The sequence below is a fragment of the Kosakonia sp. YIM B13571 genome, from assembly GCF_042788095.1.
Lineage (GTDB): Bacteria > Pseudomonadota > Gammaproteobacteria > Enterobacterales > Enterobacteriaceae > Kosakonia > Kosakonia quasisacchari.
In genome coordinates, this window is the sequence record NZ_JBHZPL010000003.1 from 459280 (window position 1) to 515920 (window position 56641).

Here is a 56641-nt window from a genome sequence, read left to right on the forward strand (position 1 = left end):
CCAGGGGTAACTGTGAAGGCAAATGCCACAGCGCTAGTCTCGTGGAGCCCGGACCGGTAACGCTAATGGTAAAAGGAAAATGGGCAGAAGCACGCTGGTAGCGTTTTTCGTTTTCCAGCGGCGGTAAGTCATCCAACACACCTTTGCCTTCAACCAGATGTTTACCACCAACGCTGAGGTTGACGCTGGTAATCAATGGCTCTTGCGGCTCAAGCATTAAATTACTGAGTAACTCAATATTTACCGCTTCCATCACGCCGCTTTGCCCGTCTTCACTGGTGGGATACCACATGATCAAGATCGGGCGATCTTTTAACAGTGACTGGTCAGTGGTGAGCACCAGTTTTTGCGAACGAGAAGGCAGCGAGGGCTGAAGCTGGTGAATTGCAACATCACGTTGGCCAAAGATACTTGAGCAATAGAGCGTTCCGTTTTGAATCAGACCGATAGATCGCACGGTTTGCAGACTTGCTGCGAGCTTGCGAAGTTGCAAGTGAATATCGTTACAGGGGATGCCAACCAGAGGCACCAGCACACTGCGACCCGCTTCCAGCGGCAGCATCAAACGCTCAAGCGTTTCAACCGCGTGGTTGGTAAAGGCGTAAATACGCTGATGATTTAAATTACGCTCCGAAATAAAGCGAAACGTCAGGGTTAAAAATAGGGCGACAGCACCAACCAGCACGCAAACAATGGCGCGCCGTCGTCGGTAACTTTTGATGATCCGTTGAGCCGTCTGCATGCCGCTGCCGCCTGTAAAATCCCTGGCCTGATTTCCATGCCAGAACACTCAAAGTGTAGTGGGGAATTACCGAAGCGACGATAAATAGGCGAAAGATCACTCAACTGCAGCAAAGGTTAAAAAAAACGCCGTTCGGCTGAACGGCGTTGATAAGCAAGAATTAATCACACTGTACTTTAATGGCAAGCCCGCCACGCGATGTTTCGCGGTATTTGGCGTTCATATCTTTGCCGGTCTCATACATGGTTTCGATAACTTTATCGAGCGAGACGCGCGGCGCGCTGGTACGGCGCATAGCCATTCGCGTAGCGTTAATCGCTTTCACCGAAGCGATAGCGTTACGCTCAATGCACGGCACTTGTACTTGCCCTGCGACCGGGTCGCAGGTCAGACCGAGGTTATGTTCCATGCCAATTTCCGCCGCCACGCAGACCTGCTCCGGACTGGCACCCAGCAGCTCCGCAAGACCCGCTGCTGCCATAGAACAGGCAACGCCCACTTCGCCCTGGCAACCCACTTCGGCACCGGAAATGGAAGCGTTCATTTTATACAATGCGCCGATGGCGCCAGCGGCGAGGAAATAGCGGATATAAATATCCGGGCTGACGGATTCGATAAAGTGGTCGTAATAGGCCAGTACAGCCGGAACGATGCCGCAGGCACCGTTAGTTGGCGCGGTTACCACGCGGCCACCGGCGGCGTTTTCTTCGTTAACCGCCAGCGCAAACATATTCACCCAGTCGATAACGTTCATCGGATCGCTGGAGAGCTTATCACTGGAAACCAACATACGACGCAGTGCGGAAGCCCGGCGCGGAACGCGCAGGGGCCCCGGCAGCACGCCTTCTGTATTCATACCGCGATCGATACAGGCGCGCATGGTTGACCAGACATTACCGAAGTACTCTTCAATCTCTTTTTTCGAGTGCAATGCCAGTTCGTTCTGCATCACCATGCCAGAAAGCGATAAACCGCTTTCTTTGCAATACTCCAGCATCTGGGTAGCAGAATTGAACGGATAAGGGACATTGACCACGCTGGTGGTCTCTTTACCAAAATGTTCTTCATCGACGATAAAACCCCCGCCGATGGAATAATAGGTTTTGCTGTAAATGACGCTTTCGTCATTCAGCGCAGTGATGCGCATTCCGTTCTCATGCAGCGACAAGTTATCGCTGTGAAAACGCATCCCGTCATCCTGCGGGAAATCGACTTCATGACGCCCCTGCGCCAGCAGCAGACGACCGCGATTTTCTACATCACGGATAAAACCCGGGATTGCATCGATATCGACCGTGGCCGGTTCATTGCCCGCCAGCCCCATAATGATGGCAATATCGGTATGGTGACCTTTCCCGGTAAGGGAGAGCGAGCCGTATACATCAACCACCACGCGGGTGACGTTCTCCAGCAATCCTTTTTCGACCAGGTCATCGACGAACTGCTTACCGGCCTTCATCGGGCCTACAGTGTGGGAAGATGAGGGACCAATCCCCACCTTAAACATGTCGAATAGACTAATCACATTAACGCTCCTGACAGGGTTACCGGCGTTTCCAGTAACGATGTAATAACTGCGCATAGTGTAAGAGGGAAGGCCATAAACAGCTTAACTATTCACATGAATTAAACTAATGGCTAACCTTGATTTTACTAATAGCGCGTACGCTGTCACAAAAGTGCGATGTGTAAAGTATAGTCAAGGTCTCCGCCCAATTTGCAGCGCCAGCGAGCGAATTATTCCTGCCGTCATGCCCCAGACAAAATAATGCTGATACCAGGATAACCACACCCGATGCGCATTGCCGTGGCGGTGGATATCCAGCGGATGATAGCGACCAAGACGCAGTGCTTCGGCCAGCGGCATTTCAAACACCGCAGCCACTTCATCCTCACTGGCGTGATAGTGCAAATCCGGCGGGATAATGCCCACCACCGGTGTAACCTGAAAACCCGTCACACTGTCAACCGGCGGCAAAACACCAATGACTTCAACAACCTCAGGCGGAATGGCGACTTCTTCCTGCGCCTCGCGCAGCGCCGCAGCGATGAGCGACGCATCCGTGCTGTCAACTGCGCCCCCAGGGAACGCCACCTGACCGGCGTGCTTGCGAAGCAGAGGCGAGCGTTGCGTCAGTAATAGGCCGGGCTGTTCACGGCGTACCACCGGCACCAGTACCGCCGCCTGACGTGTGTTCGCCACCGCCGGGTTGAGTTGCGGGCGTAAAAGCTGAAAGCGCGATAAAAAATCATCCAGAGTTAAAGCCGGTTGCTCCACGAATCATCTCTCCAGTTGCCGCAGGATACGGTTAACTTTATCAAAAGTTTCCTGATACTCCGCCTCTTCCTGGCTGTCGGCTACAATGCCGCCGCCTGCGGAACAATAAATTTTCCCCGCACAGGCGCTGAGCGTGCGAATGGTGATGCTGGTATCCATGTTCCCGCAGAAACTGAGATAACCAATAGAGCCGCACCAGGCGTTGCGCCGCTGCGGTTCAAGCTCATCGATAATCTCCATCGCGCGCACTTTCGGTGCGCCGGTGATCGAGCCGCCTGGAAACGCAGCGCGCAGCAGATCGCTGGCGTGACGCCCGGCGGGCAATTTTGCCGTTACGGTGCTGACCAAATGGTGAACGGCAGGAAAAGGTTCGACCACGAACAGTTCCGGCACGCGCACCGAACCGGGTATCGCCACTCGACCAATATCGTTACGCATCAAATCAACAATCATCAGGTTTTCGGCCTGGTCTTTCGGTGAGGCAGCGAGTTTCTGCGCTTGCTGCGCATCTGCCTGCGGGTCGGCAAGTCTTGGCAACGTGCCTTTAATCGGGCGAGTTTCGATATTGTCACGTTCAAGGCGAATAAAACGCTCCGGCGACAGGCTTAGGATCGCGCCGTGTTCAAGGCGTAAAAAAGCGCTGAATGGCGCACGGTTTTCGCGATTGAGTTGGGTAAACGCCAACCACTCATCCCCACAATAGTCGGCAGCAAAACGTTGAGCCAGGTTGACCTGGTAGCAGTCGCCGCTGTGTAACCACGCCTGAATCTGACGGAATTTTTCGCCATATTCCCCACGCGTCATATTGGCCTGCCAGGCGGATGTCAGCCGAAACGGTTGGCGCTGCGGTTCGCTTTGCGCCTGTAGCCACGCCAGCCTGGCGTTAACGTCGCGATGGCTGAGCAATGTCACGCGTTGCAACCGGTGGTCGACAATCAGCGCCCAGTCATAAATTCCGACCGCCATATCCGCGAGGGCAATGTCCTGTTCGGCAATCGTGGGGAGTTTTTCGAAACGGCGGCCTAAATCGTAGCCAAATAGCCCCAGCGCACCGCCCTGAAATGGCAGATCTGCATGAGGTTCGCAACGAAACGGGTAAGCATCCAGACATTGTTGCAACAGTTGTAGCGGATCTTCTTGAGATATTTCGCTATCATTAAGGGTCGTTGCCTCACCGTGCGTCGTCAGTGTCTCCAGGGGATCGGCCACCAGAATATCGAAACGATTATGTGGATGTTCTGCATGGCCAGAATGCAACAGCATGGCCCAGGGCTGGTGGCTGAGTGGGGCAAAGTAATGTTCAGCGGCGTCCAGGCGCCACGGCAGTGAAATAACGGCGGGGGATAACGTCTTCATGGATCCTGACTCGTGTGCGTCTGCGCTGGTGAAGCGCGCCGACGCATGGAATAATTAGCGCCAACAATTTAGCAGGAGTTGACAATGTTTGCAGGTTTACCTTCCCTTAGTCACGAGCAGCAACAAAAAGCGGTAGAGCGTATTCAGGAGTTGATGTCCGGCGGCATGAGCAGCGGGCAGGCGATCACGCAGGTTGCTAATGAGTTACGCGCCAACCATACCGGCGAACGGATCGTGGCGCGCTTCGAAGACGAGGATGACGAGTAATTACACCGCGGCGATGATTTTGATTTCCACTTTATAACGCGGGTTCATCAGTTTTGCCTGCACGGTGCAGCGCACCGGCGCATGCCCCGCAACAACCCAGGCATCCCACGCTTTATTCATGGCGGCAAAATCGTCGCCATCGGCCAGAAAAATTGTGGCATCAAGAATGCGCGTTTTATCGCTACCTTGCTTGAGCAGAACCGCATCAATTTGCGCCAGCGTATTGGCAGTCTGTTCAAATGCATCGGCATCGAGGTTTTCCGGCACGCCAGTGTAGTAGAGCGTCTGGTTGTGGATAACCGCATCAGACCAGCGAGCCGCCGCATCAATACGCACAATTGTCATTATCTGTTCCTTCTTATCTGCCATGAATTTGCGGGCAAGAGTGCCATAAAAAGCTGGCTGGCGTAAATCCGCTCGTCCTGACATAATCACTGGCGATTTAACCAGGGGGTAGTGTGACGGACGATTTTGCAACAGACGGCCAATTAGCCAAAGCCATTGCGGGATTCAAACCGCGTGAACCGCAGCGCCAGATGGCGCAAGCCGTCACACATGCGATTGAGAATACGCAGCCGCTGGTGGTGGAAGCGGGCACCGGTACCGGTAAAACTTACGCCTACCTCGCTCCTGCACTGCGCGCCGGGAAAAAAGTGATTATCTCCACCGGTTCGAAAGCCTTGCAGGATCAGCTTTACAGCCGCGATTTACCTACTGTCGCCAAAGCGCTTGAGTTCACCGGACGCACGGCGCTGCTGAAAGGGCGGTCCAACTACCTCTGTATTGAACGTCTGGAACAGCAAGCGCTGGCAGGCGGCGACCTGCCTGTTCAAACCCTCAGCGACGTTATATTGCTGCGCTCCTGGTCGAATCAAACTACCGATGGTGACATCAGTACCTGCGTCAGTGTGGCGGAGGATTCGCAGGCGTGGCCGCTAGTCACCAGCACCAACGATAACTGTCTGGGCAGCGACTGCCCGATGTACAAAGACTGTTTTGTGGTGAAGGCGCGCAAAAAAGCGATGGATGCCGACGTAGTGGTGGTAAACCATCACCTGTTTCTTGCCGATATGGTGGTGAAAGAGAGCGGCTTCGGTGAGCTGATCCCGGAAGCCGAAGTGATGATCTTTGACGAAGCGCACCAGCTTCCCGACATCGCCAGCCAGTATTTTGGTCAGTCACTTTCCAGCCGCCAGCTTCTTGATCTCGCAAAAGATTTCACCATTGCCTATCGCACTGAACTAAAAGATACCGCGCAGTTACAGAAGTGCGCCGACCGACTGGCGCAAAGCACGCAAGATTTTCGTTTGCAGTTAGGTGAACCGGGTTATCGCGGCAACCTGCGCGAGTTACTGGCGGATGCGCATATTCAACGTGCGCTATTGCTGCTCGATGATGCACTGGAACTCTGTTACGACGTGGCGAAGTTGTCGCTGGGCCGCTCCGCACTGCTGGATGCCGCGTTTGAACGCGCAACGACATACCGTGCGAGGCTGAAACGACTCAAAGAGATCAACCAGCCAGGCTTTAGCTACTGGTATGAATGCACGTCGCGCAACTTCACGCTGGCGTTAACGCCACTGACCGTAGCGGATAAGTTTACCGAGGTGATGGCGCAGAAAAAGGGCAGTTGGATTTTCACCTCTGCAACGCTTTCGGTGAATGACGATCTGCACCATTTTACCGCGCGGCTTGGCATTGAAGGGGCGCAATCTCTGTTGCTGCCAAGCCCCTTTGATTATGAACGCCAGGCCTTGCTGTGCGTGCCACGCAATCTTCCGCAGACCAATCAGCCAGGCGCTGCGCGCCAGCTGGTGGCGATGCTTAGACCAATGATCGAAGCCAACAATGGTCGCTGTTTTATGCTGTGTACTTCGCACGCCATGATGCGTGATCTTGCCGAGCAATTTCGCGCCACCATGAGCTTGCCTGTATTACTGCAAGGCGAAACCAGCAAAGGTCAGCTGTTGCAGCAATTTGTGAATGCCGGTAACGCCTTACTGGTGGCAACCAGCAGCTTCTGGGAAGGGGTGGACGTGCGTGGCGATACGTTATCGCTGGTGATTATTGATAAGCTGCCGTTTACATCCCCGGAAGATCCTTTGTTAAAAGCGCGGATGGAAGATTGCCGTCTGCGCGGAGGCGATCCGTTTGATGAAGTTCAATTGCCGGATGCGGTTATTACCCTGAAACAAGGCGTCGGGCGCTTGATTCGTGATATTGACGATCGTGGCGTGCTGGTCATTTGCGATAACCGTCTGGTGATGCGCCCGTATGGCGCGGTGTTTCTCGCCAGCCTGCCGCCTGCACCACGAACCCGGGATATTCGCCGAGCGGTTGAATTCCTTGCCTCTCCCCCGGCGCAGTAATTTACTGCGGACTGTGGTAAGATGCGCGCCATTTTGTTTTTCATGGACTGCTATACCCATGCGCATTCTGGCTATTGATACTGCCACAGAAGCTTGTTCTGTCGCCTTATGGAACGATGGAATAACCTTCACTCACTTCGAACTTTGCCCACGTGAACACACACAACGCATCCTGCCGCTGGTCAGGGATGTGCTTGGTGATGCTGAACTTAAACTGACGCAGCTGGACGCACTGGCCTTTGGTCGTGGCCCGGGGAGCTTTACCGGCGTGCGCATCGGCATTGGCATTGCGCAGGGGCTGGCGCTCGGCGCTGAACTGCCGATGATTGGCGTTTCAACGCTGGCGACAATGGCGCAGGGCGCGTGGCGTAAAACGGGCGCGACCCGTGTGTTGGCGGCAATTGATGCGCGGATGGGCGAAGTCTACTGGGCAGAATATCAGCGCGATGAAAATGGCGTCTGGCACGGCGAAGAGACGGAAACGGTGTTAAAACCGGAAGCCGTAACTGAACGTTTGCAGCAGTTAAATGGCGAATGGGCGATGGTCGGTACTGGCTGGCCCGCATGGCCCGATATGAGCAACAACAGTACGGCTACACTGCGCGATGGTGAGATCTTATTGCCCGCCGCAGAAGATATGCTGCCCATTGCTCGTCAACTGTTGGCTGCACAGAAAACCGTCGCCGTTGAACACGCCGAACCGGTTTATTTACGTAACGAAGTGGCGTGGAAGAAACTTCCTGGCCGGGAATGAATCTCAGTAGTATCCACTGGGGTAAGGAGTCGCATCATGGCGGGTCAAAAGAATGTTGTGCGCGGATTGCTGGCTGGGCTGGCAATCGCGGTATTAAGTGGTTGTGTTTCTGTGCCTGACGCGATTAAAGGAACCAGTCCCACGCCGCAGGATGATTTAGTGCGGGTGATGAGTGCGCCGTCGCTGTATGTCGGCCAGGAAGCCCGCTTCGGCGGTAAAGTGGTTGATATCCAAAATCAGCAGGGGAAAACCCGGCTTGAAATCGCCGCCGTCCCGCTCGACAGCGGCGCGCGTCCGGTGCTGGGCGAGCCATCCGTAGGGCGCATCTTTGCAGACGTGAATGGTTTTCTCGATCCAGTCGACTTCCGCAATCAACTAGTGACCGTGGTTGGCCCGATAACCGGTACGGCCGACGGCAAAATTGGCAACGCACCGTATAAATTTATGGTCATGCAGGCAAATGGCTACAAACGCTGGCGATTAACCCAGCAGGTGATGTTGCCGCCGCAGCCCATCGACCCGTGGTATTGGGGACCGGGACCGCACCCACGCGCGTGGCATGGCGGGTACGGTGGATGGGGCTGGTTCCCCCCCGAGCCTGCGCGAGTCGAGACGGTCGTAACAGAGTAATTTCTTGTTTTATCAAGAAAACGAAACAGCGGCTAAGCCGCTGTTTTTTATATTGGGCTATGTATAAGAAAAATAATTAGTGACGCGCTTCGCAACCTTCAATCCGCTTAATTAATAAACTGGTACGCTGAGTTAATATTATGTTAACGGCTTGTTTATTAACTGGGGTTGTGATGACCAAGAATACTCATTTTAGAGGTGATGCATTGAAGAAGGTTTGGCTAAACCGGTATCCCGCCGATGTTCCGGCGGAGATCAATCCTGACCGTTATCAATCCCTGGTTGAATTATTTGAACACTCCACGGCGCGTTACGCCGACCAGCCTGCGTTTATCAACATGGGCGAGGTAATGACGTTTCGTAAACTTGAAGAGCGCAGTCGGGCGTTTGCGGCTTACTTACAGCAGGGGCTGGGGCTGCAAAAAGGCGATCGCGTTGCGTTGATGATGCCGAACCTGCTGCAATACCCGGTGGCGCTGTTTGGTATCTTGCGCGCCGGGATGATCGTGGTGAACGTCAACCCGCTTTATACCCCGCGTGAACTGGAGCACCAGCTTAATGACAGCGGTGCTGCCGCGATTGTTATTGTGTCGAATTTCGCCCATACGCTGGAAAAGATCGTTGATAAAACCCAAGTGCGGCATGTCATTTTGACGCGCATGGGCGACCAGCTTTCCCCGGCAAAAGGGACGCTGGTGAACTTCGTTGTGAAATATGTGAAACGGCTGGTACCGAAGTATCATCTGCCGGACGCGATTTCCTTTCGCCGGGCGCTGCAGACCGGTTACCGCTTGCAGTACATCAAACCCGAAGTGGTTGCCGAAGATCTCGCCTTCCTGCAATACACCGGCGGCACAACCGGCGTGGCGAAAGGGGCCATGCTGACGCACCGCAATATGCTGGCAAACCTTGAACAGGTGAACGCGACCTACGGGCCGCTACTGCATCGCGGAAAAGAGCTGGTGGTGACAGCGCTGCCGCTGTACCACATTTTCGCGCTGACCATGAACTGTCTGCTGTTTATTGAGCTCGGCGGCCAAAATCTGTTGATTACCAACCCGCGCGATATTCCTGGGCTGGTGAAGGAGCTTGGTAAATATCCGTTTACGGCCATGACCGGCGTGAACACGCTGTTCAACGCCTTGCTGAATAATGAAGATTTCCGCAAGCTGGACTTCTCCTCGCTGCACCTTTCTGCCGGTGGCGGGATGCCTGTTCAGCAAGCCGTTGCCGATCGGTGGGTGAAATTAACCGGTCAGTATCTGCTGGAAGGTTACGGTCTGACCGAATGTGCGCCGTTGGTGAGCGTGAATCCGCATGATATTGATTACCACAGCGGTAGCATCGGTCTGCCGGTTCCCTCGACGGAAGCCAAGCTGGTTGATGACGACAACAATGAAGTATCGCCGGGCGAACCGGGAGAGTTGTGCGTGAAAGGCCCACAGGTAATGCTGGGATACTGGCAGCGCCCGGACGCCACGGATGAGATCCTGCGCGATGGCTGGCTGCATACTGGCGATATTGCGGTGATGGATGGGGAAGGCTTTCTGCGCATCGTCGATCGCAAAAAAGACATGATTCTGGTTTCCGGCTTTAATGTCTATCCGAATGAAATTGAGGATGTGGTGATGCAACATGCCGGCGTGCACGAAGTGGCGGCAGTGGGTGTACCGTCAGAAAACAGCGGCGAAGCGGTGAAGATTTTCGTGGTGAAAAAAGATGCCTCGCTGAGTGAGGAGGCGCTGATCGCTTTCTGTCGTCGTCAACTGACCGGATATAAAGTGCCGAAGCTGGTTGAATTTCGCAATGAACTGCCAAAATCGAATGTCGGCAAGATTTTAAGACGAGAATTGCGTGACGAAGCGCGTGGCAAAGTGGACAATAACGCCTGAGCTATGCGTGAGTCCCCCTAACGCCGGTTAAGCCGGCGTTTTTTATGGGCGCAACTAAAGAGAAGATGACGTGAATTACCAGATGATAACGACGAACGATGCGCTGGCAGCGTTATGTGAAGCAGCCCGCGCATTTCCAGCGATTGCCCTGGATACCGAATTTGTCCGCACCCGCACCTATTATCCGCAACTGGGGTTGATCCAGCTGTATGACGGTGAACATGTGGCGCTGATTGATCCGCTGACCATCACCGACTGGACGCCGTTTCGCGATTTGCTCATCAACACCGCCGTGACCAAATATTTGCATGCGGGAAGTGAAGATCTGGAAGTGTTCCTCAATGCGTTTGGCGTACAGCCACAGCCGATGATTGACACACAGATCCTCGCCGCGTTCTGTGGTCGTCCGCTGTCGTGGGGCTTTGCTGCGATGGTGGAAGAGTTTACAGGGCTGGTGATTGATAAGAGCGAATCCCGCACTGACTGGCTGGCGCGTCCCCTGACCGAACGCCAGTGCGATTACGCCGCCGCTGATGTGTGGTATCTGCTGCCGATCGCCGGAAAATTACTGGCTGAAACCGATCAGGCTGGAAGGCTGGATGCCGCGCTGGATGAATGCCGCTTAATGATGCAACGCCGCCAGGAAGTGTTAGCGCCGGAAGAGGCGTGGCGCGAAATTACCAACGCATGGCAATTGCGTACACGCCAGCTTGCCTGCCTGCGTTTGCTTGCCGACTGGCGGCTGCGCAAAGCGCGTGAGCGCGATTTAGCCGTCAACTTTGTGGTGCGTGAAGAGAATCTGTGGGCAGTGGCGCGTTATATGCCTGGCAGTATGGGCGAGCTGGATAGTATTGGTCTTTCCGGTAGCGAAATCCGCTTCCATGGCAAAACGCTGCTGGCGCTGGTTGCGCAGGCGCAGGCATTGCCGGAAGAGGCGCTGCCAGAACCGCTGCTTAACCTGATGGATATGCCAGGTTATCGTAAAGCCTTCAAAGCTATCAAAACACTGGTGCAGACCATCAGCGAAAGTCAGAACATTAGCGCTGAGCTGTTGGCATCACGTCGGCAGATTAATCAATTACTCAACTGGCACTGGAAATTGAAACCACAAAATTCGTCACCGGAATTAATTAGCGGCTGGCGCGGGGAATTGATGGCCGATCAGCTGAAAATATTACTTGCGGAATATCCGCGTTAAATACTGTAAATAAATACAGCTTATTTGCGGAAATAAAAAAGGCAGAAAATATTCTGCCTTTTTTTATCCCTGCATGGGAGGGAATCTATTTTGTCTCTTCGGTTTCCGGTAGGGTGACGTTGAGTTCCAGAATGGAAATATCATCCCCTTTTTGCTCCAGTTGCACCGACACCATTTCCGGATCGATTTGCACATATTTGCAGATCACTTCCAGAATGTCCCGCTTCAGTTGCGGTAAATAATGCGGTTCAGCATCGCTGCGGCGGCGTTCTGCGACAATAATTTGCAGACGCTCTTTCGCAATGCTAGCGGTGTTCTTTTTTCTGGAGAGAAAAAAGTCGAGTAATGCCATAACTTATCCTCCGAACAGGCGTTTGAGGAAACCTTTCTTCTCTTCTTCAATGAAGCGGAAAGGACGATCTTCTCCCAGCAGACGTTCCACGGCATCGGCATAAGCTTTGCCGGCGTCAGCATCGGTATCCAAAATAACGGGTTCACCCTGGTTTGACGCACGTAATACCGACTGATCTTCCGGGATCACGCCAATCAGTTTGATACGCAGGATTTCCAGCACATCTTCCATACTGAGCATGTCACCACGGTTTACGCGGCCCGGGTTATAACGGGTGAGCAGCAGATGCTCTTTAATCGGCTCGTCGCCATTTTCCGCGCGGCGGGATTTCGACGCCAGAATACCGAGAATTCGATCAGAGTCACGCACGGAAGAGACTTCCGGGTTGGTGGTAATAATCGCTTCATCAGCGAAGTAGAGCGCCATCAATGCGCCAGTCTCAATGCCTGCCGGGGAGTCGCAGACGATAAAATCAAAGTCCATTTTCTTCAGGTCTTCCAGCACTTTATCGACGCCTTCACGAGTAAGCGCGTCTTTATCGCGTGTTTGCGATGCCGGGAGAATGAAGAGGTTCTCAGTGCGTTTATCTTTGATTAACGCTTGGTTGAGTGTGGCATCGCCCTGAATAACGTTAACGAAATCATAAACTACACGGCGCTCGCAGCCCATAATAAGGTCGAGGTTACGCAGGCCGATATCGAAATCGATAACAACGGTCTTTTTGCCCTTCTGGGCTAAACCAGTAGCGATGGCCGCGCTGGAGGTGGTCTTGCCAACGCCCCCTTTACCCGAAGTAACAACAATAATGCGTGCCATAGGAGTTCCTTGTTAAAAGGGCTTAATTTAAGGGTTGAATTGTCAAAGCGTCGTTGGCCAACTGCAAACGCGCCGCTTTGCCATAAAATTCGGCCGGGATTTGATCGCTCAGCCAGTATTCCCCCGCAATGGAGACCAGCTCCGGCGTGAGATGAGAACAGAATATTTGAGCGTCTTTATCGCCACTGGCGCCTGCCAGCGCACGACCGCGCATCATGCCATAGACATGAATATTGCCATCGGCGATTAGCTCCGCGCCCGCGCTAACGTGGCTGGTCACAATCAAATCACAGTTTGGTGCATAAATGCGCTGGCCGGAACGCACCGGCGCGTCAATTAAGCGTGTTTTTGTGACCGGTGCTGCAACCGGCGTCGGTTCCGGTGCGCGCTCTTTACGCGGTGCTTTCTCTTTCCCTTCCGTCAGCAGGGGAAGACCCGCGCGTTCAACTTCAGCCTTCAGTTCTGGATCTTTGCAACCGCTGATGCCAACCACATGTAAATCTGTTGTGGTGATAGCCTGCAACAGCGCGGGCCAGTTAACCGCGCCTTCCAACGCAGAAACATTGACAACGATAGGAGCGTGCAGCAAAAAAGCGGGAGCCTGAGCGATTTTGTCTTCTAACGCCTGACGAATAACCTCGGGTTTTGCATCATGCAAGTGAACCACTGATAAGGTAAAACTACTGCCTTTTAGCTCGATGGGCGTATTTGACATCCTGACCTTACTCATTTTGCTATTATCACCCGCATATTGAGTGATATTCCGAAGACTATCAGGCATGTTATAGTCACTATTATTTTCAGGCAAGTAACCTCCCGATAATTCCGAGTAAAAGTATGTTTTGTGTGATCTATCGAAGTGCCCGACGCGATCAGACTTATCTGTACGTCGAAAAAAGAGACGATTTTTCCCGTGTGCCGGAAGCATTAATGCAAAGTTTCGGTCAGCCGCAGTTGGCAATGATTCTGCCGCTTGATGGTCGTAAGAAATTAGTCGGTGCAGATTTAGAAAAAGTAAAAGAGGCGTTAATTTCGCAGGGCTATTATTTGCAACTGCCTCCGCCGCAAGAGAATTTATTGAAGCAGCATCTCGCCGACCAGGGTAAAGAATAATCCTGCGGCAATAACGGCGGATCTCTCCGCCGTTTCTTATTTATACCTGTTGTATCGCCGTAACATATTGGCATTTGACAAACCGCCGGGTGGCGCGGATAGTCATTTTTCGCTCATGTTCAATGTGTTACCGGAGGTCGAACACCATGTATCAACATCATAACTGGCAGGGCGCTCTGCTGGATTTCCCGGTGAGTAAAGTGGTTTGCGTTGGCAGCAACTATGCGAAACATATTAAGGAGATGGGGAGCGCTACCCCAGAAGAGCCGGTACTGTTTATCAAACCCGAAACTGCGCTGTGCGATATTCGTCAGCCGCTGGCTCTACCGCAGGATTTTGGTTCGGTCCACCATGAAGTTGAACTGGCGGTGCTGATTGGCGCAACGCTGCGCCAGGCGACGGAAGATCATGTGAAAAAAGCGATTGCCGGTTATGGTGTCGCACTCGATCTGACGTTGCGCGATCTGCAAAGCAAAATGAAAAAAGCCGGACAGCCATGGGAAAAAGCGAAAGGGTTCGATAATTCCTGCCCGATCTCAGGGTTTATCCCGGCGGCGGAATTCCAAAGCGATCCGCAAAACACCACGCTTGGGCTAAAAATCAACGGTGAAGTGCGCCAGCAGGGCACCACTGCAGATATGATCCATAAAATTATTCCGCTGATTGCCTATATAAGCCGCTTCTTCACCTTAAAAGCCGGCGATGTCATTCTAACCGGCACGCCAGAAGGGGTAGGGCCATTGAACAGTGGCGATGAGCTGGAAGTCAGTTTTGACGGGCTTGCGTTAACGACCCGCGTGCTTTAAAGCAGTTTGCCGCCTTTATTGGCGGCAAAACTTGCATCCGCATGCCAGACTGGTTATAAGGTGCACCCTGGATTTCAACGGCGGATTTCATCATGAGCGACACTCCTTTCTGGCAAAGCAAAACCCTCGACCAAATGACGGACGCGGAGTGGGAGTCGCTGTGTGACGGCTGCGGGCAGTGCTGCCTGCATAAACTGATGGATGAAGACACTGACGAAATCTATTTCACCAATGTCGCCTGTCGCCAGCTAAACATAAAAACCTGCCAGTGCCGCAACTATGAACGCCGCTTCGAATATGAGCCGGACTGCATCAAGCTGACCCGCGAAAATCTCCCCACTTTCGAATGGCTGCCGCCAAGCTGTGCTTATCGCTTGCTGGCGGAAGGAAAGGCATTGCCGCTGTGGCATCCGCTGCGCACAGGCTCAAAAGCCGCCATGCATGCTGAACGTATTTCGGTACGCCACATTGCGGTGAAAGAGTCAGAAGTTCGCGACTGGCAGGAGCATATCCTTAACAAACCAGAGTGGGCAGATTGAAGCGTTGATATGAAAGGAAATTTTGACTACTGATTTTGTGCCTGGGGCATCTGTGGGGCAAATCCTCCAAAGTTAGCATTGAGAATATCCATTTGATTGCTGTTATTGTCGGTCATCCATTTTCCGTAAACGTTGTAAACCATCTGCGCTGATGTATGCCCCATTTGCGCGGCAATGAAGTTTGGATTTGCACCGGCGCTTAATGCCCAGCAAGCGTATGTGTGTCGTGACTCGTACGCCCGGCGATGCCGGATGCCAGATCGCCTGAGAAGTTCGTTCCATGTCGCGCCAAATGATCCAGGCGCATACCACTCGCCACCTTTCCCGTTCCTTGCTGTCAGCCTTGGAACAAAAACAAATGTGCAGACATCGGTTCTCGTCCTGCCAAACTCCCTCAAATGCACATCTATATGATGCTGTTTTCCCATTCTCGTATATGCCATCTGGCTTTTCAGCGCCTGCATGGCTGCTTCTGTAAGAATAATCTCCCTGTTGCCGCATTCCGTTTTCGGCGGTGTGAAGTGCCCCTTGATGGCTATGTTACGACTGACAGTGATAGTCCCTTTCTTCATGTCAATATCTTCCCATGCCAGCGCGCATATCTCCCCATGACGCAACCCGGTGTTTACCGCCAGTATCCACAAATTCATTATCTGCTCTGAAGGGCATGCGTCGAGAAGGCGGTGATATTCATCGCGGGTAAGGGGATCAGGCTCTGCTTTGCTCTTTCTTAGCGGATCAATTCCGTCGAAAGGGTTTCGCTCGATGTAGCCGTTCTGCTTTGCGAACTTAAACATCCCGCCAAGGCAATTAAGATAAACATTCACCGTGCGTACCGTCCTGCCTTTCTTTGCCGATCTGTTTTTCTGATATTTTCCACATATCTGAAAACCGGTAAGCAATTCCCTTCTCACCTGCAGGATAGCTTCATTGCTTATGCCCGTTATCATCTGTTCCGGGCCGAGGATTTCCACACAAATTTTTATGTATGAAACATAACGCCTGAATGAGTTAAGGGTGATCTCCATCCTTTTTAGCTCAAGCCACCTTTCCGCCAGTTCGCCAACTGTGACGCCAGGGCGAAGATACCCGAAGCGTCCAAGGTTTGGTGACTGCGGAAACTGTTCGGCATAATTGAATGCCCCAGTCTTGATTGCGTAGCAGATCGACGTGCGTAACTCGCCGGCCATTTTTCTGTTCTTTGGTGTATCGGGAGCGCCGAGGTTTTCCCTCACTCGCTTTCCCTGGTAAATAAACCACAGTCGTAGCTTGCCCCCGTGGTTTTCTACCCCGGTTGGATATTTTGACATGCTTCTTCCTCTGTTATGAAAGAGGGGCTATTTAAGCAGATTTTTGACGTGGGATCGCTGGGCGCTGACGTTCGACCCAGTTATCGACTTCATGACGGTTGTAGAGGATAGGGGAGTTGTCCTTGGGCTGGCAGTCACCGGAGTAATGCCGGTACTCCCGCCCTTCCATCCAGGACTTCTCGCGCGCGGACTTTATGGCGTTTTTGGTAAGGCCAGTAATCGCCATCAGCACTTCTTCCGATACCCATTTATTGGGTACCAGTTGGATCACTTCACTCATGGTTTACTCCAGGCAAAAAGAAGCCGCCCGCAGGCGGCAAGACATCAAAGGATGATAAACAGGTCTTATCGGTGCTCAGCACCCAACAGGCGACTCAGTGAATCGCCTGTAAGCTGCGTCATATTTCAAAAGCTAATTGCGGTGTGAATCTGTCTCGGTCAGCGTCATAGTTAAGCGCGCTGGCGCTGTTCATTGATTCGATACGCTCAACCAGTACGGCTGCGCGGGTTTCTTTACTGGCCGGGGCATATGCTGATTTCTGCCAGGCCTTATCGATGCCGATATTTCTCGCAACGTTGGTACTGTCTGCCGACGATAACGGGATATGCCGGAAAATATCCGCGTTCAGCATGCGCAGCCCGTGCAATTTGCAAACCGGATAGCCGCGGCTGTCGACAACATGCCGGATAAGGTCACGCAGTCTGGCAACACATCGGCGCGGGCGCTTCGCGTCATATTCCCCCATGCTTCCGATGCAGACGCGGGGGAAGGCGTGGCACAACTGAATAAACCGCTCATCAGGTTCGTTCATGTGCCACACTGGCGCGCCAGCAAATTTACCGTGCGGCCATTCGCCTATCAGCGCGTCGTTTTCTTCACTGCTGCCGCCGATAACGTCCGGTATAACCGCAAACGCAAAACGCGGGTGATTCATCCACTCGGCGACAAACGCGTAATACTGCTGCCAGTCGACAACGCGTTTTTTTGTCCAGAAACTGAATGCGCCATTATCCAGGGCGAATGACTGGCACACCTCGCTTACCAGTGCCAACTGGCCGGGGTTTGCAAAACTGATAAAGGCATGGCGAGCTTTCCAGACTTTCAGCGCACAGGTATCAGGAGTGATAGGCCCACCATGAAAGTGAATCATCTACATCCCCTTTTGTTTACGGATAAGCTCCAAATCAGCCTGACAACTGGCGCACATCTGACAACCCGGAACGGCAGCACGCCGTGGCGCCGGGATATCCTCGCCGCATTCGCTACAGTACTTAGCCGACACAGCACTGTGGTCTATGCGCATCCGCTGAATTGCCTGGCTGATGTTCTGCTCTACAAGCTCGTTGGCCTGATCGATGATTTCTGCTGCCATCATGCACCGCCTTCTATGCGTCGAAATTCGATAACCCAAACCCATGGATTCACCTTGAATGATTGCTCAGGGTAAATTCCATCCCACAAATCGCGGAACCACAGCCACGGATCGCTATCGCCGCCATCTGCTGCGCGTTCTGCTGGGTAACCTTCTGCGCGTGCTGACTCATTGCTGATGCTAGCGAGCCGCTCCACGCGCACGCCGGTAATCTCCAGCGTGATGCGCGATGCCCAGCGCGGCATGTGGATTGATGGTCGCCATCGGCAATGAAGTACATCATCAGCATCGTAAAATTCCGGTGCAGGAACCCCGTCAGCCTTGTAAACACAGAACTCCGGCTTTTCAAAAGGAGTTGAGTAATTGCAATAACTATCCATCATGTCCCAATCGAATAGCGGACCTTGGAACGTCTCGCGAACCCAAATGCGATCCCTTTTGTTACCGAAAGGGCAAGGTGCCATGAGGCTTAATTCTTCGGCGCATGCTTCTTCTGTTTCGCCAAATACGCCATATCCATAACGCCTGTCCCTTTGCGCTTCAGCCATCCAGTTATAACGTGGATCATCCGAGTTATCGGGGCTATGTTTGGGAAGTTGCCACTCTGGAACCAGTCTTCGCGTCTGCGTCTTGCGTCCGTCGAGAATGGCGCGCACCATCTCAGCGTTAAACATCATCGGGCGCTCTTTCATTGGGCCTCTCCCGCATTTGCTTTTACGTTAGCAATAGGCCAAGAAGCATATTCACCAGGCGGAAGTTCGTCGGTTACGTCTCGCTCCGCCCATTCGCGGAATTTTTCTATGTCGATGCGAGGATAATGACTGCCATTTTTGACCGCTGGCCCGTCGTACTGAAGCTGATAAGGCCCGACCCAAATAACTGTTCTGTCGTTTACCAGTGGTGTAAACCCATTAGCCGCAGCACGTGGCTTTTTAGCCCGGTAAGTACGTCCGGCTTTAATTTCCAATTCGCTCATGATTCAACTCCATACCGGCCTTGCATCCGGCCTATGCTGCTAACGAAAGCCACAAGGCTGATGCCCATCGGCTCAATTTTTTTGTGGTGCTTTTTGAGGATCGGCGGCACCGCGTCATTCCATTGCGGCTTTGGCCTGGCTTTCATTACCTGGCGGATTTCGTCCACGCATTTACGTCCCTGCGCGCGGATGGCGTTATCTTTCTCTGCTGGTGTCATGCTGCCTCCCGGCGGGCGATGAGTTTCGCCCCGAAAGTCATTAACTCGTCCCGATCCACAGTTGCGAAGTGGCAGTGCGTACGCGGGTACGGATGCCAGATGATGAGCATTGAGCCCTTGGGGTTGCCAGAGACTGGCTTACCTTTTGAGTCGATGAATGCCAGCCGCCCGGCGGTGATGAAACGAAGCTCGCTAGCGGTTTGAATAGCCTCTTTAAACCAGCCGACAGACGTATCAGACGGAACTAGCATTACGCAGCCTATGCAGCCGTAACGGTTCTGGTCTGCCGCCTTGAGAACGAAAGGCGTTATGTCGCTGTATGGTGGATTAAGCCACACATAACCCTGCGCATAGCCCATTGCCTCAGCCCACGAAGTGGTGAGTGCGTTCTCTTCCTCTGAAATGAACAGGCGGCAAAGGCGGTTTTGCTCGGTGGCTGCCGCATCTAACTGAAAGATAAATTCAGCATTCAGCGCTGCGAAGATTTCCGGCGGCGTTCTCCAGCTATCGCGATGCTCTGGTGGGGTATTGCTTCCTCCGTAGTCGCTCATGAGTCACGCTCCGGGTCGAATTCATGCCAGTTGTTTCGCTCGTAGTTGGCCTGCAACCGGCGCGCCAGTTCTTCGGTGCTCCATTCGTTCATAGAACCGCCTCAAATTCGTCGATATACAAACCTGCTGCGATGAGTCGCTTACGACGCGCGGCCTTTTCAATACATTGCTGCCGCATCTGTTTGCTGGAGTAAGCAACAGATTTACGGGTGAAAAGGCGGGTTTTGCTGTTCTTTGGCAGGACTACCCTGGCGGGCTCAACGAGCGCGAAGTGGCGATCAACATGGCCTGATTCGGTAATCCATTTTTCGGAAGCGACGATTTTTGCAACAAGACCAGAGCCGCGCGTGATGGTTCTGGCGACAAGGTTAAATTCAGCCAGCGTAACGCCAAACGCCTCGGCGATTTCGGTGCCGGTGACCGGGCGGCCACGCTTGTTTATCATCCAGATGACGCGCTCTTTAAGCCCGGCAAACTTTCCCTGTTTACCGGGGCGGCGATAGAAGGGGCAGCGTTTCATGCTGCATGACCGCGTTCAGTAATCGATTGAATTTCTCCCGCTAATTCAGCCAGAAATGCAGTAACTTCTGCTTCTATTTCTTTCGCCAGCGCTTCATCGAAATGAATGCGCTTCTTGAAATAGGCGAGGTCAGGCGGCAGGCGATCATCGAAACTAACGAAATCACACCATTTCCGACCGGTGCACATCATCTGTGCATGCATTTGCAGCATGTACTGGCGCTTTGGCTCGCCAGTTTTAAGCGTTTCAAGATGGGTCCAGGTGTTGGGGCATTTGATTTCGATAAGCCCGTCGTCGTTAACAAGTCCGTCCGGGCTGGCGGCGAATCCGGGTATAGTTGGGTGATCGATGAGTCCAACTTCAGTGATTTCTGCATCGAACTCATTCAGCGCGTACATCTCGCGCGCCACGGGCTCCAGTTCGGTGCCGCGTATCATAGCGGCATTTGAAAAGCCTTCTTCCAGCTTCCCGGTAAGCCTCTGGCAGATGAGTTCTGCCATATAATTTTGACGGCTGGTAGAGTAGCCCGATTTTGTTCGGGCCATAACGTCATCCAGGCGGCTGGCTGTAACCTTGCCGCAGCGCGCGGCGAACCATTCAGGTGTTCGCTGTTCCATTATTCGGACTCCTTCTCAGCATTAACAGGCTCTGCATTGTCAACAGCAAGGCTCATGTCATACATTCGGCGTTTTTCTGCGGCACCGATGATCTGTTTTTCTTCAGGGGAAAGGGTTACCCAAAACTCTTCGTATTTAGCTGAACCAAGGCGGGCAGCAGATTCGCCTTTGGCAATCAGTTCAGGGCGGCGCGTATCAGACTCGTAACCAACCTGAACTTCTGCCGTAGTGCCTTCAATAACGCGCTCAGCTTCGTCCTGGTCGAAGATGCCAGCAAACCCAAATGCCAGCCGAGCGCACTGGATCAGCGTCTTATGGCGAAGCATGCGTGTGGGATGTGACTGCCATGGTTGAGTGTTGCGTTTACACTCAGCCATGTATTCAGTAACGATCGTTGGGTGCTTGCGGTCTTTGCGGTAAATTTTGCAGGTGCATGCGCCTTCATCCTTGTCGTAGGAAAACTCCATGCCGTCAAACTGCGGATGTTCGTTGATAATACGGGCCCATCCATCAACACCAACGACCGGAACAATCCCGCCTTTATCGGGAAACGCGTAGATCTCTTTTGTCCATGGGTTCAGGCCATACTGGTTTGCCACGATCAGCAGTGCGGTGAATTGTTCATCCGTGACGTTACCGCCTTTGAACGCTGTATTCTTCAGCGTGTTCATCAGGTCAGTCCCGGCATCCATGCCAAGACGGGCAGCCAGTTTACCGGCCATGGTTTGAAGAGCTGTGCTCATTGTTATTGTTCCTCGTCGATATCAATCTGATGGCGGGCGATGACTTCTGACATGTAGCGGGCGTGAGCCGCCATGCGCTCCTGAAACTCCACGTCATCTTCGAAAGCGCGCGTGATGGCCTTTGTGCTTGCCCCACGGCGTTGCAACTGGTCAATGCAGACAGATTCGAACTGGCCGAGGCCGAGACCTTTTTCCAGATCGTCAGCAAGCTCGTTTTCTTTCTCCTCGCGGGCGATCTGCTGGTAACGACGCGCCCAGGCTTTCGCCTCAATGCGGTCGTGAGTGAGGTGTGCGTGCTGTATTACCGTCACGTTCTTGGTATTGAACTGCACCAGACGCCGGACTACGAAGCCGGTGAGGATTTCTTCACCTGCTATCAGGGTGACGTAGTTTTTTGGCGGCAAGTCGATAAACCGGTTGAAGGTGGTATTTTCGTTGGCTTTCGTGGCTCTCAGCCTGCGCATGTTGGGCTTGTCATCAACCGGAAGGCTTTGCATTCACGCGGCGAAAACGGCAGCGTGCGCGAGGATTCATTGCTGGTAATTCAGCGTGCTTTCACCAAAGTGGAGTATTACGTTTATGGCGCTGGTTGAGCTTCAACGGTTTCCCGGAACGCCGAAAGAAAGATATCAGGTGCCAAATGGCACCTTTTTTTATGCCTGGCTGACAGATAATGACAGCAACCTTCATCACGACATGGTGATTGTGCGCAATGGCGTAAAGCTGGACGAAGAAGATGAGCTTAATTTCGTTCTGAGTGAGCTCGACACGATTCAGATTTTCGACCAGCCGAAGGGCATTATCAGCGATATTCTGAGCCCTATTTTTCAGGTTGTTGGTGCCGTTTTTTCCTTCCTCGCACCAAAGCCGGCGATCGCAAACAAAAGCGGTAACACGATTGATTCGCCGAATAACAGCCTTACCGGGCAGACCAATACGGCGCGTGTGTACAAAGCGAAGCCTGATATCTTTGGTCAGGTACGCTCATTCCCTGATCTTATTCAGGAATCAATTTTTGAATACATCCGCGCAACTGATATGGATGGTGGCCTGAAATACGTCACAGAGTGGATGTGCGTGGGGATCGGTGAATACGATTACTCATCGGTCAGGTACTCAGAATCAAGCCTTGGTGCGATGGCTGGGGCTGAATATCAGTTTTATCCGCCTGGAACGGTTATTCCCTCAATTAACGAGGGTTACAGCTTTGATGATGTTGACGGTCAGGAAGTGCCAGGCCAGAACGAAGGCGATGATTTCCCGGTAGAGACTGCAACCGCAAATACGGTGGTTAGCGGTACTTATGCTGGCGGTCAGATAGCGATGAAAATCGTTAAGCAGGCCGAGTTTGATTACTTCATGGGTCTTGTGTTGCCGCATGCTGTTACCTTCACAATCAACGTTACCTACAGTACCGCAACCGGTTCTGTAACAACGGACGCAACCTTTTCTGGTACGCTGATTTCTGCCGTCGAAACCAATGATGGCGCTGTTATCAACCCTGTGCGCTGGTACACATTCACGATGACAGATCTGATTGGCCCTCCTGATGTACCCGCTGCCGCGACGATAAATACCACGAAATTTATCCTGAATGACAACGAGGCGCTGACGGTAGGGCCATTCTTTTCACCGGTTGATTCTGCCCAACTGTGGTTGCATACGCAGGTACAGCTTGGCGGGAAAAAATCAGCCTCATGGAAGGTGGTGATCTGGAAAATTGACGGTGATTACAATCAGATTCCCGGAACGCAGCAGACTTTCACATATCATCAGGGAACGCCGCACAACTCATCCAGCGAGGTGTTTTACCGCACGGATAAACTGACGCCGGTTGGCGGGTTTGGCAAATACGCCATCAATTTTCAGAGAACCGATAACTCAAGCGATGCCTCTGTGCTGAAGGTTGAGGAAATCCACGCTGTAAACATCCGTACAAACGTAGTACATCCAACAGATACGCTTGTAAGGGTGAAGGTCAGGGCAACGGAGAACGCACTCGGCAGCCGTGATCGGAAATATAACGCACTGGTGACGAGAAAGACGATCAGCTACAACATCGATGCGCAGACCGTTGATTATACGCTTCGCGTGTCACGTTCTTTCGCTGATGCCGTGGCGCATTGCTGGCTCATCACTGGCGGCCAAAGCGTGAGCAGCATCGACCTGTATGGCCTCTATGCTATTGCTGAAAGTCTGCCTGATGAGCGCCTTGGCTATTTCGATTACACGTTTGATGATGAGAACGACTCACTTGGCGACCGCGTACAGGCTATCTGTAACGCTGCGTCGGTGGTGGCTTACTGGGATGATGGCGTGCTGACTTTTACCCGCGATCAGAAGGTTGCTCACCCTGCGGCTGTATTCAACCGCGCTAACATGAAAACGGATGAGTATAAAATCACCTATGATGCCACCATGCCCGGCGGATATGACGGTGTTCAGGTTTCTTACGTCAATCCGACTACCAACAAAAAGTCCTATATAAATTACCGTGTGCTCAATAGCGTTATTGTTGAGCAGGAGGCTCAGAACCCCAACAAACTGGAGATCGTAGGGTTTCGCAACGAATACCAGGCGCGAGAGCGGGCGCTACGGGAAACTAAACGCCTGATCTACTCCCGCGCGAAGATGAACGCCAAGGTGTTTGAAGACGGAATTATTCAGGTCGGAAGCGTCGTCCAGATTCCTGATATTTACGACAGCAACCAGCAACAGGGTTATATAACCGGGCGCACCGGTAATAACTTCGACACCAGCGAACCAATCACTTTTACCGGGTCAATGTACGTTCTGGTGACCGACAGCCTGGGCAATCCAACGTTGCGTTATCCGGCTATATCCCGCGCCGAAACTAAATACGGCTTCACTGCTGCCATCCCCTCTATCCAGCTCAATATATGGAACGGTGACACGGTGCAATTACCATCTCGCTACCTGATCGCCACTGTCGAAGAACTGGATAGCCAGCTCTGGAAGGTAAGCAGCATAAAACCAAACACCGATAATACTGTTTCACTTACAGTCGCTGAATATAACGACGCCATCTACCAATAAGACCCACTTCCAACCACCACAACCCGGCCAATGCGCCGGGTTTTTTATGGAAAAAATATGACTACCACACCTACCAATCTGCCAGTGCCGAGCGAAAGCCCTCGCGATCTGAAATTCAATGCTGGGAAAATCGATGAGTTTGCAACATCGTTAGCGAATCAATACATCGATCGTTTTGGAAGTGCGCATTACACGATTGAAGGGCTTCGTTGGCTCGCGCAGCAGGCGATCGCATCGTTTGGTTATATAACCCTCGATAGCTTTGAAGACGGGAATACCCTGACGCTTCCAAATCAGGTATTACGGCTTGAAGAAACGGGTGAGTATTACCGCTGGGATGGATCATTTTTACCTGGCGGAAAGATTGTTCCGGCCAGCTCAACACCTGAATCAACAGGCGGCATTGGAGTCGGCGCATGGCTAAGTGTTGGGTATGCGGCATTGAAGCAGCAATTAATGAGTGCAATCGACGGAATGGGTGACAGCCTAGTAGCAGTCAAACAGCCGTTTTCAGGCTCAAAGCCGACAACAGTGCATCAGAAAATGCGAGAAATTATCGCTATTAACGATGGTTCTACTGCTGGAGCTGAGCCTGACGGTGTTACTGATTGCTCATCTGCATTGTTGGGACTAGTGGCCACAGTAAACCCGGTTGTGCGCCTGCCATTCATTCCAGGCACGGAAAATGTCTACTACTTTTCAACTTTTGATCCTGATGCATTGCAGGGAGTTACATTCGACGTTGACCATGGTGTTAAATTATCCGTACCTAATGACTGGTTAGCTGGCAAGCCATCGGCATTAAATATAAAATTTGTACGCGCCACTCAGTTTATTTTCCGTAGTCTAAATACAGAGTACACCGTATCACCAGGCAACAACGAACTTTATGTGGCAAAGAATACATTTTTAGAAGAGCCAAGTTTTGATATTTCTTCTGTGACTAACATTAACGTGCTTACTGACACTACGCCGGTGAAAATATTATGGCCTTCAAGTGATGTTTGGGTTTCAGATTCTTATAATGCTAGCGGTATAGATTTTGGTCAACTTGCATATCTTTCTGGTGATGATAGTTTTCACATTGGCGTAATTAACATAGTGCCAGGCGATGAGCTAATCACTACCATGTACGTGACTAATACCCCGCAATTATGCGCTATTGTAAGGCATACTGACGGTTATTCTGGTATATATGCATCATATGCACAAACTGGAGCAACTATGTATGCCTTCGAAAAAAGGAAAGGCATAACAGGAACATCAGCACCTGTTTTATATCCCATGCTGACAGATCACGCCTCTTACAGTCCAGTTAACTGCGAATGGAAAATACGAGCAAATAGCTTTACAAGCTTCGATATTCTGCTTAATGGGTTCGTAATAACAACCATAAAAACTAGCGGATATATTATTGATGCTGGGTTTGGAGGGTATTTTAATGTAGGCACATCTAACCCAACAGTAAGGTTTATTAATCCAGTTAAAATAAAAAATAATGTCTACACTCGTAACTCATTTATGGCGGTAAAGGTTTTTGGTGACTCAATATCAGCTAACCGCGTAGATTGCTGGCCTCATTACTTAAAAAAGGAGCTAGAATTTGCAGAGGGAATGCGCGCGTGGGATATAGTCAATAAAGCCGTTCCTGGAGACACATCAGCAGGTCAGCTTGCAATAATGCAATCTGAAGGTGTTGCTGATGCCAATGTTGTCGTAATTGCAGTCGGGACTAATGACGCACAAGGAATGCTTGATTTAGACCAGTATAAGTCTAACCTAACGGCGATGGTTAATATCTGTCAGTCTGCCGGGAAGCCGGTAATCCTGGTGAAGTTTGGATTATGGTATCCTCAGGCGCTGGCGGGAACTGGCGTTGGTCAAAACACTGGTAACTATCAGTTTGCAGCAAGATATAGATCAGTGGTATCGCGAGTAGCAGCGGAGAAGGGTGTCAAGCTGGTGGAGCTTACTGATTGCGAGGGACCTTTGACGGCTTACTATATCAATACGTCTCTTGCCGTAAATATGGTCGGGAAAGGCGATGGTGTTGTGCATGACAATATTCACCCTACCAGCATGGCTACTATGCTCATAGCAAGAAAAATCGCGCGAGCTATCATGGGTTACTTTGCCATTAATCGCGGTAAATATTCTAGCGGGATGCTTTCTATAGCAAGCACTAATAACTGGTTTATTAACGCCAGCGACAGGCCTGTGCGGGTTGATATATCAAAAGGAGGGGCGGTAATACTATCAGGAGTTTTGTTTAAATCAACAGGCAGTGTCACGGACGGAACTCAAATCGCACAGATACCTAAAAATATATCTCCATCGTTTGATATGCAGTTTCCTGTTTATGCAGATACTTCCGGTGTTAGCTTGCGGGTTCTACCTACTGGTGAGGTTAAGGTATATGGTGCTACCACATCAACAAATTTTGTAGGTGTGTCTGGTCTTTCGTGGGTTCTGAAAGAATAAAATAAAGGCCGCTTTTGCGGCCTGTTTTTAAGCTACTTTTTCGTCAGTTGGAATTTTAATGGTCTTTGATTTAAGCAAATTATTGATTAATTTGACCGAAGGTTTCTCGATTAGAATGTAACTTGTATAGCCCACAGCAATTCCGCAGGCGGCCCAAATTATAAGGCTGATAGAATGAGGCAATTGCTGTAATAGTCCAGCATGCTCAAACCATGAAAGCATACTCTGGAACGTTAACTGATGCCACAAATACAATGAGAATGAAATATTTCCAAGGAAAAGCAGAGGCTTGCCAAAGAAGAATCTTTTCTCGCGCTCAGACACCACAGCTCCGTAAATCATCATTGCTGATGGAAGCGTCAGGGTGAGTGTTCTGTGCCATGGGTCCCAGTTTGCCAGATTGATGTTTACGCAACACATAACGGCAAAAAGAAAGAATCCTGCGAAAAGTATTTCACGACCAAATCTGGTTTCGAATTTGGTGCAAATAAATGCCACAATACAACCGGCGCAAAACTGAATGATCTGTGGGTTAAGTGGCACATACCCGGCAAGGTTTTTGTCGTAAGTGTTTGTGCATGCTATAGCAATAATTTCTATAAACATCCAAATAAACAAAGCATGCCAAAATTTCTTTCCTGACAAAATCAAAAGACACAGGACAAGATAGAAAAACATTTCATAAACCAAAGTCCACGCCACCATAACCTTGTAGTTATATGTATAAGTAAGCGTAAGCAATGATATATCAGATGCTTTAGGAAGCCAGTCAGGAGCGAGCCATACGAATGGGAGTAATAAAGAAGCAAAAATGAAAACAGCCCAGTATGCTGGGTATATTCTAAATATTCGTTTAGCCATAAAATTGACGGCAGAGAGCTTTGCGTTTCCAGCGCAAGCTGCCTTTGCTGCAGCGAGCGTCACTACAAATCCTGATATAACAAAAAATATATCTACACCAGCTGGACCAAAAACATAGATTCCTTTTTCTAACCATGCAGGAGCCATTCCTTGCCTGGTGCTCATGAGGTGAACAAAAAAAACAATGATAGAAGCAATGCCGCGCATCGCCTGGATATTGTTAAAAAACATTATCTTACCTTTGCGATAATTCTGTGCGTAAGTCAGTGAAAATTCGTATGTTCTTTAGGTTTATTCCCATCTTAGCACGGATGTAAAGACATACATAAGACAACCTACTACAGCTAGCGATAGTTGACCAATTTATAATTAAATATTACTGTATATATATACAGTTTTTTGATTAGAGCTGATCATGCCGCGTAAATCAGACGTTAGAACAGCCTTTGTTGCAGCAATACAGAGAAACCCGAAGGGGTATCAGTATCTTCGCACCGAAGGTTTTATCCGTGAACTTAACGCCAGAAACTGGCATTTCAGCGAGCGCGACGCTAACGACTGGATAGAGCGCTATCAGCCGTACTTTGTGGACAAGACATCGGACGTAAGCGAGAACCGTCTCTGGATGCTTCGCAACATGGGGAGTATTCAGTAGTGGGCTTTCCATCACCAGTTGCTGATTATGCGCAGCGCGCGCTAACCGTTGATGTACTTTGTCAGATGGATGCCATTTGCCGGATCGTCGAAACCGATACCGGGTATGCGGTCATAGAAAGGTCAGCCCGGCCTTCCGAAAGCGAAACGGTTCTCGCCACGTTCGACGGCCGAGCGCAGTTCGCTAAATGGATGGGGAACACGCTGATAACGGAAGATGGGGAAGCTATTGAAGGTGAGGCGCTGGATGGCGTTATCGCGCATGGATTGCTGACGTACACCATTACCCGGGTACATGACGATGGCAGTATGGTGTGATGGGGCATGTATGGGGCAAAAAATTAGCACAAAACAACTCATAACCACTGAAGGTGTCGATTCATCTTGCGCTAATGCATTGCTTTATACCTGCTTTCTTCTCACTTCAACGCACAAAAAGTGAAGAACTGCTCTCTTATCACGGTTGCGGTTGAGGGGCAGCAAGATAACGAAAGTGATGAGCAGACAGGCCAGCAATAGCCCGGTCAGAAGCGCACTTGTGGCAGCAATATGCAAGGCCACATAGAGAATAAAAGAAGAGACAATGGCGAACAGCCTAATCTTCTGCGTAAAAAAGACTGTCCCTAATACGAAATAAATGAGTGCGATAACGCCTTCCACTCGAACCATCCTTTTCGCTGAGGGTAATAGTTACTTCTTTGTGGATGTTGCCTTTATCCGAAACCCGTCAAAAAAAACGCTCCCGAGGGAGCGTTCTGTTAGCGACCAAATAGATCGCGTTTTTTCGGCTTGAATGGCTGGGCAATCAGCACCAGCAGGGCAACAACCAGATAAGCAACAAAAATACCCAATAACCATTGTGGCATTTCCAGCGTCAGGAATGACCACTGGCGCTCGGCGCAGTCACCGGAAGCCACAAACACCTGCGGCAGCCATTTGTCCAGCGGCAGCCAGGTTGGAAAACGTGCGGCAAAATCGCAGGTCAGAAATGGCGATGGATGTAACTGGATCATGGTGTGTTCCCAGGCCAGTTGGATGCCGCGCCAGGCGCTGTAGATCCAGATAGCCAGAGCGACATAACGTAACGGCGTTTTCGGTGCAATGGCACCCACAATACCTGCGCCCATTACGCCAAAGAGCGCGCTGCGTTCATAAATGCACAGGACGCACGGTTTCAGCAGCATGACATGCTGGAACCACAATGCGACCATTTCAAGCGCAAACGCTGTTAGCGCCATCAAAAGCCAGGCACCGCGCCCGTGTGAGCACCCGTTTAAATATCGCAACATAATCATTTCCCTGGGAGATGCGTAGACAAAGCAGTGTAAACGAAATCATTGCGCAGGCCACTAGCGAGCAAGAAAATAATGCGTAATCGAATGTTTATCATGCGGAAAGTCAAACCTGACAACAAAGTGCTGCTATTTAAGCAACAAAATATCATGCGCGCTGTGGCGCAAAGATTTCGGATGAAAGCCCTGCTACTTCTGTGGATAAGTGTCGTTAAATCGCCAAAATGGATCCCCGATCCCCTTTTTTCTTCATGAGGTACGCTACCTGCACTGGGTGCGGTCTGGTATGATGAGTGTCCTTTGCTTAGCTGTGTAATGGAAATCTCTCTATGGTCATTAAGGCGCAGAGCCCGGCGGGTTTCGCGGAAGAGTACATCATTGAAAGTATCTGGAATAGTCGCTTCCCCCCGGGGTCGATTCTTCCGGCTGAACGCGAACTCTCTGAACTGATTGGCGTCACTCGTACCACATTGCGTGAAGTTTTACAGCGCCTCGCCCGTGATGGCTGGCTGACAATTCAGCACGGCAAACCGACAAAAGTGAACAACTTCTGGGAAACCTCCGGGCTGAATATTCTGGAAACGCTGGCGCGTCTGGATCACGAAAGTGTTCCGCAACTGATTGATAATCTCCTTTCAGTACGCACCAACATTTCCACCATCTTTATCCGTACTGCGTTTCGTCAGCATCCTGAAGATGCGCTGAAAGTGCTGGCCAGCGCGCGCGAAGTTGAAGATCATGCCGATGCCTTCGCTACCCTGGATTACAACATTTTCCGCGGTCTGGCCTTTGCATCCGGGAACCCGATTTATGGTTTAATCCTTAATGGCATGAAAGGGTTATATACGCGAATTGGTCGCCATTATTTCTCCAGCCCTGAAGCCCGCAGCCTGGCGCTCGGTTTCTACCATCAACTGGCGCAAGTGTGCGAACAGGCGCAGCATGACAAAGTCTACGAAGTCGTGCGTCGATATGGCCATGAAAGTGGTGAGATCTGGCATCGGATGCAGAAAACGATGCCCGGTGATTTAGCCTTACAAAGCCGATAAGCAAAGAAAACCCCTCGACAGAGGGGTTTTTCATTACAGGCTGCTGGGGCGAGGCGGGCAACGTTCCAGTAACTCCACGCTGCCATCTTCATTTTGCTGTTCCAGCAACACATCAAAACCCCACAAGCGATGCACATGTTTCAGCACTTCGCGGCGGCCCTTATCGAGCGGCGCGCGGTTGTGAGGAATATAGCGTAGCGTCAGCGAACGGTCGCCGCGCAGGTCCACATTCCACACCTGAATGTTGGGCTCAAGGTTGCTGAGATTATATTGCGACGACAGTTTCGAGCGGATCTCCCGGTAACCCTCTTCATTATGAATAGCGGCGATCTCAAGATAATTGTTACGATCATCATCCAACACGGTAAAGAAGCGGAAATCACGCATGATTTTCGGCGACATAAACTGGCTGATAAAGCTCTCATCTTTGAAATCGCGCATCGCGAAATGCAGCGTCTCAAGCCAGTCCGAACCGGCAATATCCGGGAACCAGTAGCGGTCTTCATCCGTAGGCGACTGGCAAATACGCTTAATATCCTGGAACATCGCGAAGCCGAGTGCATACGGGTTAATGCCGCTGTACCACGGGCTGTTATAGGGTGGCTGGAACACCACATTGGTGTGGCTATGCAAAAATTCCAGCATAAAGCGGTCGGTCACTTTGCCTTCGTCATACAGGTGATTGAGGATGGTGTAATGCCAGAACGTCGCCCAACCTTCGTTCATCACCTGCGTCTGTTTTTGCGGGTAGAAATACTGGCTCACTTTACGCACAATGCGCAGGATCTCGCGTTGCCACGACTCCAGTAACGGTGCATTTTTCTCCATAAAGTAGAGCAAGTTTTCCTGCGGCTCCGCCGGGTAACGACGCGCTTGCGCGATGGTTATTTCTTCTTCGCGTTTGGGCAGCGTGCGCCATAACATATTTACCTGGCTTTGCAGATACTCTTCACGGCTTTTCTGCCGCGCTTTCTCCTCCTGCAACGAGATTTTCTGCGGGCGTTTGTAGCGATCCACGCCGTAGTTCATCAGCGCATGGCATGAGTCGAGTAACTTTTCCACTTCGTCCACACCGTAGCGCTCTTCACAATCGGTGATGTATTTACGCGCGAAAATCAGGTAGTCGACAATCGAACTGGCATCGGTCCAGCTGCGGAATAAGTAGTTGTTTTTAAAGAAAGAGTTATGGCCATAACAGGCGTGAGCCATCACCAGTGCCTGCATAGTGATGGTGTTCTCTTCCATCAGATAAGCGATGCAGGGGTTAGAGTTAATCACTATCTCGTAGGCCAGCCCCTGTTGCCCATGCTTATAAAGCCGCTCGGTTTCGATAAATTTCTTCCCGAACGACCAGTGAGGGTAATTGATCGGCATGCCGACGCTGGAGTAAGCGTCCATCATTTGCTCTGAGGTGATCACTTCGATTTGATGCGGATAGGTATCCAGCCGATAAAGTTTCGCCACCCGGTCAATCTCCGCCAGATAATCATCCAGCAGTTCGAAAGTCCAGTCGGGTCCATCGCTCAGACGAATAGAATCCTTATTCATTGAGTCAATCGTAGCCATTAGCGCGCCCTCGTTGTTAACGACACTCTCTGTATGGAGCGTCTCATTTCAAGCATAGAACACGCAATTAAATCTGTACCTAAGCCATAGATTTTTCTTCGCGATTTTTCATCACATCAACGGCGTAAATAGCAAGTGTATCGAAATATTATGCTGCGGCGAAAAGTCGCGCAGCAGGAGATGCTAAATAACAGAAACCCTTGTCATACGGCGAGGCTGTGAGGAAGCTCACCATAAAAAAGCCATATGTTGAATAATATTTTCATCTGGGTTATCAATTTGTAATCAGATGATCGTGCTTTACTCACAGGAGAGGGATATGCGAGTTGTTGTATTAGGAAGTGGTGTGGTGGGTGTCACCAGCGCCTGGTACTTACGCCAGGCCGGACATGATGTCACGGTGATTGATCGCCAGCCTGGTCCTGCGCAGGAAACCAGCGCTAGTAATGCCGGGCAGATTTCACCAGGCTACGCCGCGCCCTGGGCGGCTCCTGGTGTGCCGTTAAAAGCCATAAAATGGATGTTCCAGCGCCACGCGCCGCTTGCAATCAGCCTCGACGGCACCTCATCGCAACTGAAATGGATGTGGCAGATGCTGCGCAACTGCGACACGCGCCACTATATGGAAAACAAAGGCCGTATGGTGCGTCTGGCGGAATACAGCCGCGACTGCCTGAAACTGTTGCGCGAAACGACCGGCATTCAGTATGAAGGGCGGCAAGGCGGCACGTTACAGCTTTTCCGCACCGCGGAGCAGTACGAAAATGCCACACGTGATATTGCTGTGTTGCAGGATGCTGGCGTGCCTTATCAGTTGCTGGAATCTGCCCGGTTGGCGGAAGTCGAACCCGCGCTGGCCGAAGTGGCGCACAAACTGACCGGCGGTTTGCGTCTGCCAAATGATGAAACCGGCGACTGTCAGCTTTTCACCCAGCAACTGGCGCAAATGGCGGCGCAGGCGGGCGTGGAGTTTCGTTTTAACACGCCGGTGGATCGCCTGCTGTATGAAGGTGAGAACATCTACGGTGTGAAGTGCGGTGAAGAGGTGGTCAAAGCCGACGCGTATGTGATGGCGTTTGGCTCCTGGTCTACTGGCTTACTGAAAAATATCGTCGACATCCCGGTGTATCCGCTGAAAGGTTATTCATTAACGATCCCGATTGCTGAAGAAGATGGCGCCCCGGTTTCAACCATCCTCGACGAAACTTACAAAATTGCGATTACCCGCTTTGACCAGCGTATTCGCGTCGGCGGCATGGCGGAAATCGTCGGTTTTAATACGGAACTGCTGAAACCACGCCGCGAAACGCTGGAGATGGTCGTGCGCGATCTCTTCCCGCGTGGCGGATTTGTCGAGCAAGCGACATTCTGGACGGGCTTACGTCCCATGACACCGGATGGCACGCCGGTTGTCGGGCGCACTCCGTATAAAAATCTGTGGCTGAATACCGGGCATGGCACCCTTGGCTGGACGATGGCTTGCGGTTCCGGCCAGTTGTTAAGCGACTTGATGTCCGGCAGCACCCCGGCGATTGCCGCCGATGATTTAAGCGTGGCGCGCTATATGCCAGGGTTTACCCCCGTGCGTGCGCAGCACTTACACGGCGCCCATAACTGATTCAGAGAAGGAATAGTAATGTCTCGTCCAGTTCTCGCCACGCTTGATTTAGCGGCACTCGGCAATAACTTGCAGGTTGTGCGCCGCGCCGCACCTGCTGCAAAAGTCTGGTCGGTCGTAAAGGCGAACGCTTATGGTCACGGTCTGGATCGTATCTGGCGCGCACTCAACAGCACTGACGGTTTCGCGATGCTCAATCTTGAAGAGGCCATTTTGCTCCGCGAACGCGGCTGGAAAGGGCCAATTCTGATGCTGGAAGGTTTTTTCCATGCCGATGAGCTGCCGCTGTTTGACAAATATCGCCTGACGACCAGCCTGCACAGCAACTGGCAGATTAAAGCCTTGCAGGACGCACGCTTGCAAGCACCGCTCGACGTTTACCTGAAGATCAACAGCGGCATGAACCGGCTCGGTTTTATGCCTGAACGTATTCACACCGTGTACCAGCAACTCATTGCTATGCCCAACGTGGCGACAGTCACCCTGATGTCCCATTTTGCTGAAGCGGAGCGGGCAGACGGTATCGCTGCACCGCTGGCGCGCATTGAGCAGGCTGCAGAGGGCATTGACGCGCCGCGCTCACTGGCTAACTCTGCCGCTACGCTGTGGCATCCCGAAACGCATTTTGACTGGGTGCGCCCCGGCGTGGTGCTGTATGGCGCTTCGCCATCGGGCGCGTGGCAGGATGTCGCCAACAGCGGGATCCGCCCGGTAATGACACTGAGCAGTGAGATCATTGCCGTGCAGACGCTGAAAGCCGGTGAAACGGTGGGGTACGGTTGTCGTTACCGTGCGCAAACCGAGCAGCGTATTGGTGTTGTCGCCTGCGGTTATGCGGACGGCTACCCGCGCATTGCACCTTCCGGCACGCCGGTGCTGGTGGATGGCATTCGTACCGGCATTGTTGGCGCGATCTCAATGGATATGCTGACGGTGGATTTAACTCCATGCCCGCAAGCCGGTATTGGTACGCCAGTTGAACTATGGGGTAATGGGATCAAAATCGATGAAGTGGCTGCGGCGGCCGGAACGGTGGGGTATGAACTGATGTGCGCTCTGGCGCCGCGTGTACCTGTCGTGACGGTGTAACTTAATGTGAGGCGGTTATTCCGCCTCGTCTTCTACCACGCGAACCCCGACTTTCAGTACCGCATTATCGGCTTTTTCCGCCACTGTCCAGATCATTCCGGCGAACTCTACCTGATCCCCCACGACCGGCGCGGCGCCCAGTAATTGCTGCACAATGTCGCCCAGCGTTTGCTGGCTTTCGCGATATTCCAGCCCATCTTCCAGGCCGTAAATCAATGCCACATCGGCAAATTTAGCATTCGCTTCCAGGATAAAATCACCGAAGAAACGCTGATCCAGCGCCACAGGCGGAGACTGGCTAAACAGTTTCCCGAGCGCGGGCAGATCGCTTTCACGACCAATCACACACAACACATCACCTTCACGCAGTCGGGTGCTGCCGGTAGGGTGCAGAAGGTTATTGTCGCGAAACAGCGCGGCAATGCGCGTATCCGCAGGCATATGTAAATCGCGCAGCGCTGCGCCAACGCACCACTTATCCGCACTGAGTTGATAAACAAACTGTTCAAACGGGTTTTCTGGGTGAATATCCAGACCGACGCGGGAGACCGGCCAGCCAACAGGCGGCACGACAACCTTGGCTTTTTTCGCCGCCCAGGAGAGTGACGTTCCCTGAAAAAGTAGCGAGATTAACACCACGAAGAAGGCGACATTAAAGAACAGGCGCGCATGATCAAGCCCTGCCATCATCGGGAAAGTGGCGAGAATAATCGGCACCGCGCCGCGCAGACCCACCCAACTGATGAAAATGCGTTCGCGCAGGTTAAAACCGCGAAACGGCAACAGGCTGGCAAACACGGATAGAGGACGAGCGACAAAAATCATCCATGCCGAGAGGATGAGTGCGGAAGCCGCAATCGGCCACAAATCAGACGGTGTGACTAACAGCCCCAGCACCAGGAACATAGCGATTTGCGCCAGCCAGGCCAGGCCATCAAAGTTTTGCAAGATGCCGTAACGGTTGCGGATAGGGCGATTGCCCAACACAAAACCACACAGGTAAACCGCCAGAATGCCGCTCCCGTGCAGAGCCGTGGTTAAGGCAAAAACCAAAATCCCGCCGCTCAGCGCCAGCAGCGGGTAAAGACCCGGTGGCAGAGAGATACGGTTAATCATCTGCTGCAACAAATAACCACCCGCGCCGCCAAGCAAAATGCCGAGGCCAAACTCCTGCACAATATGCACCAGGAACATGATATCGAGATCGGCCGTGTGCTTCTGGATCATCTCAATCAGCGTGATGGTAAGAAACACCGCCATCGGATCATTGCTGCCGGATTCGATTTCCAGCGTCGAGCCGACGCGTTCGTTCAGCCCTTTACCGCCGAGCAGCGAGAACACCGCTGCGGCATCTGTTGAGCCCACAATCGCCCCGATCAAAAAGCCTTCCATAATGTTGAGCTTGAATAGCCAGGCGGCCATCATCCCGGTGAGACTGGACGTAACGAGTACACCAATTGTTGCCAGGGAAAGTGCAGGACCAAGTGCGACGCGAAACGAACTGGCGCGGGTACGCATCCCGCCATCGAGTAAAATGATCGCCAGCGCGAGGTTACTGACCATATAAGCAAAAGGGTAGTTATCGAACGGAATTCCACCGATACCATCAACACCGGCCAACATGCCTATTGCCAGAAAGATAACCAGAATGGGAATGCCAAGACGGGAGGAGAAAGAACTTAATAAAATACTGCAGGTTACAAGAACTGAACCCAAAATAAACAGACTGATTATCGCCTCAGCGTCCAATGTTGTGCTTCTCCTTAATCCTCACCGTGGGGGATCCCGGGCGGCATTTACCGGCCGGGTTTATTAGTGCGTCATATAATAACGGCAGAAACAACGTTTTAATAAGGGCATAAAGCGCTTTTTTTACAGCAAGATCGTGGGATGACCCGATAAAGTCAGTTGCGTCTTTTCAGCATGTTGCAACCGGGCATGTGCGCCGAGCGGCAGTGTGACGGTCTGCGGTTCATGACCAAACGCCAGCCCGCTGATAACTGGGATCGTTAATTGCGCGCGTAGATAATCAATCATCTTATTAAGATTGTAGCCCGCATCGTAATCGTTGGGTTGCGCCAGCGAGAAACTGCCGAGGATCAGCGCTCGCTGCTGTGCCAGAATGCCGGTGTGTAACAACTGCAACAGCATGCGTTCCACGCGGTAGGGATGTTCATTAATGTCTTCAACCACCAGAATGCCGCCGGGTATTTGCGGCAGCCAGGGCGTGCCAATCAGCGAGGTTAACATCGCCAGATTTCCACCCCACACGGTGCCTTCCACGTCACATTGCGGGCCTTCACCGTCCCACTCAATGGTAAAGGTTTCATTGCTGATAGCACGCCAGAAGTGATCTGCCGTAAAGGCATCCAGCGTTTCGGCACCGAAATTCCCCGCCAGCATTGGCCCGCTAAAGGTGATGACTTTCCCGTTCGCCAACAGCCCAAGTTGAATGGCGGTGAAGTCGCTATGGCCGCAAATCAACAGCGGTTGATGCTGCTGGCGCGCCGCCAGTGCCTGCCAGTCAATCCCGACGAGCAGACGGCTGGCACCGTACCCCCCGCGCACCGGCATCACGATAATATTTTCACCCGGCAATTGCGCCAGTGCGTTGATATCCGCCAGCCGCTCCTCGTCACGCCCGGCGAAACGTTCATGACGGCGAGTAATGACGTGTTGGTTGCTAACCTGATGGCCCTGCTGAGCGAGACGTTCGACGCCAAGCGCCGCTGCGTGCTGATTAATGCAATAGCCTGAAGGGGCAATCAGGTGGAAGGTGGACATGGCAATTCCTTGCTGACATCTATAGGGAAACGGTTATCATGCCGCTAACCTGTGTCGTTGTCATCCGTCGTAGATGAACACCTAAATAAGGATTAGCTTGCGTGAAATTAAGATGGTTTGCTTTTTTAGTGGTACTGCTTGCCGGATGTAGTTCAAAACAGGATTACCGTAACCCGGACTGGAATCCGGAAGTGCCGGTAAAACGCGCAATGCAGTGGATGCCCATCACCGAAAAAGCCGGTGCAGCCTGGGGCGTCAGTCCTCAATTGATTACTGCTATGATCGCCGTGGAATCCGGTGGCAACCCCAATCTGGTCAGCAAATCAAATGCCGTTGGCCTGATGCAGCTCAAAGCCTCCACCGCCGGGCGCGAAGTTTACCGCCATATGGGCTGGAGTGGGCAACCGTCCACCAGCGAACTCAAAAACCCGGAACGTAATATTTCTATGGGCGCGGCTTACTTAAGTATTCTTGAACATGGGGCGCTGGCGGGCATTCGCGATCCGAAAGTCATGCAATACGCGCTGGTGGTTTCGTACGTTAATGGTGCTGGCGCGCTACTGCGGACCTTCTCGTCCGACAGAAGCGAAGCCATAGAAGAGATAAATGATTTAAGCGCAGACGCGTTTATGAAGCATGTGGCGGAAAACCACCCTGCGCCGCAAGCACCGCGCTATATCTGGAAAGTGCAAAAAGCGATGGATGCGATGTAACTAGCGTACCCGGCTGGCGCGTTCGCGCGCCTCGCGCTCCAGGGCAAAAATAATGCGCTGGAGCTCGCGCTCTACGCCCGGGCTGACATTCAAAAAGCGAAAACTCAGGCGCGGCGTAACAACGGTTTCATTCTTGCCATCAACGACTTTACGCTCGCCAATCGCAATCAACTGTGCGTCAAAATAGAACTGCCCCCACGAAGCCATATCCAGCTCCACCTTGGAAAAACGCATACCCGGCTGCAATGTGCCGGGTGCTACGCCATCCAGCAGTGCGCCCATGCCACCTAACGACAAGTCGAACAGACGAAAGCGAATCTCGCTTTTATCCGGCATGAATGCTTTACAAAAATAGGCCGGGTGGAGCGGGGCGCTGATGCGGAAATATTCCCGGCGCTGAATAAACCACAGTGTTTCCGGAAGCGGGGTAATAAAAGCAGGTAAAGCCTGGAAATCGCCGGTAGAAAGCGTGCTCAGTGTGAATTCGACTTTGGCGCCATGCGTTTCAGCGGTCACGGTCACCTTTCCGGCACGCTGTACTGCGTTGTTCTCGTACTCCTGACTACCAAAATCCATGATCAGCTCTTCTGGATTCACTTCCAGTATCTTGCTGATGAACTGACCGCTGCCCCAGGTGATGCAAATGGGCACCTGGTTTTTTTGCAGGTCGCGCAAAACGCCCAGCACGGCCAGAGGATTTTGTTTCAGGAACTGCTCACTGTAATTGCTCACGCCGAATGGCTCCTTGATGGCTGACACACCTTCGTTGCTTTATCGGCATTTTCAGCCAGAACTTAATACAAATAACGTAAATATTTTCTCAAACCGTTTGAATTAAGTCTGTGAGATGAAAATAGTTTTATGACCGACATCTATACTGTAGCTAACGCGTCGCCGAAGTGGTATGTGCGCGTCAACAAGACTAACAGAAGGAGAGAGAAACATGGGCATTCTCGCGTGGATCGTTTTTGGCCTGATTGCTGGCGTTATCGCTAAGTTGATTATGCCGGGACGGGATGGGGGCGGTTTCATTCTGACTTGTATACTGGGGATCGTCGGGGCCGTAGTCGGCGGCTGGCTCGCGACACAATTTGGTTATGGCGGAGATATCACCGGCTTCAACTGGCACAGTTTCCTCATCGCGGTGCTGGGTGCGATTGTCGTGCTGGCTGTATTCCGGTTGTTTAGACGAAATTAACCGCCAGTTCATCCGTTTTTGAGACAAAAAAAGCCGCAACATGATTGTTGCGGCTTTTTACTGCGCGTGTGTTACTGCGCGACGGCTTGCTGCTGTTTTTGTGGCTGAGTGGCCGGTTCAACCTTCGCGGCAGGCTGCTGTGCCGGCTGCGTTTGCGGTACGCTGTCGCACTGTTTCTCTTTCGGGCAGATCAGGTCGAGCATTTTCAGCGTCACACCGTTCGTCCAGCCGAAACCATCCTGCAGCGGATATTCACCACCGCCGCCACCGGTGCCGGTGGTGCTGACATTATATTTCTCGACCAGCTTTTTCTCTCGATCGTAGGTATGCTGCACATTGGTCAGAAAACGCCAGCTCACTTCCATCGCCAGTTTCTGCTGATCGTAATTTTGCAGGCCAGCGGTTGCCACCCATTGCAGCGGCGCCCAGCCGTTTGGTGCATCCCACTGTTGGCCACTGTTTACCGTGGTGGTAGAAATTCCCCCCGGTTTCAGCAACCGTTCTTTTGCCGCGCTGGCAACTTTATCGGCGCGATCTTTCGCTGCGGCATTCACAAACAACGGGTAAAGCGCTGCCGCTGTTAGTTGATTACGCACCTTCTTCGTCTTCAGATCGTAATCCGCGTACCAGCCCTCTTTTTCATTCCACAGATTGGCCTCGATGCTTTTCTGTCGCGTGTTCGCCAGCGCATCATACTGGCTGGCTTTTGCGCTATCGCCAGCGGCCTGGTAGCCGCGAGCAAGCATTTTTTCCATCTTGAACATCAGTGCGTTCAGATCGACCGGTACAATGCTGGTGGTCCGAATGGTGCCAAGTTGATTAGGATCGTCCATCCAGCGGGAGCTAAAATCCCAGCCCGACGCGGCGGCAGAACGCAAATCGCGGTAAATCTCGGTTGCCGGGCGATTGGGGTTATTTTTAGCGGTGGTGACATCATCAAGCCACGACTCCGGGCGCGGCGTATCACGATCGTCCCAGTAGCGGTTCAGAACGCTGCCATCGCTGAGCTTAACCACGCGCTTATTGGCCTGGCCTGGCTGCAGCGTTTCTGCTCCTTCCATCCAGTACTGGTACTCTTTTTCCATTTGCGGCAGCCAGGTTTTCAGCGCCTCGTCGCCATCGTGTGTGGCCAGCAATTCCACCATCAACGAGAAGAATGGCGGCTGCGAGCGGCTCAGGTAATAACTGCGGTTGCCGTTAGGAATATGGCCCCAGGTGTCGATCTCATGGGCAAAGTTGGTAACCATGTCTTCAATTTTGTCCCAGTGACCGCTCTCGGCGAGACCGAGCATCGTGAAATAGCTATCCCAGTAATACACCTCGCGAAAACGTCCACCCGGCACAACATAAGGTTTCGGCAGCGGCAGCAGCGAATCCCACTTTCCAGCGCTGTCGGTGGTGCGTGTTAACACCGGCCACAGTCCATCGATATGTTCACGCAGGTTTTGTCCCTCAGGCGGAACATACTTTTCCCCCTCTTTGGGCAGCGTAAAGTTCACATCCACAAAGTGGCGTAAATCGAAACTGGTTTGCATGCGCTGCATGCGGTAATCCGCGAGGATCATCAGCGGGTCGCCTTTCGGCACGGCATCGGCGAAGGTTTTTTGATCGGGAAACAACTTGGCGGTTTGCACATCGCTAAACAGCGGGCCGAGCAGGATATCCGGTGGCTGCGGCGTGCTTTGCGCCTCAGCGGCGAAGCTGTGAGGGATCGTAGCGAGTAATGCGCCGCCTAACGCGATTTGCATGACCAGCAGCAGAGCGCGCGGCCGGTGTAGAACGGGTCTTGTCATCGATTATTCTCCTTAGCGGGGGCACAGCGGTGCTGCCGCAATCAACCTTGCACAAAACCATAGTCGAATCTGAAACAAATCGTGTGTCGCGTTTGGCATTTTGCGCGATTCCAGACAATTTCCCCGTCTGGCTGGAGGAGCAGAGGGATGTGTATGCTGTCCACGCACGAATAAAGACCACCGCCTGCATACCTGTTAGCCAGTGCTTTTTTTTATTTATTCGCTAAAAGGCCTGTAGCGGGTAAATATTGTGCTGTATCAATTTTGCTGAAAGGTTTCATTTATTGTGCGTTCACGAGGATTAAGTATGACTAAACAATTTAAGGCGGAGATAAATTTTCATATGAAAGCAATTGATACTTCCCTTCTGGGACTGTTACATCCATGACTATCTTGCTGCGGAAATAATCTTTCTTTGTTCAATATATTTTGCCTATCGATGGAAAAATAACACCTTTACTTAGTTTTCCCGTTAATCCGTACTTTTATTCCGGCAATTTCACTACTAAATTTTGTAGTTTTTATAAAATATAATTAGTTTTTAGGATTCATCCTATCTCGCAATTTAAAATATATGCTATTGCCTTGTTGTCAGCAATAACTATTAATAATCAGCGGTTTATGTCAGAATTGCGCAATGTTATCAATGTGCTGAGTTGGCATCTTTAAGGATTTTCATCTAAAGTGAAATTCCTTCTTGAGAATTGTCCTAATTTGTAAAAAAATTAAATAATAGTATTTCAACAGGTCGGATATCATATTGAATTGAATTATCTGATCTGTAAAATCGTGTCATGATAGTCAATGAAAAGTAATATTATTGCAGCCTGTCCCTGCGACAGACTCGTGCGGTAGCTATGCCTTTTATTCATTATCTGAGCGTTTAACTGGACATGGATTTGCGTCATTTAGAGCGATTTAAATACCCTTTCCAAAACGCTCCAGGTCAACACAGTAATATATTTGCAATGGAAAAAAACGTTATGAACATGCGAATGGTATTGGCACTTCTTTTTGTCTTTGGCGTTTCGGCTTGTAAAGCGCCACCTAAGCCCGCCCCAACCGACGACACCATCGTCACCAGCGAAGTGAATGGTGTCACGTTGACACACCGCTATGCGGTGATTCCTCCGAAGGAATTCCAGCCTATCAAACAAGACTACCGCGCGCTGTACCCGGCATCGGTGATGAGCACCCCGGATTACGGCGGCAAAGTGATTCGCCAGCTGCAAGCCGGTAAAACTTACGTTGTACTGGGTCAGGTGGAACACTTCTGGATGGCGCTGGCCGATGAAGGTCAGGAAGAGCTGATTGGTTACGTGCCGATGCGTGCCGTGGTGAAAAGCGAGCTGTACGAGAAAACCCTGCGCGATGATAAACGCCGCGTCGTGCGTAAAAAACAGACCTGCGTGACTGTCGATGGCAGCGGTAAGGCTTGCAAAAACGCCAACTCCGGAACGTGGATCATCAATTAATCCAGCCGTGACGAGTACCTGGTATGAATAATAATTCGGTTGTACGCCAGATTAGCCTGGTGTTTTTCTTTGTGCTGGCCTCCCTGGCCAGCGGTTGTGGCTCCTCTTCACACAGCGTACCTACCAGCTATAACCTTCAGTTCAGGGCTCATCCGCAAATCAATGAGTCCGCTCCCCTTAAAGTCAGGGTGTTGCTGTTGAAATCGGACGCGACATTTATGTCCGCCGATTTCTGGTCGCTGCAAAACAACGCAGATAGCGTACTTGGCGCCAACCTGCTGAACAGTGATGAATTTTTCCTGATGCCCGGCCAGTTGTCGAAAACGCTGAGCGGTAAAAGCGCGCCCGACGCGCGTTACATTGGCGTGATGGCGGAGTATCAGGCGCTGGATGGCAAAAAATGGCGGATGTCCTTACCGCTCCCGGTACAGGGAGAGACGCACTTCTACGAATTCTGGAAATCTTCGTCTGATGAACTGGAAGCCAACATCTTCCTCGACGTCAACGGCATCCGTGTGATTTCCAAATAGCGCCAGTCTTAACAGGAAAACCGTATGAACAAAGCAGAAAAGGTCGTGTGGACCGAAGGTATGTTTCTGCGTCCTCATCACTTTCAGCGCGCGGAAAGCTATCTGCAACATCATATACGCGAGTGGGGGACACTGCAGCGCCCGTATCTTTGGGGCTACCTTGATATCGAGCTCGACGATGCCATGCTGCGCCAGGGCTGTATTGCCCTGAGCTATGCCAGCGGTTTACTGCCGGATGGCACGTTCTTCTCATTCCACGATGCTCGCCAGGCGCCCACACCGCTGGCTATCCCGGACAACATCAACAATGAGCGCGTGGTACTGGCGCTGCCTGCCCGTCGCGGCGGGCGTGATGAGGTGATCTTTAGCGAAGAGAAAGACTCGCTGGCGCGTTACGTCACCTGGGAAAGTGAAGTCGATGACGATAACGCCATGTCCGTTGGACCTGCGGCGGTGCAGTTTGGCCGTCTGCGTCTGAAACTGATGCTGGAAAAAGATCTCTCGGCAGAATGGACGGCGATCGGTGTCGCCCATGTATTAGAAAAACGTAACGATAACCACGTTCGAATTGATAGCCGTTATATCCCGCCGATGCTGAATGCGGTTAACAACCCGGTGATTTACGCCAGTATCAGCGATCTGGAAAGCTTGCTGAAGCAGCGTAGTCAGCAGATTGGTCAGCGTCTGCGCCAGCCGGGGCGTTTTAATACCTCCGAAATGGTTGAATTCACGCTACTGGCGTTGATTAACCACCATGTCGGTCAGATTTCCCATCTGAAAAGCCTGCCGATGATCCACCCGGAAGAGTTATGGCGCAGCTGGCTGGCGTTTGCCACCGAGCTGACCACCTGGACCGCGTCGCGCTCGCCGGAAGAGACGCTGCCGGTTTATGACCATGACGATCTGGCCGGGTGTTTTGGCAAGTTACAACTGATGCTGCGCAGCGGGTTGTCGCTGGTGATGGAAGAACACGCCATCCAGCTACCACTCACCGAACGCACGCACGGGCTGAATATCGCCACCTTGCCGAGCACCACCATGGCGCGCGAGTTTGGTTTCGTGCTGGCGGTGAAAGCCAGTGTCCCTGGCGAAATCCTGCAAACCCATTTCCCGGCACAGATGAAAGTCGCGCCGGTGACCAAAATCCGCGACCTGGTGCAGTTGCAACTGCCGGGTATGAAGCTGCGCACCATGCCGGTCGCGCCGCCGCAAATTCCGTGGCATGCCGGTTACAACTATTTCGAACTGGAAAAGGGCGGCGAGCTGTGGAACGAAATGGAGAAATCGGGGGCTTTCGCGCTGCATCTGGCAGGTGAATTCCCGGGTCTTGATATGGAGTTTTGGGCCATCCGTAGCCCGACTGAATAATACAGCGAGCGCACAATATGCAGGAACAACAAGCCTCCGGCAGCGATGCCGCTCTGGCAGGAGCAAGTGGCAACAATCCTCTGGTCGCGGCCGCCAACCCGCTACTTAACGCGATACCGCAGATCCGTTATTCCGTTTCTCACGATGATCAAAGCGGTCTGCGCCAGCATCTGATTGATGAAATTCGTCGTTTTGAAGTGCGCTGCCAGCAATCCGGGTTGGCCTACGAAGTGATCGTCGGCGCCCGGTACTGTTTATGTACCGCCCTTGATGAAGCGGCGGCACTCACCCCATGGGGAAGCCGTGGCGTCTGGTCCGGTAGCGGTCTGCTGGTGACGTTTCACAACGAAACCTGGGGCGGGGAGAAATTCTTCCAGCTTCTGGCGCGCTTATCGCAAAACCCGCGCGAGCATATCGCGCTGCTGGAGCTGATCAACTTCTGCCTGTTACTCGGTTTCGAAGGACGTTACCGGGTGATGGACAACGGCCGCACGCAGTTGGAAACCATCAAGCAGCGCTTGTGGCAGATGATTCGCGGTGTGCGCGGCAACTATCCGCCGCCGCTGTCGCCACATCCGGAAGATCAACCGGTCATGCGCAAACTGTGGCGTCCGGTTATTCCGCTGTGGGCATGTGTCGGGCTGGCGGGTTTTCTCGCCTGTCTGTTCTATATCGTCCTCAACTGGCGTTTGGGTGACAGCACCAACCCGGTGCTGGCGAAAATCTACCAGACCCAGTTGCCGGAAGCCTCCATTGAGCAACCGGTACAAAACGTGCAGCCGGTGCTTAACCTGCGCGCGTTTCTGCGCCCGGAAATTCAGGCAGGCCTGGTGGCGGTGCGCGATGAAGCCGATCGCAGCGTGGTAACGCTCAAAGGCGATGGCCTGTTTGCCTCGGGATCGACAGTGGCACGCGAAAGCTATGAACCGGTTATCGACCGCGTGGCGCAGGCGATGAATAACGTGAGCGGCAAAATTCTGGTGGTGGGCTTTAGTGACAACGTGCCGATCCGCAGTGCGCGTTTTGCCTCGAACTACGAGTTGTCGCTTGAGCGCGCGCGTTCTGTGCAGTCTCTGCTGCAAAAACACCTGTCGCAACCGGCGCGTGTCAAAGCAGAAGGGCGAGGAGAGATGAACCCGATAGCGCCGAATAATTCGGCTGAAAACCGCGCCCGTAACCGCCGCGTTGAAATTACTTTGCTGGTGTCGCCGGGAAATACGGCTGCCGAGCTGAACGGATTGCCGCAAGGAAACTAAAGGATGAATATGTTGCTTTCATTGCTGACCAACCGCATTTTGTGGGGTTTCCTTGGCGTAACGGGGCTGGCCGCAGTTATCTGGATGATTGGCCCGCTGCTCTCCGTCGTGGATTCCCGCCCGCTTGAGTCTGAGCAAAACCGCATGATCACCATTGCGGTGATGTACCTGATTTGGGTTCACAGCCACATTGTGCCGCGTCTTTACAACGCCTGGCTCAACCGCAAGCTGATGGACAACCTGAAAAGCGAAGAAGCGAAAGATCCGGTTGAGCGCAAACGTCTCAATAATGAAGATCAGGTGCTGAACGAGCGTTTCGAAGAAGCCGCGCAGGTACTGAAAAAAGCGCACTTCAACCAGCCTGGTCAACGCGGACAGTGGGCGCAGCGCTTCAGCACCCAGTATCTGTATCAACTGCCGTGGTATGTGATTATCGGTGCGCCGGGTTCCGGTAAAACCACGGCGCTGGTGAACTCCGGCCTGCAATTCCCGCTGGCCGATCGCTTCGGTAAAACTGCGCTGCGCGGAATTGGTGGTACGCGTAACTGCGACTGGTGGTTTACCAACGAAGCGGTGCTGCTTGATACCGCCGGGCGCTACACCACGCAGGAGAGTGAACAAGTTCAGGATGCGAGCGAATGGCTGAAATTTCTTGGCCTGTTGCAAAAGTATCGCCGCCGTCAGCCGATCAACGGCGTGATTGTGACGATCAGCATTGCCGATCTGCTCACTCAATCAGCAGAAGCGTCGCGCGAACAGGCGCTCAACCTGCGCCAGCGCTTGACCGAGTTGCATGAACAGCTGGGGATCCGTTTCCCGGTGTATGTGCTGGTCACTAAAGCGGACTTGTTGAAAGGTTTTCGCGCGTACTTTGCCGGGTTTGATAAAGCGCAGCGCGATCAAATCTGGGGTTTCACCTTCCCGTGGGAAAAAGCCAAACTGGCGGATTTCGACCTGCAGGGCAGTTTTCTTCAGGAATTCGCACTGCTGCAACAGCGCCTGGACGCGGCACTGCCGGATACGCTGCTACGTGAAAGCGATGCGCAAGCCCGCGCGGAATGTTTCCTGTTTCCGCAGGAGTTCGCCGCGCTGCGCCCGCTGCTGGCAGACTATCTGAACACCATTTTTGCCCGCTCCAACTTTGAAACCGAGTTCTCTCCGCGCGGGATCTATTTCGCCAGCGGTACGCAGGAAGGTCTGCCGTTTGACCGCGTCATGGGCGAGCTGAACCGCGCGTTGTCGCTGCCACAGGGCAAATCAGGCGATAACTGGGATTCGGTCAGCAAAGAGGAACCGGTGCCGGGCGGGAAAGGGCAGAGTTTCTTTATCAAGCATCTGCTGCAAAACGTTATCTTCCAGGAAGCCGGTATCGCCGGGCAAAACCGCTGGTGGGAACTGCGCAGCCGGGCGGTGATTTGGTCCGGTTATGCGGCGCTGCTGGCGCTGCTGATTATTATCAGCGCCTTGTGGTTTACCAGCTACGGCAACAACCGTGATTATCTGGATGAAGTGCAGGCCAAAGTGCCCGCGCTGGAAAGCCAGATCAAAGCGCTGCGTAACCGCCAACAGGGCGATCTCTTTGCCTTGCTGCCGCTGCTCAATGGCCTCTCTGCGCTGCCGGAAAGCGAGAAGTTTGACGTCAATAACCCGCCGATCACGCGCCGCATGGGGTTGTATCGCGGTAACGATGTGGCAGACGCCTCGCAAACGCTGTATCAGAAAGCGCTGCAACAGATGCTGCTGCCGGAAGTGGCGATGCGCATCACCACCTGGTTGCGTAACGACAACGGCAGCGATGTGGAATACAGCTATGAGGCGCTGAAAGCCTATCAAATGCTGTATCAGCCGAAGCATTACGACGGTAAGTTCCTGCACGCGTGGGTGATGCTCAATCTGCAACGGAACCTGCCGCAAAACGTCACCAAAGCGCAGTTAAGCCAGCTTGAGTGGCACTTGACGCAACTGCTGGAGCCGCAAATTCAGTCGTCGCCGTATGCAAAAGACGAGGCACTGATCAGCCGTGAACAGGCGTTAATCAACCAGCAGCCGCTCTCCACCCGCGTTTACGGGCGGCTGAAACGCCTGCTGGAGCGCGATGAAAACCTGAAATCGGTGTCGCTGGCAACGCTGGGCGGCCCGCAGAGCGAACTGGTCTTTTCACGTAAAAGCGGCAAACCGGTCGGTGAAGGACTGCCGGGTTTGTATACCCCGGAGGGTTACTGGAACAGTTTCAACGCGCAAATCGCGCCGGTCACCGCCTCGCTGCATGAAGATGATGTTTGGGTGCTCGGTTCCACCACGCAAGCGGAAGACAAACAACAAACCGATAACGCGGTACGTCAGTTATATGCGCGTGATTTTATCGCCATCTGGGATAACTTCCTGAGCGACATCCAGCTCAACAACAGCGCGGATCTGAACCAGCGCATCAACACTGCGCGGCTCCTTTCCGGCAATAACTCGCCGTTGCGTCGCCTGGTTATCAACCTCAGGCAGCAGTTGAAACTCAGCCGCGATGAAGTGAGCGATGGCAAAGAGAAAGCGCCGGAGAGCAGCAACCGTGGCACGCAGATGCTCGAAACGCTGTTCAGCAACCATGATGGCGCGTCAGCCACGGCAAACGCCGCCGCCAGCCAGACGCCGGAACAGCGTGTCACCGAACACTTCGCGCCGATCATTGAACTGGCACAGCCGCTGGAGAAGGGTGGCAAAACCATTGTGTTTGATGATTTTCTCAAACAGGTGGATGAGCTTTATCGTTACCTGACCGCCGTGCAGGATGCCGCCAACAGCGGGATGCCACCGCCGGGCGGTGAAGCGATTAGCCGTTTGCAGGCCAGCGCCGGACGTTTACCGGGCGGGCTGCAAACCATGTTCAGCAATATGGCGGTCGGGGCGAGCAGTGATACCCAGCGTCGGGATATGGAAAATGTGCGCAAGCGCATCAGCGTTGAGGTTGGCAGCTTTTGCCGCCAGGCCATTGCCGGACGTTACCCGTTAGTCCGTTCCGCCAGCACCGAAGTTACCCCGGACGATCTGGCGCGCATGTTTGCTCCTGGGACCGGTCTGATGGATGTCTTTTTTCGTGACAATCTGACCAACAAAGTGGATACCACCCAGGCAACCTGGCGCTTTATGCCGGGTATCGATGGTAAAACCTTGCCGGGCAGTGAAGGCGTGCTGGTGCCGTTTCAGCAAGCGCAATCAATTCGTGATGCGTTCTTTGCCAACGGCAGCGCAACACCGTCGTTTCGCACCACGGTGCGGACGGTGCGCATGGATAACACCATCCTGAATATGACGCTGGATGTAGACGGGCAAATCCTTCGCTACAGCCACGGTCCGCAGGCGGTGCAAATCGTCAACTGGCCGGGTTCAGGCGGCACCAACCAGGTGCGGATGCAATTAGGGCTGGCCAATGGCACGACAGCAACGCTTGTGACCAACGGCGCCTGGGCGCTGAACCGCTTTTTCGATAAAGCGCGTGTCAGCCCCGGCAGTAGCAGCCTGAGCCGCCAGGCGACATTCACGGTTGACGGACATCAGGTGACGCTGGAATTCGCGCCGAACAGCATCCGCAACCCGTTCCAGCTTCCACGTTTCGCATGTCCTTGAACTGCAAAGGAACGCCTAATGACTACGACTTCTGCAATTAGCTGGTATGGAAAACTGCCCAGTGCGGGCGATTTTTTACAACGCCGTTTTCCTGATGCGCTTCAGCGTCAGTGGTCCCACTGGTTTCAGGTGGGGTTGATGAACTGGCAGAAAGAAGAACAGCGCGCAAGCGACCGGCAGTTCAGCAATGCGCCAATCTGGAATTTTGTTGTTCCGCCGATGCTCGGCGGGCAGCAGGTGCAAATGGGCTGCCTGCTGCCCGGTCGCGACAGCGTGGGTCGCCAGTATCCGCTGTGTGCGTTGATGGCGATTAATCCGCTGGAGTGGTCGCCACGCCATTTAGCGAAGGCGGGCGACTGGTATGAACAACTCGGGCGCACCATGCTGCATGCCGTGCGCAATGGTTTTTCGCCCGAACAGCTCGACCAGGCGCTGCTCTCCATTCCACCTGTGCAACTGGTGGAGCCGGAAACGCGCTCGGAAATTCTGGATGTGATTGGTTATGAAGGCGACGGCGAATCAACCATCGGCTGGCGACAGGCCGCTGAATGTTTTGATCCGCTGCGCCAGATAAGTTTCTGGTGGACCAACCGCAGCGATGGCTACCCGCTCTACACGCATGTGCACAGCGGCAACTTTACCGGCCAGTTATTCACGCTGTTGTTTGAGCCAGCGGGTGGCGCAAGACCCGGTCGCCACGGCCTCTACCCACCGATGTTTGAAGAATAAGCAGGTTGCGGATGACTATAGAATCGTTACTCGCTCCGGTCAGCCCGGAGCAACCGTGTGGTGAGAACCTGGAGTACGACGCCGATTTCCAGGCAATGGAGCAGGCGAGCCTCGGTAAAGCCGAGCAGCAGTTTGGCAGCACCATCATTCCCGCTGAACCGGCAGACTGGACGCGGGTGGAAAAACTGGCAACCGGGCTTCTGGCACGCACCAAAGATATCCGCGTGATGATGGCATTAACCCACGCATGGACTAGACGCCGTGGGCTGGAAGGCTATGCTGATGGTTTAATGCTGCTAGGCCAGGCGCTGGCGCTGTACTGGGATCAGCTCTGGCCTTCGCTGACCGACGGCGGCGAATTCGACCCGTTTTATCGCATTAATGCGCTGGCGGGGTTAAGCGATAAATCTGCGCTGACCACCACGCTGCGTCAGGCGCCGCTGTTGCGCAGCAATGGCGATGAGCTGAACGTGCGCGACGCGCAGGCGTTGCTCGACGGCAGCAAAACTGAATGTGCAGGCTACCCCGGCGGTCGGGTGCGTCTGATTGATGAGCTTACGCGCGGCGGTCAGCCTGGCATTGAGGCTATCGGTCAAATCGAAGGGCGTCTGCAAACTATCCGTACATGGCTGCTGGAACAACTGGGCGAAAGCGGGGTGCCGGAAATGGAACAGTTACTCAAAACGGTTGGGTTAATCGCCGGTGTCAGCCGCGCGTCCCGTAGTGAAGAGCAACAAATATCAGAACCCACGGCGTCAACGGATAACGCGCCGCAACCGGTCGTCGCAGCACCGCTGGCGGCGCATACCGACTGGCGAACTGCGCAGGTGACCACGCGTGCCGATGCGCAACTGATGCTGGAAAAAGTGAAGCAATATTTCACTCAGCACGAACCGAGCCACCCCGCGCCGTTGATGATTGACCGCGTGCAGCGGCTAATCGAACTGGACTTTATGGAGATTATTCGCGATCTGGCGCCCGATGGCGTGAATCAACTACAAAACATCTTTGGGCGTCAGGACTGACGCGTACCGAGTTATGACGGCAGGCGTGTTGCCGGTCGTCAAACCTTCACCGCGCATATTCGATGGAGAACATCATGGCAATAAGTAACAGTGGTCAGAAATTTATCGCCCGCAACCGTGCCCCCCGCGTACAGATTGAGTACGACGTGGAAGTGTACGGCGCGGAGCGCAAAATCCAGCTTCCGTTTGTGATGGGCGTAATGGCGGATCTGGTAGGGAAACCGGTGGAGAACTTACCCTCTATTGAGGATCGTAAATTCCTCGAAATCGACGTCGACAACTTCGACGAACGCATGAAAGCGCTGAAACCGCGCGTGGCGTTCAACGTCGACAACACGCTGACCGGTGAAGGTCGTCTGAACGTCGATTTAACCTTCGACAGCATGGATGACTTCCTGCCGGACGCGGTGGCCCGCAAAGTCGAGCCGCTGAACAAGCTGCTGGAAGCGCGCACTCAGCTCTCCAATCTGCTGACCTATATGGACGGCAAAAACGGCGCGGAAGAACTGATTGCCAAAGTGTTGCAGGACCCAACCCTGCTGAAATCGCTCAGCCAGTTACCAAACGGTGAAGACAGTGCGCAAGGTAAAGAGGAGTAAACCATGAGCAACCCTTCTCAACAGCAAGAACTGCAGCAGGGCGCACAGGCCTTCAGCCAGGATGAATTCAGTGCGCTGCTCAGCAAAGAGTTCCGTCCGAAAACGGACCAGGCGCGTTCAGCGGTAGAAAGCGCGGTGAAAACGCTGGCGCAACAGGCGCTGGAAAACACCGTGACGTTCTCCAGCGACACCTACCGCACCATTCAAAACCTGATTGCCGGTATTGATGAAAAGCTGTCACAGCAGATTAACCAGATCATCCACCACGAAGATTTCCAGAAACTGGAAAGCGCGTGGCGCGGTCTGAGCCATCTGGTGAACAACACCGAAACCGACGAGATGCTGAAAATCCGCTTTATGAGCATCTCCAAGCAGGAACTGGGCCGTAACCTGAAACGCTACAAAGGCGTGGGCTGGGACCAGAGCCCGCTGTTCAAAAAAATCTACGAAGAAGAGTACGGTCAGTTCGGTGGTGAGCCGTTTGGCTGCCTGGTCGGTGACTACTACTTCGATCACAGCCCGCAGGATGTCGAACTGCTGGGTGAAATGGCGCGCATCGGCGCGGCGGCACACTGTCCGTTCATTACCGGTACTGCGCCGAGCGTGATGCAGATGGAATCCTGGCAGGAGCTGGCGAACCCGCGCGATCTGACGAAAATCTTCCAGAATACCGAATACGCCGCCTGGCGTTCACTGCGTGAATCTGAAGATGCCCGTTACCTTGGGCTCGTGATGCCGCGCTTCCTGTCGCGTCTGCCGTACGGTATTCGCACCAACCCGGTTGACAGCTTCGATTTCGAAGAAGAGACCGACGGCGCGAACCACAACAATTATTCGTGGGCGAACGCCGCGTATGCGATGGCAACGAACATCAACCGTTCGTTCAAAGAGTACGGCTGGTGTACGTCGATTCGCGGTGTGGAATCCGGTGGTGCAGTAGAGAATCTGCCGTGCCATACCTTTCCGAGCGATGACGGCGGCGTGGACATGAAGTGCCCGACCGAGATCGCCATCAGCGATCGTCGCGAAGCGGAACTGGCGAAAAACGGCTTTATGCCGCTTATCCACCGTAAAAACTCCGACTTCGCCGCGTTTATTGGTGCGCAGTCGCTGCAAAAACCGATGGAGTACCACGACGCCGATGCTACCGCTAACGCGCGTCTGGCGTCGCGTCTGCCGTATCTGTTCGCCTGCTGCCGCTTTGCGCACTACCTGAAGTGCATTGTGCGCGACAAAATCGGTTCCTTCCGCGAGCGTGACGAAATGGAACGCTGGCTGAACGACTGGGTGATGAACTACGTCGATGGTGACCCGGCGAACTCATCGCAGGAAACCAAAGCGCGTAAACCGCTGGCGGCGGCAGAAGTGCAGGTGCAGGAAATCGAAGATAACCCGGGCTACTACGCGGCGAAATTCTTCCTGCGTCCGCACTACCAGCTGGAAGGTCTGACCGTTTCTCTGCGTCTGGTATCGAAACTGCCGTCGCTGAAAACCAAAGAGGCGTAAGCCAGACGGGCCAACCTCGTCAACCACAAGGATGTGACGATGCGACATCGCATTATGTTAGCCGGTCTGTTGTTCTGTTCAGCGTTGAGCTGGGCAGAACAGGATTACACGCCGCGCGCGCAGGCGTTACCGCAAGACGACACGGCCAATTTTTTGCGCGACCCGGCGTTGCTTACCAGCCAGGATGTGAATATGCGCGGCGAACGCTTTTTCAACGCCTGGACATCAAAAAGCAACGAGCGCGAGCGCATTAAAGCCGATCTCTATTTATTAGGCGTGTTGGATACCACGGAGGGGACGGTCTGGTGCAGTTATCGACGGCTCAAATCCATCACACTACATGAAATTGTGTATCGCTATTTTCGCGACTTGCCACCTGAAAGGCTGAAGCAAGAGCGCGCGTCGAGATTAATTATCGACGCGATGACTCAGCATCACGGCGATTGCGAAAAGAGCCAACCATCGCGGAATAAATAACGCGAGCGAATTATCTGAACGCTAATAGTGATATTTCCGTAACGCAACGTCGTTATATTGGCGTCAGTATGTCATGAATTCTTTCTCTCAACCGAGGGAATGAGTGTTTCTGAACAGATGCATAATCTTTTCAGAATCAAACGAGGCAGAGGTAAAATATGGACGGTTTTATTCGGCCCCATGCTTACCCGTTTGCCATATAAGCGCTTTTTCGAAAGCAATATTTATCATTAACGAAGAGTAAATATTATGGCTATTGATATGTTTCTGAAGGTCGATGGAGTTACGGGTGAATCTAAAGACTCTAACCACACCGGCTGGACTGATATCACATCTTTTTCCTGGGGTGCTTCACAACCTGGAAACATGAGCGTTGGCGGTGGCGGCGGTGCCGGTAAAGTCAATTTTAATGACCTGCATGTTAACGCACTCATTGATAAATCCACGACGGCTATCCTGAAACATTGCTCTAGCGGCAAACACTTGACCAAAGTTGAGCTGTCTGTCTGCAAAGCAGGTGGCCAGCAGGTTGAGTACGCTCGCATCACCCTGGAAGATGTGCTGGTCACGTCTGTTCAGTACACCGGCGCTGACAACGGCGACACCGTGGGTGTGACCTATGCATTCCAGGCTGCGAAAGTGAAACAGCAGTACTGGGAGCAATCCTCCTCCGGCGGTAAAGGTGCTGAAACCAGCGCTGGCTGGAACATCAAAGAAAACAAAGAAGCGTAATCGCTGTGGTGAGCCCGCAAGGGCTCACCCTGTTTCGTTTCTGGTAAATCACTATTTAATCTTTAAATTGCTGTCTCTTTTTATGTTGAGTTAATCGCGTTTTCCCCAACAAAATAATTTGCTACTCAAACGCAGCCGCTTTTATGAAAGCTGTTTCTTTTGAGTGCGTATAAATATTGAAGAATATTTTGAGGATGAACGAATGAGTGTTATGCGCAAGGGTGATCGTGGTACGAATGTTAAAGAGTTACAGCAGCTGCTGAATAAATCGGGAGCGAAAGTCGGTGAAGATGGTATTTTCGGCTTAAAAACTGAAATAGCCGTCAAACAATTTCAGGCGAAGCAGAATTTACACGTTGATGGAATTGTCGGGCGACGCACCCTTGCTGCATTGGGTAAACCGGTCACCACCCGCGCGCCGCAACCGCCTATCTCCGGCAGCGCCGGGCGGCAGGCTGTCGGCGCCATGGATATCTCCGCAAGTGGCATGACCTTTATTTTTCATCGCGAGGCCTGGGCGAACAAAAGTTGTTACTTGCACTGGCCAGGCGGCGCGAGCGGCGTGACGCTCGGGCCGGGCTACGACATGAAAGAGCGCTCCGAGCAATCTATCAAAGCGAAAATGATTGAAATCGGCATTGATGCTGTCACCGCGGAAAAAATCAGTAAAGCCGCCAGATTGCACGACGACCAGGCAAGTCAGTTTGTCGCGGATAACGCAAAACTGGTGCGCCTGACGGCCGATCAAGAAACAAATTTACTGCGTGCAACCGTTCCGCCGTACGTTAACGCGGTGAGAAATGGTATTTTTGTGCCGCTAAAGCAGTATGAATTCGACGCGCTGGTTTCCTTTGCCTATAACCCCGGCGGGCGGCTGAGCAACGTGTTTGGTTTTATCAACCGCGGGCAGATCTCTGACGCGATGACCGAGATTAAGCGCGCCAATACCAGCAAACACAAAGTTATGAAGGGTTTGATTAATCGTCGTAATTTTGAAGTGAATCTTTTCTTAAACGGCGACTACGGGACAAATTGATCAATGACGACTCACAATAAACAAATCGTAGCGGCAACGCTCACTTGCCTGGCATTGTTCTCTGCGGCGGTGCAGGCGGGCAACTCACCTGTACAAGGCGAGTGGCAGGTAGAGAAAGCGTTTATTAATACCGAAACTGAACGCACCCTGAACTATCAGTTCAATGATGATCGTCTTGTTGGGCGCTTTCTGAGCGTGACACCGCAAGGTATCAGCACCACGTTGCCTGGCGGGTCAAATTGCCAGTCACCGACAATGAAAGAAAGCCGCAGCACGCTGGATGCCTGGGTTGCAGCAACGCAGTCTATCCCGGAGAAAGACGCGGCGAAAACTTATGAGCTGGGGTTAGACGGGAAAGCGAAAACGCAGGTCGAAAATATTACCTGCGCTTCGGGTCACTTTGCCAACGGCGATGCGGGTAGCGACGCCAGTATGGCGTTAGTTAACCAGCGCTTACTGCTGAACTGGACGGATGGCACCATCCTTTTACTCACCCCAGTGGATAAAAACAGCAAACCGCAGGCCTCGTTTGATTGTGCAAAAGCGGCGTCTGCGCCGGAAAAAGCAATCTGTGGCGATCGCGAGCTGGCGGCGCTGGATAACAGCGTTGCCCGTTCTTACCGTTCGTTCCGCAAAGAAGCGGTAAGCCTGGGCAATAAAGAGTTGGAAAACAAACTGCAATCGCAGCAGAAAGCCTGGTTAAGCCAGCGCAATAGCT

General features: G+C 52.6%; 60 protein-coding genes (2 of these 60 running past the window's edge). 32 read left to right on the forward strand and 28 right to left on the reverse strand.

Translation table 11 applies throughout. The features are described 5' to 3' along the window. The 4 genes from ACFX4O_RS10650 to pabB all read right to left on the reverse strand — a co-directional run. A protein-coding gene (locus tag ACFX4O_RS10650; RefSeq protein WP_380208603.1) for an EAL domain-containing protein crosses the window boundary here: on the reverse strand, window positions 1-742 show its 5' portion. The gene continues 857 nt to the left of window position 1, outside the view; 742 of the gene's 1599 nt are visible here — the first part of the coding sequence; its start codon is at window positions 740-742; its stop codon lies beyond the left edge, outside the window. A 160-nt stretch (window positions 743-902) separates the two neighbouring features. Next, window positions 903-2267 carry an L-serine ammonia-lyase gene (gene sdaA, locus ACFX4O_RS10655; RefSeq protein ID WP_380208605.1) on the reverse strand — a complete coding sequence of 455 codons (1365 nt, stop codon included), beginning with the start codon at window positions 2265-2267 and terminating at the stop codon, window positions 903-905. A 174-nt stretch (window positions 2268-2441) separates the two neighbouring features. Continuing rightward, a complete protein-coding gene (locus ACFX4O_RS10660; protein ID WP_380208607.1) occupies window positions 2442-3020 on the reverse strand; it encodes a CoA pyrophosphatase in 579 nt (192 codons plus the stop codon). 3 nt (window positions 3021-3023) lie between these two features. Then, window positions 3024-4376: an aminodeoxychorismate synthase component 1 gene (gene pabB / locus ACFX4O_RS10665; RefSeq protein WP_380208608.1), complete on the reverse strand. Its 1353-nt coding sequence runs from the start codon at window positions 4374-4376 to the stop codon at window positions 3024-3026. Between the two features lie 84 nt (window positions 4377-4460). Here pabB and ACFX4O_RS10670 point away from each other — a divergent pair, with 84 nt between their 5' ends. After that, window positions 4461-4643: a YoaH family protein gene (locus ACFX4O_RS10670; RefSeq protein ID WP_131409649.1), complete on the forward strand. Its 183-nt coding sequence runs from the start codon at window positions 4461-4463 to the stop codon at window positions 4641-4643. On the opposite strand, the gene ACFX4O_RS10675 is transcribed toward ACFX4O_RS10670, so the two are convergent. After that, entirely contained in the window at window positions 4644-4988 is a 345-nt protein-coding gene (locus ACFX4O_RS10675; protein ID WP_131409651.1) for a RidA family protein, read from the reverse strand. A 113-nt stretch (window positions 4989-5101) separates the two neighbouring features. Between ACFX4O_RS10675 and ACFX4O_RS10680 the strand changes: the two genes are divergently transcribed. From ACFX4O_RS10680 to rnd, 5 genes are all read left to right on the forward strand, one after another. Next, window positions 5102-7012, forward strand: a complete 1911-nt coding sequence (locus tag ACFX4O_RS10680) for an ATP-dependent DNA helicase (RefSeq protein WP_380208611.1) — start codon at window positions 5102-5104, stop codon at window positions 7010-7012. A 58-nt stretch (window positions 7013-7070) separates the two neighbouring features. Next, window positions 7071-7766 carry a tRNA (adenosine(37)-N6)-threonylcarbamoyltransferase complex dimerization subunit type 1 TsaB gene (tsaB, locus tag ACFX4O_RS10685; protein WP_380208613.1) on the forward strand — a complete coding sequence of 232 codons (696 nt, stop codon included), beginning with the start codon at window positions 7071-7073 and terminating at the stop codon, window positions 7764-7766. Window positions 7767-7802: 36 nt separating this feature from the next. Next, window positions 7803-8396 (forward strand): Slp/YeaY family lipoprotein, encoded by a 594-nt coding sequence (locus ACFX4O_RS10690; RefSeq protein ID WP_380208615.1) that lies wholly within the window; start codon window positions 7803-7805, stop codon window positions 8394-8396. Window positions 8397-8602: 206 nt separating this feature from the next. Beyond that, window positions 8603-10288: a long-chain-fatty-acid--CoA ligase FadD gene (gene fadD / locus ACFX4O_RS10695; RefSeq protein ID WP_380208860.1), complete on the forward strand. Its 1686-nt coding sequence runs from the start codon at window positions 8603-8605 to the stop codon at window positions 10286-10288. Window positions 10289-10358: 70 nt separating this feature from the next. Further along, window positions 10359-11486, forward strand: a complete 1128-nt coding sequence (gene rnd / locus ACFX4O_RS10700; protein ID WP_380208617.1) for a ribonuclease D — start codon at window positions 10359-10361, stop codon at window positions 11484-11486. Between the two features lie 85 nt (window positions 11487-11571). On the opposite strand, the gene minE is transcribed toward rnd, so the two are convergent. The 3 genes from minE to minC are packed head-to-tail and all read right to left on the reverse strand — an operon-like array spanning window position 11572 to window position 13369. Further along, window positions 11572-11838 carry a cell division topological specificity factor MinE gene (minE, locus tag ACFX4O_RS10705; RefSeq protein ID WP_017456990.1) on the reverse strand — a complete coding sequence of 89 codons (267 nt, stop codon included), beginning with the start codon at window positions 11836-11838 and terminating at the stop codon, window positions 11572-11574. A gap of 3 nt (window positions 11839-11841) precedes the next feature. Then, complete coding sequence (gene minD / locus ACFX4O_RS10710) at window positions 11842-12654, reverse strand: septum site-determining protein MinD (protein WP_131409661.1); 813 nt, start codon at window positions 12652-12654, stop codon at window positions 11842-11844. 22 nt (window positions 12655-12676) lie between these two features. Then, entirely contained in the window at window positions 12677-13369 is a 693-nt protein-coding gene (gene minC, locus ACFX4O_RS10715; protein WP_017456992.1) for a septum site-determining protein MinC, read from the reverse strand. 122 nt (window positions 13370-13491) lie between these two features. On the opposite strand from minC, the gene ACFX4O_RS10720 reads away from it, so the two are divergent. The 3 genes from ACFX4O_RS10720 (at window position 13492) to ACFX4O_RS10730 (ending at window position 15112) form a co-directional block, all read left to right on the forward strand. Continuing rightward, entirely contained in the window at window positions 13492-13767 is a 276-nt protein-coding gene (locus tag ACFX4O_RS10720; RefSeq protein ID WP_086874110.1) for a YcgL domain-containing protein, read from the forward strand. A gap of 146 nt (window positions 13768-13913) precedes the next feature. Continuing rightward, window positions 13914-14573 (forward strand): fumarylacetoacetate hydrolase family protein, encoded by a 660-nt coding sequence (locus ACFX4O_RS10725; protein ID WP_380208620.1) that lies wholly within the window; start codon window positions 13914-13916, stop codon window positions 14571-14573. 92 nt (window positions 14574-14665) lie between these two features. Further along, window positions 14666-15112: a YcgN family cysteine cluster protein gene (locus ACFX4O_RS10730; RefSeq protein ID WP_017456995.1), complete on the forward strand. Its 447-nt coding sequence runs from the start codon at window positions 14666-14668 to the stop codon at window positions 15110-15112. Window positions 15113-15138: 26 nt separating this feature from the next. Here the strand turns inward: ACFX4O_RS10730 and ACFX4O_RS10735 are convergent, their stop codons facing one another. The 12 genes from ACFX4O_RS10735 to ACFX4O_RS10790 form a co-directional block, all read right to left on the reverse strand. Next, window positions 15139-16422, reverse strand: coding sequence for an Arm DNA-binding domain-containing protein (locus ACFX4O_RS10735; RefSeq protein ID WP_380208622.1), 1284 nt, complete (start codon window positions 16420-16422; stop codon window positions 15139-15141). A gap of 31 nt (window positions 16423-16453) precedes the next feature. Beyond that, window positions 16454-16702 carry an excisionase family protein gene (locus tag ACFX4O_RS10740; protein WP_002462823.1) on the reverse strand — a complete coding sequence of 83 codons (249 nt, stop codon included), beginning with the start codon at window positions 16700-16702 and terminating at the stop codon, window positions 16454-16456. 118 nt (window positions 16703-16820) lie between these two features. Next, window positions 16821-17573, reverse strand: a complete 753-nt coding sequence (locus ACFX4O_RS10745) for a hypothetical protein (protein WP_380208624.1) — start codon at window positions 17571-17573, stop codon at window positions 16821-16823. Further along, window positions 17574-17795, reverse strand: coding sequence for a TraR/DksA family transcriptional regulator (locus ACFX4O_RS10750; RefSeq protein ID WP_380208862.1), 222 nt, complete (start codon window positions 17793-17795; stop codon window positions 17574-17576). Then, entirely contained in the window at window positions 17795-18487 is a 693-nt protein-coding gene (locus tag ACFX4O_RS10755) for a hypothetical protein (protein WP_380208626.1), read from the reverse strand. The genes ACFX4O_RS10750 and ACFX4O_RS10755 overlap by 1 nt, the downstream gene beginning before the upstream one ends. Further along, window positions 18484-18771, reverse strand: a complete 288-nt coding sequence (locus ACFX4O_RS10760; protein WP_380208628.1) for a hypothetical protein — start codon at window positions 18769-18771, stop codon at window positions 18484-18486. Before ACFX4O_RS10760 ends, ACFX4O_RS10755 begins: the two co-directional genes overlap by 4 nt. Continuing rightward, window positions 18768-18989: a hypothetical protein gene (locus ACFX4O_RS10765; RefSeq protein WP_380208630.1), complete on the reverse strand. Its 222-nt coding sequence runs from the start codon at window positions 18987-18989 to the stop codon at window positions 18768-18770. The genes ACFX4O_RS10760 and ACFX4O_RS10765 overlap by 4 nt, the downstream gene beginning before the upstream one ends. Next, complete coding sequence (locus ACFX4O_RS10770) at window positions 18986-19540, reverse strand: phage N-6-adenine-methyltransferase (protein ID WP_380208632.1); 555 nt, start codon at window positions 19538-19540, stop codon at window positions 18986-18988. The genes ACFX4O_RS10765 and ACFX4O_RS10770 overlap by 4 nt, the downstream gene beginning before the upstream one ends. Window positions 19541-19628: 88 nt before the next feature. Beyond that, window positions 19629-20060: a regulator gene (locus ACFX4O_RS10775; RefSeq protein ID WP_380208633.1), complete on the reverse strand. Its 432-nt coding sequence runs from the start codon at window positions 20058-20060 to the stop codon at window positions 19629-19631. Continuing rightward, on the reverse strand, window positions 20057-20677 hold the full coding sequence (locus ACFX4O_RS10780) for a lambda exonuclease family protein (protein WP_380208635.1): 621 nt from the start codon (window positions 20675-20677) through the stop codon (window positions 20057-20059). Before ACFX4O_RS10780 ends, ACFX4O_RS10775 begins: the two co-directional genes overlap by 4 nt. Further along, window positions 20677-21420 carry a phage recombination protein Bet gene (gene bet / locus ACFX4O_RS10785; RefSeq protein WP_380208637.1) on the reverse strand — a complete coding sequence of 248 codons (744 nt, stop codon included), beginning with the start codon at window positions 21418-21420 and terminating at the stop codon, window positions 20677-20679. Before bet ends, ACFX4O_RS10780 begins: the two co-directional genes overlap by 1 nt. 2 nt (window positions 21421-21422) lie before the next feature. Beyond that, window positions 21423-21722 carry a host-nuclease inhibitor Gam family protein gene (locus ACFX4O_RS10790; RefSeq protein ID WP_380208864.1) on the reverse strand — a complete coding sequence of 100 codons (300 nt, stop codon included), beginning with the start codon at window positions 21720-21722 and terminating at the stop codon, window positions 21423-21425. Here ACFX4O_RS10790 and ACFX4O_RS10795 point away from each other — a divergent pair. Genes ACFX4O_RS10795 through ACFX4O_RS10805 form a run of 3 tightly spaced genes read left to right on the forward strand, consistent with a single transcriptional unit; the run spans window position 21657 to window position 26958 of the window. Further along, the gene (locus ACFX4O_RS10795) at window positions 21657-22013 is read left to right on the forward strand and encodes a peptidoglycan endopeptidase (protein ID WP_380208866.1); all 357 of its coding nucleotides are present in this window, start codon (window positions 21657-21659) and stop codon (window positions 22011-22013) included. The genes ACFX4O_RS10790 and ACFX4O_RS10795 overlap by 66 nt on opposite strands. Next, on the forward strand, window positions 22000-24477 hold the full coding sequence (locus ACFX4O_RS10800; protein ID WP_380208639.1) for a host specificity factor TipJ family phage tail protein: 2478 nt from the start codon (window positions 22000-22002) through the stop codon (window positions 24475-24477). Before ACFX4O_RS10795 ends, ACFX4O_RS10800 begins: the two co-directional genes overlap by 14 nt. Window positions 24478-24534: 57 nt before the next feature. Beyond that, window positions 24535-26958: a GDSL-type esterase/lipase family protein gene (locus ACFX4O_RS10805; protein ID WP_380208641.1), complete on the forward strand. Its 2424-nt coding sequence runs from the start codon at window positions 24535-24537 to the stop codon at window positions 26956-26958. Between the two features lie 27 nt (window positions 26959-26985). On the opposite strand, the gene ACFX4O_RS10810 is transcribed toward ACFX4O_RS10805, so the two are convergent. Then, window positions 26986-28050 (reverse strand): acyltransferase family protein, encoded by a 1065-nt coding sequence (locus ACFX4O_RS10810; protein ID WP_380208643.1) that lies wholly within the window; start codon window positions 28048-28050, stop codon window positions 26986-26988. 184 nt (window positions 28051-28234) lie between these two features. On the opposite strand from ACFX4O_RS10810, the gene ACFX4O_RS10815 reads away from it, so the two are divergent. Then, window positions 28235-28474, forward strand: a complete 240-nt coding sequence (locus ACFX4O_RS10815; protein ID WP_380208645.1) for a hypothetical protein — start codon at window positions 28235-28237, stop codon at window positions 28472-28474. Continuing rightward, entirely contained in the window at window positions 28474-28791 is a 318-nt protein-coding gene (locus ACFX4O_RS10820) for a hypothetical protein (RefSeq protein WP_380208647.1), read from the forward strand. Before ACFX4O_RS10815 ends, ACFX4O_RS10820 begins: the two co-directional genes overlap by 1 nt. 84 nt (window positions 28792-28875) lie before the next feature. On the opposite strand, the gene ACFX4O_RS10825 is transcribed toward ACFX4O_RS10820, so the two are convergent. Then, a complete protein-coding gene (locus tag ACFX4O_RS10825; RefSeq protein ID WP_380208649.1) occupies window positions 28876-29133 on the reverse strand; it encodes a hypothetical protein in 258 nt (85 codons plus the stop codon). A 98-nt stretch (window positions 29134-29231) separates the two neighbouring features. Continuing rightward, on the reverse strand, window positions 29232-29762 hold the full coding sequence (gene dsbB / locus ACFX4O_RS10830; RefSeq protein ID WP_131409667.1) for a disulfide bond formation protein DsbB: 531 nt from the start codon (window positions 29760-29762) through the stop codon (window positions 29232-29234). A 332-nt stretch (window positions 29763-30094) separates the two neighbouring features. Between dsbB and fadR the strand changes: the two genes are divergently transcribed. Then, entirely contained in the window at window positions 30095-30814 is a 720-nt protein-coding gene (gene fadR, locus ACFX4O_RS10835; protein WP_131409669.1) for a fatty acid metabolism transcriptional regulator FadR, read from the forward strand. A gap of 33 nt (window positions 30815-30847) precedes the next feature. Here the strand turns inward: fadR and ACFX4O_RS10840 are convergent, their stop codons facing one another. Then, the gene (locus ACFX4O_RS10840; RefSeq protein WP_131409671.1) at window positions 30848-32380 is read right to left on the reverse strand and encodes a SpoVR family protein; all 1533 of its coding nucleotides are present in this window, start codon (window positions 32378-32380) and stop codon (window positions 30848-30850) included. Between the two features lie 277 nt (window positions 32381-32657). Between ACFX4O_RS10840 and ACFX4O_RS10845 the strand changes: the two genes are divergently transcribed. Together ACFX4O_RS10845 and dadX are read left to right on the forward strand one after the other, a co-directional pair. Next, a complete protein-coding gene (locus ACFX4O_RS10845; protein ID WP_380208868.1) occupies window positions 32658-33998 on the forward strand; it encodes a D-amino acid dehydrogenase in 1341 nt (446 codons plus the stop codon). Between the two features lie 18 nt (window positions 33999-34016). Then, window positions 34017-35087, forward strand: a complete 1071-nt coding sequence (dadX, locus tag ACFX4O_RS10850) for a catabolic alanine racemase DadX (protein WP_380208652.1) — start codon at window positions 34017-34019, stop codon at window positions 35085-35087. Window positions 35088-35102: 15 nt separating this feature from the next. Here dadX and ACFX4O_RS10855 read toward each other — a convergent pair whose 3' ends face one another. Both ACFX4O_RS10855 and ldcA read right to left on the reverse strand, forming a co-directional pair. Further along, on the reverse strand, window positions 35103-36836 hold the full coding sequence (locus ACFX4O_RS10855) for a potassium/proton antiporter (protein ID WP_380208654.1): 1734 nt from the start codon (window positions 36834-36836) through the stop codon (window positions 35103-35105). 123 nt (window positions 36837-36959) lie between these two features. Beyond that, window positions 36960-37871: a muramoyltetrapeptide carboxypeptidase gene (gene ldcA, locus ACFX4O_RS10860; RefSeq protein ID WP_380208656.1), complete on the reverse strand. Its 912-nt coding sequence runs from the start codon at window positions 37869-37871 to the stop codon at window positions 36960-36962. A 101-nt stretch (window positions 37872-37972) separates the two neighbouring features. Here ldcA and emtA point away from each other — a divergent pair, with 101 nt between their 5' ends. Then, entirely contained in the window at window positions 37973-38584 is a 612-nt protein-coding gene (gene emtA, locus ACFX4O_RS10865) for a membrane-bound lytic murein transglycosylase EmtA (RefSeq protein ID WP_017457005.1), read from the forward strand. Here emtA and ACFX4O_RS10870 read toward each other — a convergent pair whose 3' ends face one another. Continuing rightward, complete coding sequence (locus ACFX4O_RS10870) at window positions 38585-39316, reverse strand: flagellar brake protein (RefSeq protein ID WP_380208658.1); 732 nt, start codon at window positions 39314-39316, stop codon at window positions 38585-38587. 211 nt (window positions 39317-39527) lie between these two features. Between ACFX4O_RS10870 and ACFX4O_RS10875 the strand changes: the two genes are divergently transcribed. Further along, entirely contained in the window at window positions 39528-39782 is a 255-nt protein-coding gene (locus ACFX4O_RS10875) for a GlsB/YeaQ/YmgE family stress response membrane protein (RefSeq protein ID WP_131409684.1), read from the forward strand. 71 nt (window positions 39783-39853) lie between these two features. Here ACFX4O_RS10875 and ACFX4O_RS10880 read toward each other — a convergent pair whose 3' ends face one another. Then, window positions 39854-41575, reverse strand: coding sequence for an alpha,alpha-trehalase (locus ACFX4O_RS10880; protein WP_380208660.1), 1722 nt, complete (start codon window positions 41573-41575; stop codon window positions 39854-39856). 983 nt (window positions 41576-42558) lie between these two features. Between ACFX4O_RS10880 and ACFX4O_RS10885 the strand changes: the two genes are divergently transcribed. The 13 genes from ACFX4O_RS10885 to ACFX4O_RS10945 form a co-directional block, all read left to right on the forward strand. Further along, the gene (locus tag ACFX4O_RS10885) at window positions 42559-43050 is read left to right on the forward strand and encodes a hypothetical protein (protein ID WP_017457009.1); all 492 of its coding nucleotides are present in this window, start codon (window positions 42559-42561) and stop codon (window positions 43048-43050) included. Between the two features lie 23 nt (window positions 43051-43073). Beyond that, complete coding sequence (tssJ, locus tag ACFX4O_RS10890) at window positions 43074-43580, forward strand: type VI secretion system lipoprotein TssJ (protein WP_380208663.1); 507 nt, start codon at window positions 43074-43076, stop codon at window positions 43578-43580. A gap of 24 nt (window positions 43581-43604) precedes the next feature. Beyond that, window positions 43605-44948 carry a type VI secretion system baseplate subunit TssK gene (tssK, locus tag ACFX4O_RS10895; protein ID WP_380208665.1) on the forward strand — a complete coding sequence of 448 codons (1344 nt, stop codon included), beginning with the start codon at window positions 43605-43607 and terminating at the stop codon, window positions 44946-44948. Between the two features lie 17 nt (window positions 44949-44965). Further along, the gene (locus tag ACFX4O_RS10900; RefSeq protein ID WP_097405798.1) at window positions 44966-46204 is read left to right on the forward strand and encodes a DotU family type VI secretion system protein; all 1239 of its coding nucleotides are present in this window, start codon (window positions 44966-44968) and stop codon (window positions 46202-46204) included. 3 nt (window positions 46205-46207) lie between these two features. After that, entirely contained in the window at window positions 46208-49819 is a 3612-nt protein-coding gene (gene tssM / locus ACFX4O_RS10905; RefSeq protein ID WP_380208667.1) for a type VI secretion system membrane subunit TssM, read from the forward strand. Between the two features lie 18 nt (window positions 49820-49837). Continuing rightward, window positions 49838-50548 carry a type VI secretion system-associated protein TagF gene (gene tagF / locus ACFX4O_RS10910; RefSeq protein ID WP_131409693.1) on the forward strand — a complete coding sequence of 237 codons (711 nt, stop codon included), beginning with the start codon at window positions 49838-49840 and terminating at the stop codon, window positions 50546-50548. Between the two features lie 11 nt (window positions 50549-50559). Beyond that, on the forward strand, window positions 50560-51573 hold the full coding sequence (gene tssA, locus ACFX4O_RS10915) for a type VI secretion system protein TssA (protein WP_131409695.1): 1014 nt from the start codon (window positions 50560-50562) through the stop codon (window positions 51571-51573). Between the two features lie 74 nt (window positions 51574-51647). Next, a complete protein-coding gene (gene tssB, locus ACFX4O_RS10920) occupies window positions 51648-52172 on the forward strand; it encodes a type VI secretion system contractile sheath small subunit (RefSeq protein WP_131409697.1) in 525 nt (174 codons plus the stop codon). A 3-nt stretch (window positions 52173-52175) separates the two neighbouring features. Next, complete coding sequence (gene tssC / locus ACFX4O_RS10925; RefSeq protein ID WP_016495654.1) at window positions 52176-53678, forward strand: type VI secretion system contractile sheath large subunit; 1503 nt, start codon at window positions 52176-52178, stop codon at window positions 53676-53678. A 39-nt stretch (window positions 53679-53717) separates the two neighbouring features. Next, complete coding sequence (locus tag ACFX4O_RS10930) at window positions 53718-54155, forward strand: Rap1a/Tai family immunity protein (protein ID WP_380208671.1); 438 nt, start codon at window positions 53718-53720, stop codon at window positions 54153-54155. Between the two features lie 249 nt (window positions 54156-54404). Next, on the forward strand, window positions 54405-54887 hold the full coding sequence (locus tag ACFX4O_RS10935; protein ID WP_023480099.1) for a type VI secretion system tube protein Hcp: 483 nt from the start codon (window positions 54405-54407) through the stop codon (window positions 54885-54887). 202 nt (window positions 54888-55089) lie between these two features. Next, window positions 55090-55923 carry a peptidoglycan-binding protein gene (locus ACFX4O_RS10940; protein WP_131409701.1) on the forward strand — a complete coding sequence of 278 codons (834 nt, stop codon included), beginning with the start codon at window positions 55090-55092 and terminating at the stop codon, window positions 55921-55923. Between the two features lie 3 nt (window positions 55924-55926). Continuing rightward, on the forward strand, window positions 55927-56641 hold the 5' portion of the coding sequence (locus tag ACFX4O_RS10945) for a lysozyme inhibitor LprI family protein (RefSeq protein ID WP_380208674.1). Its footprint extends 80 nt past the window's final position; 715 of the gene's 795 nt are visible here — the first part of the coding sequence; it begins with the start codon at window positions 55927-55929; its stop codon lies off the right edge, out of view.

Bases quoted from the DNA above. Each gene is read 5' to 3' on its own strand.
- ACFX4O_RS10720 (WP_086874110.1), top strand. From the start codon at position 13,492: ATGTTTTGTGTGATCTATCGAAGTGCCCGACGCGATCAGACTTATCTG.
- ACFX4O_RS10770 (WP_380208632.1), bottom strand. From the start codon at position 19,540: ATGAGCGACTACGGAGGAAGCAATACCCCACCAGAGCATCGCGATAGC.
- minE (WP_017456990.1), bottom strand. From the start codon at position 11,838: ATGGCATTACTCGACTTTTTTCTCTCCAGAAAAAAGAACACCGCTAGC.
- ACFX4O_RS10735 (WP_380208622.1), bottom strand. From the start codon at position 16,422: ATGTCAAAATATCCAACCGGGGTAGAAAACCACGGGGGCAAGCTACGA.
- ACFX4O_RS10675 (WP_131409651.1), bottom strand. From the start codon at position 4,988: ATGACAATTGTGCGTATTGATGCGGCGGCTCGCTGGTCTGATGCGGTT.
- bet (WP_380208637.1), bottom strand. From the start codon at position 21,420: ATGAGCACAGCTCTTCAAACCATGGCCGGTAAACTGGCTGCCCGTCTT.
- ACFX4O_RS10755 (WP_380208626.1), bottom strand. From the start codon at position 18,487: ATGAAAGAGCGCCCGATGATGTTTAACGCTGAGATGGTGCGCGCCATT.
- ACFX4O_RS10730 (WP_017456995.1), top strand. From the start codon at position 14,666: ATGAGCGACACTCCTTTCTGGCAAAGCAAAACCCTCGACCAAATGACG.
- ACFX4O_RS10880 (WP_380208660.1), bottom strand. From the start codon at position 41,575: ATGACAAGACCCGTTCTACACCGGCCGCGCGCTCTGCTGCTGGTCATG.
- ACFX4O_RS10750 (WP_380208862.1), bottom strand. From the start codon at position 17,795: ATGGCAGCAGAAATCATCGATCAGGCCAACGAGCTTGTAGAGCAGAAC.
- ACFX4O_RS10760 (WP_380208628.1), bottom strand. From the start codon at position 18,771: ATGAGCGAATTGGAAATTAAAGCCGGACGTACTTACCGGGCTAAAAAG.
- ACFX4O_RS10815 (WP_380208645.1), top strand. From the start codon at position 28,235: ATGCCGCGTAAATCAGACGTTAGAACAGCCTTTGTTGCAGCAATACAG.
- ACFX4O_RS10810 (WP_380208643.1), bottom strand. From the start codon at position 28,050: ATGTTTTTTAACAATATCCAGGCGATGCGCGGCATTGCTTCTATCATT.
- ACFX4O_RS10935 (WP_023480099.1), top strand. From the start codon at position 54,405: ATGGCTATTGATATGTTTCTGAAGGTCGATGGAGTTACGGGTGAATCT.
- ACFX4O_RS10690 (WP_380208615.1), top strand. From the start codon at position 7,803: ATGGCGGGTCAAAAGAATGTTGTGCGCGGATTGCTGGCTGGGCTGGCA.
- ACFX4O_RS10875 (WP_131409684.1), top strand. From the start codon at position 39,528: ATGGGCATTCTCGCGTGGATCGTTTTTGGCCTGATTGCTGGCGTTATC.
- ACFX4O_RS10775 (WP_380208633.1), bottom strand. From the start codon at position 20,060: ATGAAACGCTGCCCCTTCTATCGCCGCCCCGGTAAACAGGGAAAGTTT.
- tssK (WP_380208665.1), top strand. From the start codon at position 43,605: ATGAACAAAGCAGAAAAGGTCGTGTGGACCGAAGGTATGTTTCTGCGT.
- ldcA (WP_380208656.1), bottom strand. From the start codon at position 37,871: ATGTCCACCTTCCACCTGATTGCCCCTTCAGGCTATTGCATTAATCAG.
- ACFX4O_RS10725 (WP_380208620.1), top strand. From the start codon at position 13,914: ATGTATCAACATCATAACTGGCAGGGCGCTCTGCTGGATTTCCCGGTG.
- tssM (WP_380208667.1), top strand. From the start codon at position 46,208: ATGAATATGTTGCTTTCATTGCTGACCAACCGCATTTTGTGGGGTTTC.
- ACFX4O_RS10900 (WP_097405798.1), top strand. From the start codon at position 44,966: ATGCAGGAACAACAAGCCTCCGGCAGCGATGCCGCTCTGGCAGGAGCA.
- pabB (WP_380208608.1), bottom strand. From the start codon at position 4,376: ATGAAGACGTTATCCCCCGCCGTTATTTCACTGCCGTGGCGCCTGGAC.
- ACFX4O_RS10840 (WP_131409671.1), bottom strand. From the start codon at position 32,380: ATGGCTACGATTGACTCAATGAATAAGGATTCTATTCGTCTGAGCGAT.
- ACFX4O_RS10885 (WP_017457009.1), top strand. From the start codon at position 42,559: ATGAACATGCGAATGGTATTGGCACTTCTTTTTGTCTTTGGCGTTTCG.
- tssC (WP_016495654.1), top strand. From the start codon at position 52,176: ATGAGCAACCCTTCTCAACAGCAAGAACTGCAGCAGGGCGCACAGGCC.
- minD (WP_131409661.1), bottom strand. From the start codon at position 12,654: ATGGCACGCATTATTGTTGTTACTTCGGGTAAAGGGGGCGTTGGCAAG.
- tsaB (WP_380208613.1), top strand. From the start codon at position 7,071: ATGCGCATTCTGGCTATTGATACTGCCACAGAAGCTTGTTCTGTCGCC.
- ACFX4O_RS10740 (WP_002462823.1), bottom strand. From the start codon at position 16,702: ATGAGTGAAGTGATCCAACTGGTACCCAATAAATGGGTATCGGAAGAA.
- minC (WP_017456992.1), bottom strand. From the start codon at position 13,369: ATGTCAAATACGCCCATCGAGCTAAAAGGCAGTAGTTTTACCTTATCA.
- ACFX4O_RS10940 (WP_131409701.1), top strand. From the start codon at position 55,090: ATGAGTGTTATGCGCAAGGGTGATCGTGGTACGAATGTTAAAGAGTTA.
- ACFX4O_RS10745 (WP_380208624.1), bottom strand. From the start codon at position 17,573: ATGATTCACTTTCATGGTGGGCCTATCACTCCTGATACCTGTGCGCTG.
- tagF (WP_131409693.1), top strand. From the start codon at position 49,838: ATGACTACGACTTCTGCAATTAGCTGGTATGGAAAACTGCCCAGTGCG.
- fadR (WP_131409669.1), top strand. From the start codon at position 30,095: ATGGTCATTAAGGCGCAGAGCCCGGCGGGTTTCGCGGAAGAGTACATC.
- ACFX4O_RS10670 (WP_131409649.1), top strand. From the start codon at position 4,461: ATGTTTGCAGGTTTACCTTCCCTTAGTCACGAGCAGCAACAAAAAGCG.
- ACFX4O_RS10780 (WP_380208635.1), bottom strand. From the start codon at position 20,677: ATGGAACAGCGAACACCTGAATGGTTCGCCGCGCGCTGCGGCAAGGTT.
- ACFX4O_RS10805 (WP_380208641.1), top strand. From the start codon at position 24,535: ATGACTACCACACCTACCAATCTGCCAGTGCCGAGCGAAAGCCCTCGC.
- ACFX4O_RS10765 (WP_380208630.1), bottom strand. From the start codon at position 18,989: ATGACACCAGCAGAGAAAGATAACGCCATCCGCGCGCAGGGACGTAAA.
- tssA (WP_131409695.1), top strand. From the start codon at position 50,560: ATGACTATAGAATCGTTACTCGCTCCGGTCAGCCCGGAGCAACCGTGT.
- tssJ (WP_380208663.1), top strand. From the start codon at position 43,074: ATGAATAATAATTCGGTTGTACGCCAGATTAGCCTGGTGTTTTTCTTT.
- dsbB (WP_131409667.1), bottom strand. From the start codon at position 29,762: ATGTTGCGATATTTAAACGGGTGCTCACACGGGCGCGGTGCCTGGCTT.
- ACFX4O_RS10930 (WP_380208671.1), top strand. From the start codon at position 53,718: ATGCGACATCGCATTATGTTAGCCGGTCTGTTGTTCTGTTCAGCGTTG.
- tssB (WP_131409697.1), top strand. From the start codon at position 51,648: ATGGCAATAAGTAACAGTGGTCAGAAATTTATCGCCCGCAACCGTGCC.
- ACFX4O_RS10800 (WP_380208639.1), top strand. From the start codon at position 22,000: ATGGCGCTGGTTGAGCTTCAACGGTTTCCCGGAACGCCGAAAGAAAGA.
- dadX (WP_380208652.1), top strand. From the start codon at position 34,017: ATGTCTCGTCCAGTTCTCGCCACGCTTGATTTAGCGGCACTCGGCAAT.